The sequence below is a fragment of the Pseudoalteromonas sp. 3D05 genome (assembly GCF_002723455.1).
Lineage (GTDB): Bacteria > Pseudomonadota > Gammaproteobacteria > Enterobacterales > Alteromonadaceae > Pseudoalteromonas.
In genome coordinates this window covers 1-52,776 of the sequence record NZ_PDUS01000011.1, presented here as the reverse complement: position 1 = coordinate 52,776, position 52,776 = coordinate 1, and the positions used below count along the sequence as shown (strand labels likewise).

Genomic DNA, 52,776 nt, shown 5'->3' with positions numbered 1-52,776 from the left:
AGGTTGTCATTTATGGCAAACATTTACCTAGCGCCTAGAACCAATAACTATCCCCAAAATCCCCATCAACACCACTACAATCCACACCGGCCAATTACCATATTGACTATAGATACTATTTCCTTGAATAAGTTTAACATTGGCTTTTAATATGTCGGCTTTGAACTGTGGCATGCTAATTTGTGCTTGACTGATAGGGTCGTAAACACCACTGATACCGTTGTTTGTAACCCGTATTAGCGGGCGTTGTAATTCTAGGGCGCGCATGCGGGCCATTTGCATATGCTGGTGCGGACCATGTGAGTCACCAAACCAGGCGTCATTACTAACAGTAAACAAGATATCAGAGTCGCTGCGGTAGTTACCACGTACTAAATTAGCAAAAGCAATTTCGAAGCAAATAGCAGGGAGAATATTTAAGCCGTTGGCGCGTAAATTGTTTTGTACTTCATCACCACGTGAGAATGATGACATGGGCAAATCAAACAAAGGCGCGATTGGGCGCAGAATATCTTCAAACGGTACAAACTCACCAATAGGGAGTAATTGATGTTTTTGAAAGCGGTTTTTACCTAGGTATTGATAATGGCCGTGCTCATCGTTACGTTCTTTATTACCCAGCACTATCAAGGTGTTGAAGACCGTTTTGGTATCTAGTTGGTAGTCAACAATACCCGTAATAAGGGCAGTTTCATTAAATGAAGCTGCGCTATCAAGACCGACTAAAAAGCTGTCTGCAAGGGCTTCTATTTCAGGTACCGCAGCTTCTGGCCAAACGACTAAGTCAACATCCCAGTGCGGGCGTGTCATGTCCTGATACTTACTCATAGTGGTCCAAAATTCACTGGGTTCAAACCGTAAGTTTTGTTTGATGTTCCCTTGAACAAGCAAAGTGCTGATGGTTTTATCACTGTAATTAGTATTACGACTGTAGTGATTAATCCCAACTAGCACAGCAGCAAACAATGCTATGATGACTGATGTTTTAAACTCTCGCGTACATACTAGTCTATATAGGCCAAAGCCAATAGCAATACAGACTAATGTTAAGCCAAATTCACCAATGATGGGGGCCAGGTAATTAAGCGGGCTGTCGGTTTGAGTATAACCAAAACTGAGCCATGGGAAACCCGTTAAAACGACACCACGTAAATACTCAGTAATAGCAAAACCAGTTAACAATAATAAGCCATAGCTATTAAGACCGCTAGCAAAGCGTGTGGCAAACATAAAGGCAAGGGCGGGGTAAATAGCTAGATAGGCACATAACAGCACCATAAGGAGCACTGAAGCAACTAGCGGCATGCCACCGAATGTTGCAATAGACACATGTACCCAGCTAATACCGGCCCCAAACCAGCCTAGGCCAAAAATAAAACCATATTTTGCGGCTTGTTTACTGGGTTGCTTACCGTATTGCAGATTATGTGTGGTGTAAATTGCCAATAGCAGGCAAACAAAGGTCAGGGGCCAAATCCCGAAAGGAGCATAGCTTAAAGTTAAAAGAAGGCCCGCAACCAGTGCGAGCCATGCTTTTTTATCTTTTGCTAAATGTAGGCAATTAGTCAGTATTGTCTTCACTGTCGCTATCATCAGCCTTAGGTACGGTAACCTGTAGTTGCAATAGACGACGGCTATCTGCATTGGTTACTTTAAATTGTAGGCCATCAATTTCGATGGTTTCTCCGCGTCCTGGCATATGGCCAAACGCGTGCAACACAGTGCCACCGATAGTGTCTGCTTCTTGTGTGCTATAGCCTGTTTTAAACTTTTCGTTAAAGTCATCAACGGGGGTTAGCGCCTGCACTACATAAACATGTTTGGCAAGTTGACGAATATCTTGTTGCTCTTCTTCTTCGTCATGCTCGTCTTCAATTTCACCTACGATGATTTCTAAGATGTCTTCGATGGTGACTAAACCCGATACACCACCATACTCATCAATCACAATCGCCATGTGATAGCGCTGTTGACGAAATTCATTCAGTAATGTGTCAACGCGTTTACTCTCAGGCACCACAACAGCTGGGCGTAAGTAATCGCGCAAAGACGGAAGTTGGTCGTCTTTATTTAATATTAACGGCAGTAAATCCTTCGCTAGCAAAATTCCTTCAACATGGTCTTTGTCTTCACACACCACAGGGAATCGTGAATGGGTAGAGTCAACCATCATAGGAATTAACTCTTCTAGCTTTGCATCAACCTCAAGTGTGATCATTTGTGAGCGCGGGATCATGATATCGCGCACTTTAAGCTCAGATACACCAAGCACACCTTCAATCATTTCTTTGGTTTCAGGGTCTATGACATCCCGTTCTTGCGCATCGGCAATTACTTCAACCAGCTCTTCTCTATTCTGGGGTTCCCCTTGCAACATTTGGGTAATTTTACCCAACCAGTTCTTGCTAGAAGAACCCTGGCTAGTCTGCGAGTTATCGTCGCTCATTGCGTCTATCTGCTCCGTTTGTTTAAATATCGTCCCGATATGGGTCTGCTATACCTAGATCAGCAAGTAACTGCTTTTCTATGCTTTCCATTTCATTCGCATCTTCTTCCTTTATATGGTCAAATCCGAGTAAATGCAAGCATCCGTGGATCACCATATGGGCAAAGTGGTCGTGAAAGGTCTTTTCTTGTTCATTTGCTTCAGCTAAAACAATCGCTGGACAAATGATTAAATCACCTACAAGTGGAAGTTCAATTCCCGGTGGCGCTTCAAACTCAAATGAAAGAACGTTTGTAGGTTTGTTCTTACCACGGTAATCATTATTAAGTTGCTGGCTTTGTTCTTCATCAGCGATAACGATGGTGAGCTCAGATTCATCACGGTACTGACTTAATACTTTATTAGCCCAAACAGCAAATTTCTCAAGGCTAGGTAAGTTGTCAAACTCGCACGCAATTTGTAAATCAAGTTCTGTTGTCAAAGGTTTACTCATTATTATCAGTGGCTGCTTGTTCAGCATTTGCTAGCAGATCTTTAGCGCGTTGTTTTTCGGCGCGTTTAATGCGGTCCGCTTCATCGTTACGCTCGTAAGCTTCCACAATGCGGGCAACAACTGGGTGGCGAACAACGTCGTGCGATTGGAAAAAATTAAAACTAACTTCTTCAACATCACTGAGTACTTCGATTGCATGGCGAAGACCAGAGCGAGCACCACGTGGTAAATCGACTTGAGTGATATCACCGGTTATAACTGCTTTAGAATTAAAACCGATACGTGTTAAGAACATTTTCATTTGTTCTACAGTTGTATTTTGGCTTTCATCTAAAATAATAAAGGCGTCGTTAAGCGTACGTCCACGCATAAAAGCAAGTGGCGCTACTTCAATAACATTTTGCTCTAGCAGCTTTTCAACCTTCTCGAAACCCAGCATCTCGAATAAAGCATCATATAAAGGCCGTAAGTATGGGTCAATTTTTTGGCTTAAGTCGCCAGGTAAGAAACCTAATCTCTCACCTGCTTCAACAGCAGGGCGTGTAAGCAGTATGCGGCGTATTTCTTGGCGCTCTAAGGCATCAACCGCTGCTGCAACTGCTAGGTAGGTTTTACCTGTGCCAGCGGGTCCAATACCAAAGGTAATATCATGGCGAAAAATATTTGATACGTAATGACCTTGGTTATCGTTGCGGGGTTTAATTACGCCACGACGAGTTTTAATCACCACTTCTTTGCCGTATTCGCTAAGTTCGTCTTGTTCAAGGGCAGTTGATTCAGAAATTGCCAAGTGAACGGTATTAGGTTCAATTTCTTTAACCACACCACGCACAGGTTGCGTTTCAACATACAAATCTTTGACGATTTCCATTGCAGCAAAAGCACTGGTGGTTTTACCTGTTATTTTAAAGTAGTTATCGCGATGAGTGATTTCGACGCCTAAACGGCGTTCGATCTGTTTGATATTCTCATCAAACGGTCCGCATAAAGATGTGAGGCGTTTATTGTCGGAGGGTTCTAAATAAATCTCTAATTTTTTTAACTGATTACTCAAAATGGCTTCCTGTTGTGGTGTGCCAGCTATTGCTGGCACTGTCATTGTCGCCTAAGGAACGAATGTAGTAACACCGATTTCATTGGGTGTTGCTTGAGGTTCAGGCTGCGCTGCTTTACTAAGAATGTCAGCAGGAGCGATATCACGGCGTAAATTCATTTCTGATTCTGTACGAATCAAGTCACCACGTAAAGAATTAGGCAGTGCTTCTGTTATACGTACATCAACAAATTGACCGATCACATTGTGTGGCCCTACAAAGTTCACTACGCGGTTATTTTCAGTACGACCTCGCAATTCCATCGGGTTTTTCTTTGATGGACCTTCAACGAGTATACGTTGTTCGGTATCAAACATTTGGCGACTGATTTGCTGTGCCATTTGCGTAATACGATTTTGTAATAAGTATAAACGCTCTTTTTTCTCTTGCTCAGAAACATCATCAGGTAAGTCAGCGGCAGGCGTACCAGGGCGTGCGCTATAGATAAAGCTGAAGCTCATATCAAAACCAATATCATTGATAAGGTTCATGGTTGCTTCAAAGTCAGCGTTGCTTTCACCTGGGAAACCAATGATGAAGTCAGACGACATGCTTAAGTTCGGGCGAATTTTACGTAATTTACGAATAGTTGATTTGTATTCAAGTGCTGTATGGCCGCGCTTCATTAAGTTTAAAATACGGTCAGAACCACTTTGTACTGGTAGGTGTAAGTGATCAACAAGCTCAGGTACATCTGCATAAGCGTCAATAATATCGGGTGTAAATTCTACTGGGTGAGATGTGGTATAACGAATACGGTCAATACCATCAATCGCTGCTACATAACGGATTAAATCTGAGAAGTAACAAATTTCGCCATCGTAAGTCTCGCCGCGGTAGGCGTTAACGTTCTGGCCAAGTAGGTTTACTTCACGTACGCCTTGCTCTGCAAGCTGAGCAACTTCAAGTAATACATCATCTAGTGGGCGGCTTACTTCTTCACCACGTGTATAAGGTACCACGCAGAAAGTACAGTATTTAGAACAGCCTTCCATAATTGATACAAATGCACTTGGGCCTTCAGCTTTTGGCTCCGGTAGGCGGTCGAACTTTTCAATCTCAGGGAATGAAATATCAACTACAGAGCTGCCTTTATTGCCTTGCACTTGCTTGATCATCTCAGGCAAACGGTGCAAAGTTTGTGGGCCAAAAATGACATCAACAAAAGGAGCACGTTGACGAATAGAGTCACCTTCTTGAGAGGCAACACAGCCACCAACACCAATAATCAAGTCAGGTTTGTCATCTTTTAATAATTTCCAACGACCCAGTTGATGAAACACTTTTTCTTGTGCTTTTTCACGAATTGAACACGTATTGAGTAGAATGACATCTGCTTCACCAGCTTCTTCAGTTAACTGATAGCCGTTGGTTGCATCGAGGAGATCCGCCATTTTCTGAGAGTCGTACTCATTCATCTGACAACCCCAAGTTTTAATATGCAGCTTTTTACTCATTGAAATATAGCCTCGTTTTCAATTCGGTAGTGGCACAAAAATGTGCTAGAAACAGGAGTTAAGTAATATGAGCATTTAAATGCCCGTTAACTTAAAGGACGCGTATTTTATCTGGATACCCGCCCAGATCCAAGTATAGATTTGATCTTTGTGATTTGAAATCAAACAAACTGCGCAATAGTGCGTTTGAGCATTAAAGCAACTCGCATTTTTTCAACTAAGTACGCTACAATCAACGCCATAGTTAGTGACCTAAGTTGTGATCAAAAATATGCAAAAAAACAAAGTTATCGTTGTCGGTGGCGGCATGGTCGGCGCCGCAATGGCAGTAAAGTTAGCACAGCAAGGTTGTGATGTTCGTGTTATAGAGCAACGACCTATTAACGCTGAGCAAGTATTGCAAAGCGAGACTATCGATATACGCGTATCAGCTATCAATCGTTTTTCTGAAAAGTTACTTGATGAGCTTGGTGCAATGCCATTGTTACGAGCATCACGCTTGGCTCCATATCAACAGCTAGAAGCGTTTGAACGTGCTGGGGATAACCTTCTTTTTGACTGTAATGATATTAACACCTCGCACTTAGGTCACTTAATCGAAAATAAACTAATTCAAGCCAGTTTATGGCAGCAATTTAAACAACATAATATCGATGTGCTCACCATCAAATCGCCTATTTGTGCTATTGAACAGACAGCGCAAGATATTAGCTTAATCTATGGTGAAGAGCGTTATAGTGCCAATTTAGTGATTGCAGCAGACGGTGGTCAGTCGCAATTGCGCGCAAAAGCAAATATTGGGGTAACAGGTTGGCAATACCAACAACATTGTATGGGCGTATTAATTAAAATGGATGCCCCACAACAAATTAAAACATGGCAACAGTTTAAACCTTCAGGCCCTGTAGCATTTTTACCTATGCAGGCACCTTATGCCAACTTAATTTGGTATGACGACGCAGCTAAGTTACAAAATTTAAATAAATTAACCAAAGAACAGTTAAAACAACAAATAATTGAAAACTTTAAACCGCTAGCTGGTGATTTTGAAATTGTTAATCAAGCGGTCTTTCCACTTGCTCGTCAACACGCTAATAAATACTCAGCAGGGCGTTTGGTGTTAGTTGGAGATGCTGCACATACAATAAATCCTCTCGCTGGGCAGGGAGTCAATCTAGGCTTTCAAGATGTAGCAGCGCTTAGCGATATTTTAGCATCGGTAGATGACATTGGTAACGAAAGTCATCTCAAACATTATGAGCAAACGCGTCGTAAAGCAAATTTACTGATGATGAGTATGATGGATGCATGCTATTTTGGTTTTTCTAATCAGCTAACCCCTTTACAGTGGGCGCGTAATCGTTTTTTAAAAATAGCCAATAGCACTGGACCTATAAAGAACTGGGTACTGAAATACGCGATTAGTGGAACGTTGGATTAGTTTATTCTGGCGATCACTAAATTTGCAGCACTGCACTAATAACAAGTGCCAATTGAGGGCACTTGTTATTATCGTAATAAAACTTAGTTCCACATACCTGAGCGCGAATACATGTACTCAGCGGTTGCACACCAATTAACATCTTCCCATGTAAAATCAGTATAGTAAATTTTATCAACGCATGCCGTCATTGAACTTTCAACTTTATAAACGTCAACAATACAAGTGGTGCCATTACAGTTAGTTGAACGGTCATAAGTGCCATTAAAAACCCACTCTACGTTAGAAACTGCTTTCGATGTATTAATTTTGAACACTACTTTTGGATCAAAGTTAGGATTACTTTCACCACCAAAACATCTGTTTTGAGAGTAATTGTCATATGCCATGGTGTCTACATAACACGATACTGAATTTGCAAACACGTTTGTTGAAAACACACTCGCAAATAAAGCTACGACTAAATATATTTTTTTCATAGTAATTGTCCTTATTAGAATTTAAATCGCTCTTAATTTGAGCAATTTAAATGCTACCACTAATTTCACAAAAGTAAACACAATATTAACATGCTGTTAATACATTTACCTTAAATAGGGCTTTCCATATGGTAAGGAAAAATTTCCATGCGACTATGTATTGTAGTTGTGTGTACATGTGGCCTTTATTGCAAGGGGGTTATAGTGTGTAAGGTTGCTCTGGGAAAGTAATAAAATATACGAATGAAAGAATTAAATAGGCAGAGTAAAGAATAGTATAATTTATTCGCTGTTCTTTATTAAATAGGCGGGTTAAGAAATTGGCTGGGATACCAGGATTTGAACCTGGGAATGCCAGGATCAAAACCTGGTGCCTTACCGCTTGGCGATATCCCAACTCTAAATTTGGATGAGTTTTAGTTCTAGGTAAGAACATGGTGCGGAAGGAGAGACTTGAACTCTCACATCCTAAGATACTGGAACCTAAATCCAGCGCGTCTACCAATTCCGCCACTCCCGCAGTTCTTTAGATACAGATTTTATTGTTTTGGAACTTAAATCCAGCGTCTAATTAAGACAACTACCAATTCCGCCACTCCCGCATCAAAGGGGTTGCTTTTTATACTCATAGCGAGAGTTATTCTTTAACAACATTCTTTGGTAGAAGAAGTTGGCTGGGATACCAGGATTTGAACCTGGGAATGCCAGGATCAAAACCTGGTGCCTTACCGCTTGGCGATATCCCAACTAAGAATTATTTGATAGTTTAGTTCTTATCAAGAACATGGTGCGGAAGGAGAGACTTGAACTCTCACATCCTAAGATACTGGAACCTAAATCCAGCGCGTCTACCAATTCCGCCACTCCCGCAGTGTTTTATTAATGCAGATTATTGCTTTGGAACCTAAATCCAGCGTCTAATCAAGACAACTGCCAATTCCGCCACTCCCGCATATAATTTTATGTTTAAACTCCTAACAGAGTTTTCTTAATACAACATTCTTTGGTAGAAGAAGTTGGCTGGGATACCAGGATTTGAACCTGGGAATGCCAGGATCAAAACCTGGTGCCTTACCGCTTGGCGATATCCCAACTAAGAATTGTTTAATACTTTTAGTTCTTATCAAGAACATGGTGCGGAAGGAGAGACTTGAACTCTCACATCCTAAGATACTGGAACCTAAATCCAGCGCGTCTACCAATTCCGCCACTCCCGCATTATCACTTTGAATTAATCAAAGAAATGGTAATTATTTTAAACTCTTCATTGAGTGCAATTTAACTCTTGCAGAGCCACTTCAAAAAAAGAAATGGTGGCTAAGACGGGATTTGAACCTGTGACCCCATCATTATGAGTGATGTGCTCTAACCAGCTGAGCTACTTAGCCATTGTTGGCTGGGATACCAGGATTTGAACCTGGGAATGCCAGGATCAAAACCTGGTGCCTTACCGCTTGGCGATATCCCAACAGAAAACAATTGATAATTTTAATTCTTATCAAGAATATGGTGCGGAAGGAGAGACTTGAACTCTCACATCCTAAGATACTGGAACCTAAATCCAGCGCGTCTACCAATTCCGCCACTCCCGCATTTCAAATTTTGATAAATCAAAATTGAAGTAGTTATTTTAAACTCTTCATTGAGTACAAAAAAGAATGGTGGCTAAGACGGGATTTGAACCTGTGACCCCATCATTATGAGTGATGTGCTCTAACCAGCTGAGCTACTTAGCCATCTTTTTTGTTAGCACTTCATCGCTGAGTGCGGGGCGTATTATGCTGATATGACCCAAATCCGTCAACACCTTTTTTGCAAAAAAACACTTATCAGGGTTTGTTTGCAGGAAAATTAAGCTAAGCGGCTATTTTTTATTAAAAATGGTGTTTTTTTAACAAGTCTGAAAGCAAAAATCTTCGCGTTACTATTATTCGATAATAGCACAAAAACAAAAAAGGCTCGTAAATACGAGCCTTTAAAATCATTGCCACACTTTATATGGCGAAATAATAACTATACGTTGAACAAGAAGTTCATTACATCGCCATCTTTAACGATATATTCTTTGCCTTCTTGGCGCATTTTACCTGCTTCTTTTGCACCACTTTCACCTTTAAAGGCAATATAGTCATCATAAGCAATCGTTTGTGCACGGATAAAGCCACGTTCAAAGTCAGTATGTATCTTACCAGCTGCTTGTGGTGCAGTAGCACCAACAGGAATAGTCCACGCACGAACTTCTTTTACACCCGCTGTAAAATAAGTTTGTAAATGAAGTAATTCATAGCCACCGCGGATAACGAGGTTAAGACCAGGCTCTTCTAAACCCAGATCAGCCATAAACTCAAGTTTATCTTCATCATCAAGCTCTGAAAGCTCAGATTCAATTGCTGCACATACAGGAACAACAACGGCGTCTTCTGCAGCTGCAATTTCACGTACACGGTCAAGGAATGGGTTATTCTCAAAACCGTCTTCAGCTACGTTAGCAATATACATAGTTGGCTTGATAGTTAAAAAGTTGATAGAAGCAATGGCTGCTTTTTCTTCTTTAGTTAGTTCTAAAGAACGTAAAGTTAAGCCTTCATCAAGGTGTACTTTTACTTTTTCAAGTACAGCATTCTGTTCTTTCGCGTCTTTATCGCCGCCTTTGGCTTTTTTAGCGTTACGGAATAAGGCTTTTTCAGCACTGTCCATATCAGCCAGCACAAGTTCAGTGTTAATTACGTCGATATCGTCAGCTGGATCAATAGTACCTGCAACGTGGATGACGTTTTCGTCTTCAAAGCAACGTACAACATGGCCAATTGCATCCGTTTCACGAATATTTGCTAGGAATTGGTTACCTAGGCCTTCACCTTTTGATGCGCCTTTTACCAATCCTGCAATATCAACAAATTCCATACTAGTTGGAAGAATACGCTGAGGATTAACTATTTTAGCAAGTTCGTCTAAGCGAGCGTCAGGAACCGGAACCACACCCGTGTTTGGTTCGATGGTACAAAAAGGGAAGTTAGCGGCTTCAATGCCCGCTTTGGTTAATGCATTAAATAGAGTAGATTTACCAACATTTGGCAAACCAACGATACCACATTTAAAACCCATAGTAAGATACCTTGTTTAGATCCGTTCAACCGATTTAATAACTATGTTACTAGGGTTTAAACGAATGAAGTCTGTTTTGTGCTTTTAACACACCGTCTTTTGCAAGTATTTCCATACAACGAACTGCTTCATCTACAGCTGCATCCATTTTTTCTTGGTCTGCTTTGGCTGCTTTTCCAAGCACCCAACCGGTGACCATTTCACGATGTCCTGGATGACCGATACCAACGCGTAAACGCATAAAATCTTTTTGATTTGCCATTTTTGCAATAATGTCTTTTAAACCATTATGACCGCCATGTCCGCCGCCTTTTTTTAATTTAGCAACGCCCGGGTCTAAATCCATTTCATCATGTGCAACTAAGATGTTTTCAATAGGGATTTTGAAAAAATTGGCTAAACTACTGACCGCTTTACCACTCAAATTCATATAGGTGGTGGGGATCAATAATTTGAATTCTTGGCCTTGAATAATCACTTTGCCTGTTAGGCCGTGATATTTAGGATCGTGTTTAAGCGTACAGTTGTAGCGTGCTGCGAGTTGCTCGATGAACCAAGCACCTGCATTGTGGCGTGTGTTTGCGTATTCGGGGCCTGGATTAGCCAGGCCCACAAGCATTTGAATAGAATTCAAGGTGCAAGACCTTAAATATTATTCTGCAGCGTCTGAAGCTTCGTCTTCAGCTGGAGCTGCTTTGTTAGCTTTAACAGTAACTACTGACTGATCATGGCCTTCGCCTTTAGCAAGTTCAACTGATTGAACGCCAGCAGGAAGTTTAAGCTCAGAAAGGTGGATTGAATCACCAGCTACTAGGTCAGAAACGTTAACTTCAACGAATTCTGGAAGTGCTTTTGGAAGACATGTGATTTCAACTTCAGTTAACTGGTGAACAACAGTAGCACCAAGTTTAGTTACTTTATCTTCGCCGATGAAGTGAAGAGGAACTTTAGTATGAAGTTTATGAGTAGCGTCAACACGTTGGAAATCAAGGTGAGTAAGCTTAGGCTTGAAAGGGTGACGTTGGATATCTTTTAAGATAGCTTCAACAGACTCGCCGCCAATGTTAAGCGTAAGAATGTGAGTGTAAAAACCTTCGCTTTCTTGTGCTTTGATCATATCTTTATGAGCAAGAGTAAGCGCTACTGCTTCTTTTTCTGCACCGTAAAGGATTGCAGGTACTTTGTCTTCGCGACGTAGGCGGCGGCTCGCACCAGTACCAGTTTCTACGCGAAGTTCAGCGTCATAAGTGTAAGTTGTATCAGACATAATGTCTCCAATAATTTAAAAGTGTAGGGCCTTTGCGACCAAGGTCCCTAGCCAAAAGGCGCGCTATCATACCACCACCTATTGACAAAAGAAACACAGGGTAAAAAAAAAGCGCCAAATAGGCGCTTCAATCACGATAAAGTATCGATATTAATGTTCAAACATCGCAGAAATTGACTCTTCGTTACTAATACGACGAATCGTTTCAGCAAGCATATCTGCCAGTGTAAGCACTTTGATTTTTTCAATCGACTTTAATTCATCAGATAACGGAATCGAATCGGTAACAATTACTTCGTCAATCACTGAGTTACGGATGTTCTCTGCTGCTGCACCAGATAAAACTGGGTGCGTTGCATAAGCAAAAACACGTTTAGCACCATGCTCTTTTAATGCTTCAGCCGCTTTACATAAAGTACCGCCGGTGTCGATCATGTCATCGACAATGATACAGTCACGGCCTTCAACATCACCAATGATATGCATTACTTGAGAAACGTTTGCTTGTGGGCGGCGTTTATCGATAATTGCAAGGTCAGTGTCGTTAAGTAGTTTTGCAATAGCGCGGGCACGAACTACACCACCAATATCAGGAGATACAACAACAACATCATCAAACTGACGTTCCTTCATATCTTCTAATAAAACTGGGCTACCAAATACGTTATCCACTGGCACATCAAAGAAGCCTTGAATTTGCTCTGCGTGTAAGTCAACCGTTAGAACACGATCAACGCCGACACTTGATAGGAAGTCAGCAACAACTTTTGCGGTAATTGGCACACGCGCAGAACGTACACGACGGTCTTGACGAGAATAACCAAAATAAGGAATGACGGCTGTAATACGACCTGCAGACGCACGACGTAATGCATCAACCATAACGATTAACTCCATTAAGTTATCGTTAGTAGGGGCACAGGTTGATTGCACAATAAAAACGTCCGAGCCACGAACATTTTCATTAATTTGAACACTGATCTCACCGTCGCTAAAACGGCCAACAACAGCATCGCCAACTTCAATATATAAACGTTTTGCAACTTTTTGAGCTAACTCAGGTGTTGCGTTACCAGCGAAGAGCTTCATGTCAGGCACGGTAGGGTTCCTCAGGCACTGAAATTTGGGACTAACAAACGAGGCAAAAGCGCCATTTGTTAACTTAAATTGTATTTTACTTGTACGTTACTTCATTGCTTAAATGAATAGCGTTCAACTGCGTATGGGCAGGAGAGATATTAACGCTACTGGCAATAAAACCATTCCAATCACTCGGAAGATTTTCAAGAACATGAAGTGCCTCTGTTTGCGATGCAAATTCAACAAAACAACATGAGCCTGTGCCAGTCATCTTAGACGGGGCGTATTTTAGCAACCACTGGAGGGTTTTTTCAACCTCAGGACAGAGCTTTTTAACTAATGGCTCACAATCGTTGCGCAAAATTTGGTGTTGCCAGTGACCATTAAGCTTGGGTGTATCGCGCGTTAAATCGGGGTGAGTAAAAATTTTAGCGGTACTTATATGTTCACTTGGGTGAACAACGCAATACCATTTTTGTTCAAGCTCAACATCACTAAGCTTCTCACCAATCCCTTGCGCTAGTGCACTTTTACCGTTTATAAACACGGGCACATCAGCACCTAGTTCAATGCCAAGGAGGGCGAGTTCTTTTAAAGTGAGGCCGCAACCCCATAATTTATTGAGCCCTAAAAGTGTTGTTGCGGCATCCGATGAACCTCCGCCCACACCTCCACCCATAGGCAAAATTTTAGTTAAATTTATTTTTGCGCCTAGGCTGGTTTTTGTATGCTTTTGCAGTAATACAGCAGCTTTGTAGATCAAATTTTCTGTCAAAGGGATGCTATTTGTATCACCGGTTAACTCAATGCTGGGAGTATTTAGCCGAGTAAACGCTAAGTTGTCACCATAATCCAAGAAGGTAAATAGAGTTTCAAGCTCATGGTATCCATCATCACGACGGCCATTTATGTGTAAAAACAGGTTGAGTTTTGCAGGTGCAATAAGTGAAAATTGAGGGGCAGAATCTAACTTCATATTAATTAAAATACCATCGGTAAAGTTGAATTTTAAGTCTAATTTTTTCGTGCTTTAGTGTTAGCTTTTTTGGTAGCCAAAATCCAGCATATTGCTGATAGTCGCCATAGGTAATATCCCATTTTTGACCGTTATTTGATTGCCACGTAACGGTTTTGGCGCGATCTAATTCATCAACACGCAATGAATCGTTAGTGACCGTCCCTTTTAGCCAGTTATCGGCATCTTCAATCGGGATAGTAAACCCAGTTAACCGTTGAAGCAAACGAGAAGCACTTGCATCTTGATATGTTTCATCGTCAAATTCGAGTTTTGCACTGTGTGCGTCATGTTCTAATTCGAGTATTCGAATCCCCATAAATGTTGTTAGTACTAATTGATTCAAATCATCTTGCTGTTGCCAGTTTAAGTTTGCAGACTGGCGCTCATCAGGACTAATAAACGCAAGTTTACCTTCAACTTGCCATGTCTTTTGTGCAGATAACTTTGTCTTCCAGTCATCATAAAGACGGGTTTGAGGGTCAATTCGATGCGCACAACCACTTAAAAATAAAAAAAATGTGAGTAAAATCAAATATAGTCGAATCAAATGTCGTTCCTTACTTTCCATATTCCGTTGATTTTTGATAAAATTATGCCTTTCGAGCATCGCTTAGCAATATTTGGCACATATGACCATAGTAGCACTGGGTATAAATCATAAAACCGCATCTGTAGAACTGCGTGAGAAAGTCGCTTTTTCACCAGAACAACTTTCAGAAGCCTTACAGCAATTGAGTGATCATGATCAATTCAATGAGGCTGTTATTGTTTCAACCTGTAACCGTACTGAAATCTATTGTAGCCTTGCCCAGCAAAATTCCCAAATACTGTTGCAATGGTTAGCCAGTTTCCATGGTTTAGATGAACAAGAACTGAGCAATAATATTTATTGCCACCAAGATAACGAAGCTATAAACCATTTGATGCGAGTTTCTTGTGGTTTAGATTCGCTTGTTTTAGGTGAGCCACAAATACTTGGCCAAATAAAGCAGGCTTATAATAGTGCAAAAAACCACAACTCTGTTGATGTGGTATTCGACCGTTTATTTCAAAAAACGTTTTCAGTGGCAAAACAAGTGCGCACTGAAACTGATATTGGAGCAAGCGCTGTATCGGTTGCATATGCCGCAGTTAACTTAGCAAAGCACATATACGGTAAACTTGATAAAACCAAAGTATTACTTATCGGTGCTGGTGAAACTATTGAGCTGGTTGCCAAACATTTATACCAAAATGATCCACAACAAATTACGGTTGCTAATCGGACTATTGAGCGTGCGCGAGCTTTAGCGCAAGACGTATCCGCAGATGTCATTGCGCTAGCACAGTTACCAGAACGTTTGCATCATGCTGATATTGTAATTAGCTCCACCGCCAGTACGTTGCCTATCATTGGTAAAGGTGTGGTAGAACAAGCGCTTAAACAACGCCGCAATAAGCCAATGCTATTTATAGATATTGCGGTTCCTCGGGATATTGAAAGCCAAGTAGGGGAGCTTGAAGCCGCCTATTTATATTCCGTTGATGACTTACAAGCCATTGTGAGCGAGAATATCGCATCACGCGAGCAAGCCGCAGAAGAAGCACAAGATATTATTACACATCGCAGTGCTGAGTTTGCAATGTGGATGCGTTCACTTGATTCTGTCGATCTAATTCGCAGTTATCGTCAAGATGTACATGATATAAAGTCTGAGCTGGTTGATAAGGCTATTAGCCAATTAACAATCGGAAAAGACGCAGAAAAAGTAATATTAGAGCTGGCCAACAAATTAACCAACCGTTTAATGCACGCGCCTACCCGTGCAATTCAAGATGCGGCGAAAAAAGGTGAAGTTGACCAGTTAAGCCAATTAAAGAAAATGTTAGGTATTGATCAGGAATAACAGTTACATGAAAGAGTCCGTTTATCGTAAATTAGAAACCTTAGTTGAGCGTTACGAAGAAGTGCAAGCGCTACTAAGTGACCCCTCTGTTATCAGCGATCAAAATCGCTTTCGTGCTCTTTCAAAAGAATACTCAGAGCTTGAAGAAATAGTAAAAGCATTTTTATCGTACCAACAGTCACAAGACGATGTTGCAACCGCTGAAGAAATGCTAAAAGATTCAGATCCTGATATGCGTGAAATGGCGCAAGAAGAATATAAAGAAGCAAAATCACAGATTCAAATTATTGAAGATCAAATTCAAGTATTAATGCTACCAAAAGACCCGCGTGATAATAATAACGTGTTTCTTGAAGTGCGTGCGGGTACTGGTGGTGATGAGGCGGCTATTTTTGCGGGTGATTTATTCCGTATGTATACCCGCTATGCTGAGACGAAAAAGTGGAAAGTGGAAGTGGTTAGCACCAACGAAGGTGAACACGGCGGCTTTAAAGAAGTCATTGCTAATATCAGTGGTGAAGGTGTTTACGGCCAACTTAAATTTGAATCAGGTGCGCACCGCGTACAACGTGTGCCAGAAACTGAATCTCAAGGGCGTGTTCACACATCTGCCTGTACAGTCGCGGTAATGGCTGAAATTCCTGAAGCTGAAGCAATTGAAATCAATACAGCAGATATCAAAGTTGATACGTTTCGTGCATCAGGCGCCGGTGGTCAGCACGTTAACAAAACTGACTCAGCGATTCGTATCACGCACATTCCAACAGGTGTCGTGGTAGAGTGTCAGGATGAACGCTCGCAGCATAAAAACCGTGCCAAAGCGATGTCAGTACTTGCTGCACGCTTACAACAAGCAGAAGATGAAAAGCGCCATGCGGCAGAAGCTTCGGAGCGTCGTAACTTAGTTGGTAGCGGTGACCGTTCAGAGCGTATTCGTACTTATAATTACCCGCAAGGGCGTATTACTGATCATCGTATTAACTTAACTCTTTATCGTTTAAATGAAGTGGTAGCTGGTGACTTAGGCTGTGTGGTTGAGCCACTAATGCAAGAACACCAAGCTGATTTACTCGCTGCGATGGGCGATGAATAACGGTGACTGACACGGTTGAATCGGCAATACACAGTGCTACTTTGCTTTTGCAAAATAGCACTGACAGCGCCAAGCTGGATGCCCAAGTATTACTGCTTGAGGTATTAAACAAACCCCGTAGCTATTTATTTAGTTGGCCTGAAAAGCAACTTACGGCGGAACAACAACAGTTGTTTAATAGTTATTGTCAGCGTCGCTTAAGTGGTGAGCCCGTCGCGCATATCACCGGCACGCGAGAGTTTTGGAGTTTACCACTGCAAGTAAACCCTACAACCCTTATTCCTCGCCCTGATACCGAAACCTTAGTGGAAACGGCGCTAGAATTACCTCTTTGTGATAATGCCAGTGTACTTGACCTTGGTACCGGCACTGGTGCAATAGCGCTTGCATTAGCTTCAGAAAAACCCCATTGGCAAATAACAGGGGTTGACCGCGTAGCGCAAGCAATTGCATTATCTACATTGAATAAACAAAGACTAGGCTTAGAACAAGTTAACTTTTTACAAAGTAATTGGTTTAGCAAAGTTGAAAATCAAAAGTTTGATCTAATTGTGAGTAATCCACCTTATATTGAACATGATGATGAGCACTTGGCCCAAGGCGACGTTCGTTTTGAGCCACTTTCAGCTCTGGTAGCAGAAGATGATGGTATGGCTGATATAAAGCATATTATTACTCAGGCAAAGGATTATTTAGTGCCTAATGGTTATCTTTTGATTGAGCATGGTTTTGAACAAAGTATTAAAGTGCATCGTTTTTTTGCACAAATGGCATATATAAATATACTTACTGTTAAAGATTTAGCATATAACGATCGTGTAACATTCGCCCAGTGGCCAAAATAACCAAAACAGCACTGTGAGAATCTATGCAAATGGCCAAAAGGACCGAGTATGATGGATGATTTTTTGTTTTCAGATGAAGCGCAGGAAGAAGTGAGTGAAGTTGTTCGCGGCACATGGAAAGTAATAATTGTTGATGACGAACCAGAAGTACATGCCGTGACAAAGTTGGCACTGAGTGACTTCGAGTTTCAAGAAAAGCATTTGGAATTTATAAGTGCTTATTCAGGTGCTGAGGCAAAAAAAATTATTGATGCTAATCCCGATGCAGCCATTGTATTACTTGACGTGGTAATGGAAACAGATGATGCCGGTCTTAAAGTCGCGCAATACATCAGAGAGACAGCCAAAAACAATCATATCAGAATTATCTTACGTACCGGCCAGCCAGGCCAGGCGCCAGAAAGGCAAGTCATCGTTAATTACGACATAAACGACTATAAATCTAAAACAGAACTAACGGCGCAAAAATTATTTACTGTGGTGATGTCGAGTCTGCGTTCATACCGCGATATCTTGTCTATTGAACAGTCCCGCCAAGGGCTAGAAAAAATAATAAAAGCGTCACGTGATATTTTCGCCGCACACTCTTTAGAGAGTTTTATTGAAGGGGTGATGCAGCAGTTAACGTCCTTATTAGGAACCGTTGATAAAGCCATGTATGCAACAAGTTTGGTTGCGAGCAATCCTGAGGATAACCAAAAGAAATTAGTCGTTTTTTCTGGTAGTGGCGATTTTGAACGCAGTGAAGGTAAAGCAATTGAAGAAGTGCTTGATAGTGAGCAGTTACTAGCTTGCAAAAAGGCGCTACAAGATAAAACAATCGTTTATAGAGATAATTACCTGTTTGCCTATTGCTGTAGTGAGTACAATCATAATTCAATGTTGTTTATTTCAGGCATACCGCAATACCTAACAGACACCCAACGCCACTTAATCGAAATCTTTTCACAAAATGTTCAGTTAGCCTACGAAAATGTGCAGCTTCAAGCAGAAATTGAAGCAACACAGCAAGAGCTTGTGTTTAGGTTAAGTGAAGCACTTGAGCAACGCTCTACAGAGACTGGCAACCATGTAAAACGCGTATCCCATATTTGTAACTTATTAGCATTAAAGTATGGACTATCAAAACGTGATGCTGAATTGATTCGATTAGCCTCACCCTTGCATGATGTCGGTAAAGTGGGAATTCCAGACGCTATTTTGAATAAACCAGGCAAACTTAATAGCGAAGAATGGGAAATAATGAAGACCCACACGCAAAAGGGAAATAAAATACTCGAAGGTTCAAAGCGTGATATCGTAACAGCAGGCGCTGAAATTGCTCGCGACCATCATGAGAAGTGGGATGGTACTGGCTACCCCGAAGGAATTTCAGGTGAGCGTATTCATATTTTTGGCCGTATAGTGGCGCTAGCTGATGTTTATGATGCATTACGCCATAAGCGATGCTACAAAGAAGCATGGTCAATCGAGGATGTTACTAATGAAATTAACGCACAAAAAGGTAAACATTTTGAGCCTAAATTAGTGGATGTATTTAACGATCACATTGACGATTTAGAAAAAATTCTCGCGCTATACCCAGATTAAGTAAAATTATTTAAAACGTTATTTTTAAAAAAGTTAAGATAGGACAACATGGATTATTTAGCAGTAAAACACACACATATGGCGATTGCTGTATTAAGTATTATTTTATTTTATGTACGTTCGTTTTCGCGCATGGGCAGTGGCGTAATTGCGAAAAATAAAGTGGTTTTTATTGGCAGCCATGCCACTGATACATTTTTGTTAATCTCTGCTATTGCTGTTATGGCCATGGCAAAAATTAACCCACTTGAACAAATGTGGTTACTCGAAAAAATTATTTTAGTGGTTGCCTATATTGCACTTGGCATTGTTGCGAGCAAACAAAAAACAATGGCAGTTAAAGTGGGCTTTTTAGTTGTAACAACCGCTGTTATCGCTTTAATAGGTAAGCTTGCAGTAACCAAGACCCCTTTGATCCTCTAATATTGTCGCTCAAAGGTAAATCTTCATACCCTTGAGCGATATTCCCGTTGGTAACTGATTTAAAAACTAGGTAAACTAGCTGCTCGTTTTAATAAAAGATGTTGTAGTATTGATGACCGCTCCTTGGTTTGAAGATGAAAATGAGACCTATCAAAATGAACCTTACGATGAATTTGCTCCTGATCCACTATACCGCTGCATAAGTGCCGAGGCTAAATGGGATACACAAGCTAAGATAAGCGAAAGTTTTGCAACGCTCAGTGAGTTTGAAAACTTAGTTATGCAAGTTTGTCAGCAACAAGAAGATATTCATGAGCGATTAGATACCTTAATAGACATGTTCTACACTCAATGGATGTTTAGCGTCTCTAGCTTAAAAGTCCCTGAATACACACTAAATAGTTTCAGTTATACATTGTCAATGCGCAGTGGTTCTCCTACCACATTGGGTATTTTATTATGCCATCTTTTATGCCACGCTAATTACGACGCCAGTGTGTGTATTTCTAACAGTGATGTAAATGTTCATATCGCTATTAGTGATGAAGAGGGCTATGTTTTAGAGCCCAGCAGTGGACAGCAAAGTTGGTATATTATTCCTGAGAATGCAAGTGAAGAAAATGGTGATGAGCAAGAGCCATTAGAGCTGATTTATGGGGATGATGTTTATAAACTTTACTTAGCTCAGCAAAAGTGGGCATTTATAAGTGAAAATAAATTTGGTCATGCATTAACCTGTGTTGAGTTGTTGATGGATTTACTAGGCGACGATCCTTACGAGCGCAGAGACCGCGGATACCTTCTGAATCAATTAGATTGTCCTAAAATGGCCAGAGATGACCTACAATTTTTTATTGATGAATGTCCAGATGATCCGGCAATTGAGATTATTCAGCACCAAATAGAAGAACTCGAAGATAATAATAAAACTCACCACTAAATTTAAGGAATCAACATGGCTGACACCCATACTGCATTGATCACCAATGACGCCGTAGTATTTGGCTTATTGGCGATAATACTTGGTTTTATTTTTAAAACATCCCACAGTGAAAACAGTACACTAAAGAAGTTTTACAAATATGTCCCAGCATTATTGCTTTGCTACTTTTTACCTTCACTACTTAATACTTTTGGTATTGTTGACGGTCACTCATCGAACGTTTACTACGTTGCATCACGTTATTTACTACCTGCATGTTTAATTTTATTAACAATCAGTATTGATTTGCGAGCTATTATCAACCTTGGGCCCAAAGCACTGATAATGTTTTTAACAGGCACAGTGGGTATCGTTATCGGTGGGCCCTTAGCAATACTTGTGATGAGCGCTGTGTATCCTGAAGCAGTAGGTGGCCACGGCCCTGATGCTGTATGGCGTGGTATGACAACTATTGCTGGAAGCTGGATTGGCGGTGGTGCAAACCAAGCGTCAATGAAAGAAATGTTCGAAGTGGGTGGTGATATTTTCTCTGCCATGGTCACTGTTGACGTGATTGTCGCCAATTTGTGGATGGCGGTACTACTGCTTATGGCTGCCAATCACAAAGCAATAGATGCTAAAACAGGTGCTGATACCAGTGCCATTGAAGATTTAAAACAGCGTGTAGAAAAATACCATGCCGAACATGCCCGCATGCCTACACTGAATGATTATATGACAATCATTGCCATTGCATTTGGAATAACAGGGCTTGCCCATTTTTGTGCTGACTTTTTAGGGCCATTCTTTGGCGCAAACTTCCCGTGGGCACAAGAGTACAGTTTAAATAGCAAATTTTTCTGGTTGATTGTTATCTCAACGACCATAGGCATAAGCTTGTCCTTTACTAAAGTACGCCATATTGAATCATTTGGTGCATCTAAAGTGGCCTCGAGCTTTTTATATATTCTCGTAGCATCGATTGGCCTACATATGAATATTACAGCTATTCTTGAATCACCTATGTATTTTGTTATCGGCTTAATTTGGATGTTAACTCATGCTAGTTTGATGTTGATAGTCGCCAAAATTATAAAAGCGCCACTGTTTTACATGGCAGTAGGCTCACAAGCGAATGTAGGCGGCGCGGCATCAGCCCCTGTCGTTGCATCGGCATTTCATCCATCACTTGCGCCAGTAGGTGTATTATTAGCGGTTATGGGTTACGGTGTGGGCACTTATATGGCTTATATTTGTGGATTAATGATGCAAGCAGTTGCACCTTAAGGACTAACGATGAACAATCATTTAATTAAAATTAACAACATTGAACTTGCAAACGACAAACCGTTTGTGTTGTTCGGTGGTATGAACGTATTAGAGTCGCGTGATTTAGCAATGCGCATTGCTGAGCATTATGTAGAAGTGACCAGCAAGCTTAATATACCGTATGTATTTAAAGCGTCTTTTGATAAAGCAAATCGCTCGTCAATTAACTCTTATCGTGGTCCAGGTATGGAAGAAGGGTTAAAGATTTTTGAGGAAATTAAAAACACCTTTAACGTACCTTTGATCACAGATGTGCATGAGCCGCATCAAGCTGCTCCCGTTGCTGAGGTTGTTGATGTTATACAGCTACCAGCATTCTTAGCTCGACAAACAGACCTTGTTGTTGCAATGGCAAAAACAGGTGCTGTGATCAACGTTAAAAAACCACAGTTTTTAGCCCCGCATGAAATGCGCCATATCATTACTAAGTTTAATGAGGCTGGCAATAAGAATGTTGCACTTTGTGAGCGTGGTTCTAGCTTTGGTTATAACAACCTGGTTGTAGATATGCTCGGCATGGATGACATGAAGCCAATGGCTCCTGTTATCTTTGATGCGACTCATGCATTACAACGTCCTGGTGGTCGCTCAGATTCTGCTGATGGACGTCGCGCGCAAGCCGCTGAACTTGCACGCAGCGGCATGGCATTAGGGCTTGCTGGGTTATTTATTGAAGCTCACCCTAATCCTAATGAAGCAAAGTGCGATGGACCTTGTGCCCTTGCACTGAGTAAATTAGAAGGCTACTTGAGCCAAATGAAAGCGGTTGATGATTTGATTAAAAGCTTTGCACCACTGGATACCAGTGCTAGCGATTTATAATATTAAATAATATTTAAAAAGCGGCTTATGTCGCTTTTTTTATGTCTCGAATATACACATCCTTGGCATGGGTATATAATCCACTCATAAGAAAAACTAATTCTATGAGTGGTTAATATGTCTCGTCGCGTCCCGCCATTAAATGCCCTTAAAGCATTTGAAGCAGCTGCTCGCCATTTGAGCTTCACCAAAGCTGCCGAAGAGCTTTATGTCACACAGGCCGCAGTGAGTCATCAAATAAAAACACTTGAAGAACACCTTGGTTTAAAGCTGTTTTTGCGTAAAAACCGCTCATTGTTATTGACCGAGGAAGGACAGGGTTACTTTTTAGATATAAAAGAAATCTTTACCCAGTTGATTGATGCCACAGAAAAGCTGCTAGCGCGAGGGGCGAAAGGTTCACTAACGGTAAGCCTAACGCCAAGTTTTGCAATTCAATGGTTAGTGCCCAGGCTTAGTTTATTTAATGAGTTACATCCTGAGATTGATGTACGAATAAAGGCGCAAGATCAAGACGAAAACTCACTCTCTGATGATGTTGATGTGGCTATTTATTATGGTCGTGGTCATTGGAGTGGGGTGCAAACACATAAACTACACACCGAATACCTTGTACCCTTGTGTAGCCCTATGCTGCTAACAGGACCTAAGCCCCTTGATCAACCAAGCGATTTAGCTAATCACACATTGTTGCATGATACTACGCGAAAAAACTGGAAAACCTGGATGAAAACCGCCGGTGTGCGTAATGTACAAGTGAATCAGGGCCCTATTTTTAGCCACTCTTCTATGGTGCTCCAAGCTGCGGTACATGGTCAAGGTGTTGCAATTGGTAACAGTGTTTTAGCAAAACCAGATATTGACGCCGGACGTTTGGTGATCCCCTTTAGCCATAGTTTAGAAAGTAAAAATGCCTACTACTTGGTTAACCGTGAATCACAATCAGAGCTGGGTAAAATAGTGTCCTTCAAAGAGTGGATGCTTGATTTAGTCGAGCAAGAACAAGAGTTTTAAAATGACAATACAATGGATAAAAGCAAAAAAACCTGCCCACGCCCAGTTTATTTTTGCTCATGGTGCAGGTGCAGGCAGTGACTCTGAATTTATGCAACAGATGGCAAACTTGCTAGCCGAGCAAGGTATTAATGTCGGGCTTTTTGATTTTGAATATATGCAAATCGCCAAACAAACGAATAAGCGCAGACCGCCTGAACGGGCCCCTAAATTACTGGCTTATTTTGCCCACGTAATTGAACAAACAGAGCCAACACTGCCATTATTTATTGGTGGGAAGTCAATGGGTGGAAGAATGGCCAGCATGCTTGCGTGTGAAACAGATAAAAAGATTAACGGTGTGTTGGCTTTTGGCTATCCATTTCATCCGCCGGGTAAGCCCGAGAAGTTACGCATTGATCATTTCGGCGATATTCCATGTCCATTTATGGTGCTCCAAGGTGAGCGGGACACATTTGGTACGCGTGAAGAGTTAGAAGCGCTGAAGCTTGCAAAGCGTCCTGAGTTTATGTGGTTAGCTGATGGTGATCATTCTTTGAAACCACGCAAAAAAAGTGGTGTTACACTTGAGCAGAATTTACAAGTGGCAGCTGATCGCGCAAGTAAATTTATTAAGCAGTATTGTTTGTAGAACCAAAGGAGAGCGCTATGATCAAACTATTTCTCATGGCTGGTAGCTTGTTTTGTATGTTATCTGTGGTGCTAGGCGCATTTGCTGCTCACGGATTAAAAAGCCGAGTATCTGAATATGCTCTCGGCGTATTTAAAACCGCTGCTGAGTATCAAATGGTCCATGGCCTTGCGCTTATTGCAGTGGCTATTTTGATAAAGTGGGGCTTAAATTTAACCGCCGCTGGTTTGCTTTTTATTGCGGGTACCTTACTTTTTAGTGGGAGTTTATATTTACTCGCGATAACAGGCTGGAAGTGGCTAGGGCCGATTACACCTTTAGGCGGACTGTGCTTTATTGTGGGTTGGTTGGTTATTTTAGCGCAAGTTGCACGGTTTAAATTTTAATAAAGAATATCGCGCAGAAAGCGCAATTTAAGGGTTTTTATGTCAAGCGTAGTGATTTATTGTCGTAGTGGGTTTGAAAATGATGCCGCAGCAGAAATAACCTTTCATGCTGCAGAGCAAGGTTTTGCCGGTTATGTGAAAGCCAAACCTAACACAGGTTATGTTATTTATGAGTGCTTTGAGGCATCACACAGTGACGAGATCATCAAAAAAGTCGATTTTAAAAACATGGTGTTTGCGCGCCAATGGTTCGCGGGTACGTTACTTGAAAATATGCCCATTGAAGACCGGGTTGGTGAAATTAAAACCGCAGCAGCCGATTTTCCGCTGTGTTCAGAACTACGTGTAGAAACCCCTGATACTAATGAAGGCAAAGAGCTTTTAACGTTTTGTAAAAAAATATCAACTCCTCTTAAAAAAGCTTTGGAAAAACAAAACACCGTATTGCGTGAGCCCAAAGCTAATCGTCCGGTTATGCATGTGATGTTTTTGACTAACAATACAGCCTACGTGGGACATTCATACAGCTACAATAACTCACCATTCTTTATGGGCATTTTGCGCTTGCGTATGCCAAGTGATGCGCCGAGCCGCTCGACTTTAAAGCTTGATGAGGCATTTAATGTATTTATACCACCTAATGAAGTTGAGTCACGGGTACAAGCAGGAATGCGTGGCGTAGATTTGGGCGCATGCCCAGGTGGATGGACATATCAACTAGTGCGCCGCGGTATGTTTGTCAGTGCTATTGATAATGGCCCAATGAATGATGATTTAATGGAAACCGGGCAAGTGAAACACTTTCGAGCCGACGGTTTTAAATACCGCCCAGAGAAGCGCAATATTCAATGGCTCGTGTGTGATATGGTTGAAAAACCAACTAAAGTAACAAACTTGATGATTGATTGGGCAGTGAATGCCTACGCAAAAGAGCTTATTTTTAACTTGAAGCTGCCAATGAAAAAGCGCTTTGATAGTGTGTATGAATGTTTAACTATGATCAAAGAAGAGCTTGATAAATACGGTATTACCTATGAGCTTCAGGCAAAGCATTTGTACCACGATAGAGAAGAGATTACGGTGCATTTGAATGTTACTAAAGTACCACAGAGTTTATATAGTTAAGTAACCTGAACTCAGGATAATAAATCTATCTCCAGAGGCTACTTTCAACGCTAACTGCGTTGAATTTACTTGTAATAGGCTAGCTATTGACGCGTAAATTCGCCTTGTTATCGGTAAAAGTTTCCGGCTGGAGACTAATAAATATATTTGTGATTTAATATCAATACATTAGTACATCTCTTAACCAGAGTTCAGGTTAAGTAAGTTTAAAACGTAAAAAGCACAGCCATCGCTGTGCTTTTTTATAGTTGATTGAGTTAATCTCGGTAATTAGGTCGGTAGTTATCAACCCATAGGCGCGTTGCACCACACACTGCGACAGGCATAACAATTAGATTAACGATTGGAATAGCCGTCAGCAGCATCACAGCAAGACCAAAACCGTAGGATAAGCCCTGCTTTTGCTTTAAATCTTGTTTCATCTGCTTAAAGCAAATTTTGTGGTTATCAAATGCGTAGTCTTTATATTGCACCGCATACATCCAGCAAGTAAACAACACCCATAGCACTTGGCCTATCACAGGTAATATCCATAATAAAATAAAGAAACCAATTGCGCGGGGTAGGTAATAACACAGCTTGGTCCACTCGCGGCCCAGCATGCGGGGAACATCTTTGACTAAGTCAGCGAAGCCATCATCATTAATTTTTTGGCCCGTTAAATAAAGCTCTACCTTTTCACTCAGCAAGCCATTAAAGGGTGCGGCAATAAAGTTTGTGATTACACTAAACAGCATACTGTAACTAAATAGAATAACTAAAATTGCAATGGGCCACATTAACCATTCTAGCCAACTCAACCAGCTTGGCAGCATATTGTTTAAATAGGCAAACCCTTCAGTTAGCCAGCCGTATAAAAAAAACAGTGAGCTACCAAATAGTGCAATATTGATTAATAAAGGAATAAATACAAAACGTTTGAGACCTTTTTGAGTGATCAACTTAAAACCGGAAAAAAAATACTCCATACCTTGAGTAAACTGCACGCTAAATACCTCAGATCATTTTTATCATTAAGCGCAGTATAAATCGCTCAGTTTTATTGAACAGTATTTTTAGGTAACAAAGTATTTTTTCTTTCGTAAGGCGGGGGGAGAAGCGGATTTTAGCGGTGTATAACGTTAAAAAATTTAATATGCGCAAATACTATTATAGAGTTTAGTAGGTTTAGTTCGATGATCCCGATATACTGATGTCCCTTCATTTTGAGCAATAAGCATGTCTAAAATTTTTATTATTGGTTTACCACGAACAGGTACAACCAGTATTAGTGTCGCTTTATTAGAGTTGGGATTAAAAGTGGCTCACACAGCTTTCACCAAAAAAGCGTTTGAAGTGGCTGATGCGATATCTGATGCGCCGTGTTTTAGTGATTATAAACAGCTCGATGCGCTATTTCCTGGGTCTAAATTTGTGTATTTGAATCGCGATTTAGATAAATGGATCCCATCAATTACCATGCTACTTGAAAAAATGGCACCGCATTTAGAGCTAAAAAATGGGCATTTTAGCCCTGTGTTAAAGCGCAGTTTTCACCAGACCTTTCCTAACATTCACTCGCAATGTGAGCACACTTTGACTAGTTATTACCGTTTACATCAGCAAGGGGTATTTAATTATTTTAAAGACCGCGATGACTTTATTTCACTCGATGTGAGTCACTCGGGGAGTCTCTTAAAGTTAAAACAGTTTTTAGGGATGCCTGCTGAAGGTGAGCCAAACTTCGCGAAACTAAATGTGGGGCGCAATGTTGCTAACTGGCGTGAATATAAACACCCCAACAAAGTGAATGCTAACTTAGCAGGATTAGAACATCGAAAATTTTTTGACTATTGCTGATTATAGCCTGAGCGCTACTTTGTGATATTCGCTGATTTGTGATTATGACCATTACTAAAGAAAGTAAGTTTATCAATAAGATCAGGTACTAGTCGCTGGCTATTATATTCAAAGATTTTATTCATTTGCTTGGAGTGGAATTGTCCTTCTATCTGGGAAATATTATTTTGTGCCCACACTTGAACTGAGTTTGAGTGATTAAATTGCTCAGGCATGGACTCTTTGTCATTGAGTAGTGTTTGCCACAACTCGCTTTGGATCTGTGTGGGAGTACCGGTAAACTGCTCTAGAGTGTCATTTATCCAGCCCATCCCTATTGTGTCGTAAGCATTTAAAATAGTGTTATATACCCAAACCACCTCAAGATGCAGAATTCAGCGTTTCACAGGGGCTTAATATCAAGGCGTTACTTTGCAAGAATGGCAGTCCCTTTTAAGAAGTAACAACGATGAGAGTAAGTCTCTGTGAAACGCCCAAAGGGTTGGTTTAAAAGCGATTTATACTGCGTTATTGATTTTAACAATAGAACCACTATTACTTGCAATCAATGCCTTGCCTAACTCGCTTTTAATTCCAACTGAAACTCGCATCTTGAGGTAGTTTGGGTATATAACTCACGCCTATTTGAGTCTGAGCTAATATTGTCTTGTTGGGCGACAAATTTACCATTATCCATTTGGTAATATTGCTTATTGGCTTGATAGTTAGTTTGCTGTGCTAAGTAGCTCAGTAAATTAAGTTCGCTGTCTTTATCAACCTCACTTACCATCGCTAATACCTCATCAGTTTGATGGGTTTTAAGTAAGCTCACCATATCGATAATACTGCTGTTTTGCTCAAGATTACTTTGAGATAAATGACTATTTAGTTGAATAAGCTGATCTTCGCTGAGGTTTTTATTCATTAATAAATTTGCATAATCAATGACCAATTCATACTTGGCTAGATTAGAGCCATAGTTTGATTTAAACCAGTTAACATTATCTGGTTTACTGATCATTTCTACTATTTCGTGACCATGTTTATTTTCACCGACAGGTGATATCGGGTTTGTATAATCATTTCCTTGCTGCACAAGTGTGCTCATAGTCTCGAGCGTCGAGCTAAGCTCATCAGCAGATAGTTGACTCATAGATGAAATGAGTTGTTCACTAATGTTTTTATTTTCCATGCCAATATAATGGCGCGAGCTTGCGACCATAAATTCAGTAAATATAGCGAGTTCCTCATCCGACATTTTTTTAGTTAAATCAAGTAGCTCAGATGTTGGCTTTAGATGTTGAAACATTGTTTGTAGTTCACCATCAAGGCGTTCAACCTGGTCTAAAAACGCATTGATATCGTCAGGGTTGGTAAACTCACCATATCGATATGTTTGTTCTACAAAGGGCTTATTAATATCTAATGGACTAGAGGCAATACCATATTTTTTCATGCCAACAATATGATGAGGACTGTATGTTTTGGCAGTATTTCGGCCTTTGAAACTGTTCAATAGCAGTTCACTTTCAGGCCCTTTTTTAGCGATTATATAGTTACTTATAGAGTCTGCTTCATTTACTTTTACAGTCGCTGTAGGGGGAGTATTAGGTCTGTGTTGTTTAATCTGATCAGTCAGTTGCGAAAAACCTACAGTATTGGAGAGTTTCATCGTTAATCCTTTAACATATCCGGCTATAACTATTTATCGTCTAAACAGGCTAAACCTTGAGCTAGATGGGTTGATTTTTATCGTAGTTAATTTGATTAAAAATAATTTAAACGTTTAAAAAAAAGAAAAACAAGGCGAACAAGGTTGTTCATTTGTTACAATTCGGTATAGTTTGACAACAAATTTTTAATATAAAATTGAGATGTTCTATGCAGTTAGTCGATTTAAACCCCAATGACCAGGATGTGATTAATGTTTTTACCGATATCGACCGACTTATTTGTTCCTTGTACCCAGTGGCGACCGCGCAGTCTCTTACCTTAGAAGAACTAAGCTTAGATAATGTGTATGCCATAGGCCTTAAAAACGAAGATGGCATTGTTGCCTGTGGTGCTATTGTTATGCAATTAGACACCCCCCCTTATGGTGAAATACGCCGCTTGTATGTAAAACCTAGCTATCGTGGTAAAGGTTTATCTCGGCGCATAATGCAGATTTTGTTGCATCATGCAGGCGAAGAGCAGATTCCTTTAATTCGTTTAGAAACAGGGCCTAAGCAAAAAAAATCAATCAGTTTGTATGAAAATTTAGGCTTCCAATCATGTGGCCCGTTTGGTAACTACAGTGAAAATCCGCAAAGTTTGTTTATGGAACTGGGCCTGAACCAATAACGATTAAAATACTCCCCTAATTGTTTGGTGCTTATGCAGCTTTAAGCACCTAACCGTTTCTTTTTCTTCTCTTGTTTTAGCATCTTAAAACTCACTCGTTACGAGTAAAAATACTTGTTGGACTTGAGCCTATTTTTTTCTTTTAATGCGCGCAATTAGCCGACAATGATTTCGGCATCATTAAATAAGAGAGAAAGATAAATGAAAGATACAACATCACTAGAGCAAGCTCGCACGAGTTACAATGTTCGTCATTGGAGCCAAGGTTTTTTTGGTATTAATGATCACGGTGATGTGTATGTTGCACCCAAGGCTGATGCTCCAGAGCAAACCATTGCATTAATTGATATCGCCAAACAGCTTGAAGATAAAGGCTTGAGCCTGCCTGCTTTAGTACGTTTTCCGCAGATATTGCATCATCGCGTTCACAGCCTATGTGCAGCTTTTAATACTGCAATTGAAAGCTACAACTACCCTAAAGATTACCTATTGGTTTACCCAATAAAAGTAAATCAACAACGTGAAGTGGTTGAGGAAATAGTCGCCAGCCAAGCAAATATTGAAAAGAAACAACTGGGCCTTGAAGCTGGTAGTAAGCCAGAGCTATTGACTGTACTAGCATTGGCAGAAAAAACCAGCGCCGTGATTGTGTGTAATGGTTACAAAGATAAGGAATACGTGCGTCTTGCATTGATTGGCGAAAAGCTAGGGCACAAAGTGTATATCGTGTTAGAAAAGCTCTCTGAGTTAGACATGGTACTTAGCCAAGCTAAAGAACTTAATGTAAAGCCACGTATCGGTATTCGTGTGCGTTTGGCGTCGCAGGGTAAAGGTAAATGGCAAGCCAGTGGTGGCGAAAAATCAAAGTTTGGCTTATCGGCATCACAAGTATTGCATGTGGTAAATAAGTTAAAAGAAACCGACCAACTTGATTTAGTGCAGTTAGTGCATTTTCACCTAGGCTCGCAAATGGCCAATATTCGTGATGTACGTTTGGGCGTGAGTGAAGCGGCGCGTTTTTACTGTGAACTACGCAAATTAGGTGCTCAAATCGAGTGTTTAGATGTCGGTGGTGGTTTGGCGGTTGATTATGACGGCACACGGAGCCAGTCGCATAACTCAATGAATTACAGCTTAGGTGAGTATGCCAATAACATTGTTTACACCATTGGCGATATTTGTAAGCAGTACGAACAACCGTTTCCGACGATTATTTCGGAGTCTGGCCGTGCGCTAACTGCTCACCATGCGGTACTTATTTCAAATGTAATTGGCACCGAAAGCTATGTGCCAGAGGACATTCAAGCACCAGCGGATGATGCACCGTTATTACTGAAAAATATGTGGCAGTCGTGGCAGCAATTACATGTGTTGACTGATGACCGTGCATTAATTGAGATTTATCATGATAGCCAAGGTGATTTAGCTGAGGCGCATAACCAATTTGCAATGGGATTATTAGATTTAACTCAGCGTGCGTGGGCGGAGCAAATTAACTTACGTGTATGTTATGAGCTTAACAAACATATGGATAATAAAAACCGTTTTCATCGGCCTATTATTGATGAACTTAATGCACGATTAGCGGATAAGTTTTTTGTTAATTTTTCATTGTTTCAGTCACTACCTGATGCGTGGGGAATCGACCAAGTGTTTCCGGTATTACCATTAAGTGGTTTAACTGAAGCACCACAAAAGCGTGCGGTGTTGCTTGATATAACTTGTGATTCTGACGGTGCACTTGATCATTATGTTGATGGCCAAGGCATTGAAAGTACTCTACCGGTGCCAGAATTTAGTGCTGAAAAACCGTATTTAATGGGCTTTTTCTTAGTGGGTGCCTACCAAGAAATACTGGGTGATATGCATAATTTATTTGGTGATACCCACAGTGCGATGATCACAATGGATGAGCAAGGTGATGCCCGTATTGTAGAGGTTAACCAAGGGGACACAGTGGCCGACATGATGCGCTATGTACACTTGGACGTTGAAGGCTTTCAGTCTTCTTATGCGCAGCTGGTGGCCGGTAAATTACCAGCAAACGAGCAGCAAAGTGTGCTTGACGAGTTACAAGCTGGTTTAGACGGTTATACTTATTTAGAAGAGCTTTAATATGACGACCTTGTTTGATCATACCGATCACTCATTGTACTCCAATGGCATGACGTTTTTACGCCAGCCCATGGTGCAAAATATCACAGACATCAATGCAGATGTGGTAGTACTTGGTTTACCTTTTGATTTGGCGACGTCGGGTCGCCCTGGTGCACGCTTGGGGCCTGATGCAATTCGTCGCGCATCGGTGCATTTAGCGTGGGAAGAAACAAAATACCCGTGGACGTTCCCATTGTTTGAGCGTTTAAAGTTAGCCGATGCTGGGGATTTTACTTACCCAGTTGGCGACCCTGAGTATTTTACCGCCCAGCTTGAATTAGCCGCGGAGCAAATTTTACGTCAGGGTAAAACTTTACTCGGCCTAGGAGGGGATCATTTTGTTACTTTGCCGTTACTGCGCGCCCACGCTAAACGTTTTGGTAAAATGGCTTTAGTGCATTTTGATGCGCATACAGATACCTATAGCAATGGCTCGCGTTATGATCACGGCACTATGTTTTATCATGCGCCAATGGAGGGGCTGATAGATGTAGAGCACAGTATTCAAATCGGTATTCGTACTGACTTTGATCAAAGCAAGCATGAATTTGCCGTCATTGATGCCATGGCAGCAAATGATTTATCGGCGCAAACTATCGCTGAGCAAATTTTAGCGCGGGTGGGGGAGTTACCTGTGTATGTTACTTTTGATATTGATTGTTTAGATCCCGCATTTGCGCCAGGTACAGGCACACCAGTTTGTGGCGGACTGAGCAGCGATAAAGTGCTTAAAATCTTACGCGCTCTCAAGGGAATAAATATAGTGGGAATGGATGTTGTAGAAGTGTCGCCGTCGTACGATCAAAGTGAACTCACCGCGATAGCAGCTGCGACCATTGCCAATGAATTACTGCATTTATGGACGTTAAAACATAAGTACTGATTGAGCACTGTAATAAAAGCGCCATGTAGGCGCTTTTTTCATAATTCACTTGAACTTCATATTGTGTTTTTTTGCATAGGCCAAACACACTGGAACTTCTATGAGTATGTAGGTTAAAAACGTGAACCAAAACCAATTAACCTTAAAGATTAACCAACTAAACTCAACGCCAGAATCATAATAAAGACTCCCTGCAACGACTAATGTGATAGTTGTGGCGAACAGGTCTTGGCTTGATACTTTTACAAAATCATTGCCAGCAAAACGCGGGTAAACAACCCCATAACCTAGTGCGATTACGGTAATAACCAATGTAATTAATGTTAACTCAGGTGTCATTATGGTGTGTACTGCCTCGCAAAATCAATGCGCTCTTGAGAACTAGGGTGTGTAGATAAATATTTAAGCCACGACTCATCAAGTTGCGCTTGCTCATCTAATTTGTTTTGCAGTGCTTGTATAGCATCGGCAAAATCATCATTAGAATAACCTAAAGCAATTAATTTCTCGATAGCGTATTTGTCTGCTTCACGTTCCATATCTCGTGAAAACGCTTGCTGCAAAAAAGAAGAGCTAGAGCCAAGTACGACTTCTGTGATCCCTTCTAAGTCTCCAAAAATAATCGCTAACACTATGGTGCTAGCAGTTGCTTGCGCCGCTAATCGAATACCATGATGGTACTGAACATGGCCTATTTCATGAAGTAAAATTGCACGCAATGCATCCGGTTTATCTTTGAGTAAAATGACTAATTCATCGGTAACAATGACTCGGCCATGAGGTAACGCGAATGCATTAGCAGAAAAATAATCTGATTGATAAAATGACAGCCTAAACTTTTTTTTATCTAACTGAAGGTCATCAAGCATACTATGCCACTGCTGTTGAATAAGCGCTTGTTTCTCACTCGGAAGCTGAGTTGGCTCTAACGCTATTTTTTCAATTACTTGTAAACTTTGTTCACCCATAGCTTCTACCATTGAAGGAGAGGCTAAACCAACACTGTATACAGCAATAGCAGGTATGCCACGATAGAGAATAAACCACAGCAACAACGGTATTAAAATAACTGAGGCCAAAATAAGTAGTTTATTTTTTTCTAATTGCTGCGCTATGCCATGGCTATGATGAGTAAACGGCCATTGAAAATTAATATCATCAGGTATGAACCGCCCACCATCAGCAAAACACACAGCAGTTGCAATACCTGGCAAGGGACTTTCAAATGAGCAATCTAGATTTGAAACCGAAACGATAGAATTCGTCTGGTTATCAAACAATTGTATTTGCTCGTCATTAATTACAGCGCTGCACTGAATATGTTGGCTGCGACTAGGGTAATAGTAGCAGCCTGTTGTTTGGGTTTGATTCATTAGGTAAGCGATATATCAATGTCGAAAACGTTTGCAGCTTCTTCTGCAAAGGACGACTGTTGTTGCTCTGCAGTATCAATAATAGCTATTGCGCCATGATAAATGGTTACCTCAGTAGCGGAGCAAAGCAAACGGGCTTTTCGTATTTTCGCCCATGGGTAAGCCATTCCTAAAGTAAAAATGATAGCAAATGCATTGGTAAACAACAGCATGGCGTATTGAACAGCTTTTAAATCTGATTTAAAGCTCGCCACGTCTTCGAATTCGCTATTGTTTAAAATATGATTGCGGATAATAGACTGATAAACAGCACTCACTAAGGTCAAAAATGCTACATATAATGCAGCGATTAAAACAGGGAAAATTATAGTTGATGGGTGAATATTTTCGGCATCGATAGCACCAATTCCCATTGCTGTGCCTGTCAAACCTAAAATTATACCAAAAATAACCAAACCGGCTATGGTAACGCCAATGGTTATTAAAGCAGCCATGTAGTATTTCTCACCTTGAAGATTGACTGTAATTGGCTTGTTACCGTAGCTGATGTTTTCGTGCATATATTGATCAATGCGTTTTAGTACGTATGGCAGCAATAGGTAGAGAGTAAAGATACTCGCAATGGGTAATATAATAAAATTTATAAATGCTTCACCGTAGTTACCGGCAAAAGCAAACCGCACATTACGATGTCGAGTCATTCGCATGTTAAACCTAAGGCCCTGATTAATAATCCAAGGCATCGCGAACAATAAGCAAATTGCTAATAAAATACCAAAGGTTGGAAAAAATTGTATAACAAGACTGTAAATCACAAACACAGCAACAGCCAATATACGGCCTTTTAATATTTGTATAGGCGTTGCCAAGTAGTCAAAGCTGTGGCCGTCTATTGATGTATTACTATAAAAATATCGATAAGTACGTACTTTTGCCCAAGCAGAGTAGATACCTAAGGTGAGTATGCTCAGTAGAATATTCACTGTCCAAATACCAAAAAACTCACCAGCTTTACCACTGAATTTTACTCTGTCTTGAGATATTATTTGTGGTGAAGGGGCGTGCGTTGTATTGACTGGAGGGGTGGTTGTGTCCATGTTATTTCCATATCCTTAAATTAGGTCCAGAAATCTACTAAATAATTGCCTTTTTATCAATCAAATTATACTGCAATGGTTGATTTACAGTATTTTTTTAGGCTTTTCAATTTTAGAACTCTCCCGTAAACCTGTTATACTAACTGCATCATTTTATGGGGCTGTTATGATTTCAAAAAACCAACTCAAGTTAATTCGTGCATTAGGGCAAAAAAAGTACCGAAAGCAATACAATCAATACCTTGTACAAGGTGAAAAAAATGTACTTGAGTTGTTAGCGAGTGATTTAGCGGTTGTTGATTTATTTGCTACGCCTGCGTTTATTAATCAGCATCAGGCTCAATTTAATAAAGTGAGTATGATTGAAGCGGATGAAGACACCTTAACAAAAGCCAGTACTTTGGTTTCGAACAATGCGGCGATTGCGGTTGTGGCGATGCCTAAAGTGGAGCTACCGAACGCGCAAGGGTTAATCTTAGCGCTAGATGGAGTGTCTGACCCTGGTAATTTAGGTACGATCATTCGTGTTGCTGATTGGTATGGTATAAAACATATCGTGGCAAGTATAGATAGCGCAGACCCTTACAACCCAAAAACAATCAGTGCCACAATGGGCTCATTTGTGCGTGTTGCAGTAAGCCAGGTTGATTTACCTTCTTATTTAAAAACGCTTAACTTGCCCATATATGGTGCATTTTTAGAGGGTGAAAACTTACATAAGACTGAATTATCGCAATCAGGTGTGTTACTTATGGGCAGTGAATCTCATGGAATTCGCAGTGAGTGCGCTGAACTGGTAACAAACAAAATAACTATTCCTGCTTTTGGTGCGGCCGAATCGCTCAATGTCGCGATGGCAACAGGGATTATTTTAGATAACTTTAAACGCCAAGCTTAGATTTTGCATTTACTTTTGCTGTCTATAACAGTTACATTTAATCGTTAATAATTAATAATAAGATTCGGTAAACCAAATAGATGCGTTTGAGCACCATAAAATTAGCGGGCTTTAAATCCTTTGTAGAGCCCACTAAAATTCCATTTCCTGATCAAATGACGTGTGTTGTTGGCCCCAATGGCTGCGGCAAATCAAACGTGATTGACGCAGTACGTTGGGTTTTAGGTGAAAGCTCAGCAAAAAACCTGCGTGGTGATGCCATGACCGATGTTATTTTTAACGGCTCCACTAATCGAAAACCTATCTCTCAAGCATCTGTTGAGCTCATTTTTGATAATACTCAAGGCCATCTACCTAATACCTTTGCTGATCGTAACCAAGTTGCTATTAAACGTTTAGTTACTCGTGATGGTCAATCGCTGTATTTTTTAAATGGTAGCAAGTGTCGTAAACGCGATATTACTGATATATTTTTAGGCACAGGGCTCGGCCCGCGCAGTTATGCGATTATCGAACAAGGGATGATCTCGCGTTTAATTGAGAGTAAGCCTGCTGATTTACGTGTTTTTCTTGAAGAAGCTGCAGGGGTATCAAAATACAAAGAACGACGAAAAGAAACCCAAACCCGCATTAAAAGCACCCGTGAAAATCTTGAGCGTTTACTTGATGTGCGCCAGGAGCTGCAAGCGCAAGTTGATAAGCTCGCTTTACAATCGGTTGAGGCCAAAAAGTTTAAAGAGTTAAAAGCCCAAGAACGAACATTGAAAGGGCAAATTGCGGTGTTAAAGTGGCAAAAGCTGCACCAACAACAAGTAGATAAAAATCAGCAAATAGCTAAATTAAATGAACAAATTGATTTTTATAAACAAGCCAATGCAGGCCACGATGACGTATTAACGAGTCTTGAGCTTCAAGTACAACAACGCCAACAGCAGTTAGCTGATGCGCAACAAGCGCAACATAATACCCATACCCAACTGACACGCATTGAACAACAACAAATCAGCCTAAAGCAACAGCATCAAACATTAAGTCAAAGTTTAATTAAGCAGCAAACCCTTCAGTTGCAAAGCCAAGAGCAGCAATTGCAGCAGCAAGGACATACGAGTGAGCTGGCTGAGACCTTACAAAATGCCATAGAACACACACTTATCTGTGATGAACAAGTGACGCAAATTGCTGAGCAAGTAGAGCAATCTCAACAACAAAAAAACCTTGCAAATAGCCAGTATCAAGAGCTAAACGAGCAACTTCAAACGGTATCAAATAACCATAATAAAGAACTCAACACCCAAGCACAGCACCAGCAAAACCTGCATTATATCATTAAACAATTGGATGATATTGAACAGCAATCGGCAGAGCTTGCAAAAAATTCAATTGCAAAGCAGCTAGATGAACAACATACGTTAATGCAATCTTTAACCAAAGAACTTGCAGCAAAACAAAGCGCACTAAACAAGACAACGCTCAGTGCTCAATCCGCTTATGATGCATTAACACAAAGCCAAATTGCGCAGCAAAATGAAGCGCAAGCAGTAAATGAGAATAAAGCCAAAATTGCCGGTTTAAGTAGTATGCTTAAGGGTGACAATAATCAAGATACAGGCACTTTATTAGCGCAACTTGAGGTAAAGTCTGGTTATGAACAGGTAGTTGAACAGGCCCTTTTGAATTTAACACACTTAGCTGTTAAACCAGCCGCTGATAACAATAGTGTTTGGCTCAGTACAAACAATGCTAAAGCGGGTTCCGTTGCAGCACTCATTGACCGCGGTGTTTACCCAGATTTATTAGAACGTATTGCTTTTGCAGATAATTTTGAGCAGAGTATATTTGATGATGAGTTTTGGCTTGCGGTTATTGACAGCAATGCCAATATAAATGGGCGTAACTGGCATTTAAGTAATCATGGCGATGCTGAAAGTTCTTTGCTGCTCAAACATAAGCAGCTTAATGAGGCTAAAGAGTTGGCTACCTCATTGCAATCACAGCTTGAAAGTGCGCAAACAGTTGTCAGCGAAAATAAATCCGTACACAGTAATCTATTGATACAAGTAGATGACTTAAAAGATGCTGTACACCAATTGGCACAAAAAATAGCGGCAGCCAGCACGCGCCGCGATATGCTAAAAGAACAATTAACTCTGTGGCAAACCCAACAAGAAAAACTCTCTACTAAGCGTCAAAGTTTACTTGATGAACAAGTAACTATTAACGCAGCTATGCAGCAGCAACAACAGCTTATCGAACGTATAGAACAACGACAGCAGCAATTATCAGCACAACGTGAACAAGCCAAACAGACACAGCAACAGTGCGATAATGAATACCAGCAGCATAGTCGTGTATTTGAGCAATATAAGAGTCAAGCACATCAAGCTAACTTAGCGGAGCAAACAGCGCGTAGCGAGTGCCAGCTAAGTGAAACTAAGTTACAGCACGCTTTGAGCGCATACAACACCGCCAGTGAATCGGTAACAGAGTTAACTAATCAAATTGAAGAGTTAGTGATCCCACTTGAAGAAAGTGCCGAGAAAATACTATTACTTCTTGAGCAGCACCAACAAGGAGAAGCTGAGCTAACTAATCTAAAAGCTGGTTTAGCGGATGCAAAAACGGCGCTTTTGGATAAGCAAACCACACTCAAATCATCACAAGGTGAATTAAGTAGTTTACAAGAGAAACTCCAAGCTTTAGCCCTTGAAGAGCAAAGCTTGATAGTAAAAGCGCAAGCCGCGCTTGAGCCATTGGCTGAACTTGAGCAAAATTTAAAAGCAGTATTGGCGCAATTACCAGAGTCAGCTAATTTATCTACAATGCAAGCACAGCTTAATCGGATAGCGCAAAGTGTGAATGAATTGGGCGCGGTAAATTTAGCGGCAATCGATGAGTTTGACCAAGCTAAGCAACGCAGTGAGTACTTAGAGCAGCAACTGGAAGATTTAACGAATGCACTTTCAAGTCTAGAAGGAGCAATTCATAAGATTGACCGTGAAACCAAAACGCGTTTTAAAGCAACGTTTGACCAAGTTAATCAAGACTTCGGTGAGCTATTTCCTAAAGTGTTTGGCGGCGGTAGCGCATACCTAGAATTAACCAGTGATGATTTATTAGAAAGTGGTGTTAGTATTATGGCACGACCGCCAGGTAAGAAAAATTCAACAATTCACTTGTTAAGTGGTGGAGAAAAAGCGCTGACCGCATTATCATTAGTGTTTTCAATATTCAGGCTCAATCCAGCTCCTTTCTGTATGCTGGACGAAGTTGATGCACCACTTGATGATGCGAATGTTGGCAGGTTCTGCCGTTTAGTAGAGGAAATGTCACAATCTGTGCAATTTATCTACATCAGCCATAATAAAATTGCGATGGAAATGGCAGGACGATTAACTGGTGTTACAATGGCTGAACCGGGCGTATCACGCATGGTTGCAGTTGATATTGAACAAGCAGTGCAAATGGCACATGCATAATACTATTTTTGATAGAACAAATAATAAAAGGTGAGGGGATGGCCGAACAATTAAGATGGGTTTTAATTATTATCAGTGTAATAGTCATTGGTGGATTATTAATACATGGCCTATGGTCAGTTCGTAAAAAAGAGGCACCCACGACTGCGCCGAATGAGCGCGTTGAACCAACTGAACAACCATCAGTAGAGCAGCATTCTGAGCCTTTACAAACAGCTCAAACTGAGCGTGATGAGCCACAATTTGGCGATCTCAGTTTTTCAGCTGATGATGTAAATGAAGTCGAGCAATCGGGTGAAGCTGATACTCAGCGCTCAGGTGAGACAGTTGATGAAGCTCAGGCAGAGCAAGAACAAGAAACTCCTCCTGCTGACTTTATTATCGTTCACATCCAAATGCCTGAAGGCATGGCGATGGAAGGCAGTAAGTTATTACCGGCAATCAATACACTCGGTTTTAAATACTCAGAAGAAGGTTTTTTTAATCGCCACCTAGACCCTGCGGGACTTGGCCCTGTGCTATTTCGCTTAGTAAATATGTATAACCCAGGTACGTTTGATATTGATAATATGGAACAATTTAGTACCGCAGGTATTAGCTTATTTATGACTTTACCGTGTGACGGTGACGGCCTTGCAGCATTCAATATGTTGCACAGTGCAGCGAAGAAATTAGCGGATGAATTTGGTGCCACAATATTAGATTCTCAACGTGAAGAAATGACCGTTGAAAGCGTGCGCGAGTACGTTGAAAAAGTGAGAAGTTTCAGCGCTTAATAGCTTATTCAATAAATTAACTTTTTAAGAATTTTTAAGCCACTAGGCGATAACTCGTTTAAGTGGCTTTTTTATGTTTTAGAGGCCAATATGTCTACTCCAGTTTTAACGCAAATTAGTGCGCTTCGTCAGCAATTAGATGATCATAACTATAACTATTATGTGCTCGATAGCCCGTCGATTCCGGATGCTGAATACGATCGGCTTTTACGAGAGCTAAGTGCTCTAGAAACCGCTAATCCTGAGTATTTTAGCGCAGACTCTCCAACGCAGAAGGTCGGTGGAGCTGCCCTTGCCAAGTTTGAACAAGTTGCTCATCAGGTGCCCATGCTTTCACTTGATAACGCGTTTAGTGAAGAAGAGTTTGCCGCTTTTAACCGCCGTGTCAAAGAGCGGTTAATGGATAACAGCGAACTAACTTTTTGTTGCGAGCCAAAACTGGATGGCCTTGCTGTCTCTATTTTGTATCGGGATGGTGTGCTTGTTCAGGCCGCCACTCGCGGAGATGGCCAAACGGGTGAAAACATTACTCAAAACGTAAAAACGATTCGTAATGTACCGCTTAAATTACGCGGTACTGATTACCCACGTGAAATAGAAATCCGGGGTGAAGTATTTATGAATAGCGCAGGATTTGACAAGCTTAATGCTGAAGCTGAAAAACGCGGCGAAAAAGTGTTTGTTAATCCACGTAATGCTGCGGCTGGAAGTTTGCGCCAATTAGATTCAAAAATAACGGCAAAGCGACCACTGATGTTTTATGCCTACAGCATTGGCGTTGTGACTGAAGGTGAGTTACCGAGCGATCATTATCAACAATTGGCTAAGCTTACTGATTGGGGCCTACCACTTTGCCCTGAGACCAAGCTGGTGGAAGGTGAAAAAGCTGCGCTTGATTATTATCAAGATATTTTAGAGCGTAGAAGCAGCTTAAAATATGAAATTGATGGCGTAGTTATTAAACTCAACAACAAAGCAATGCAAGAGCGTTTAGGCTTTGTTGCCCGCGCACCGCGCTGGGCAATCGCCTATAAGTTCCCTGCTCAAGAAGAGATCACAGTGCTCCTTGATGTTGAATTTCAAGTAGGGCGTACCGGTGCAATCACTCCTGTCGCGAGGCTTGAACCGGTATTTGTTGGTGGTGTTACAGTGTCGAATGCGACATTACATAATGGTGATGAAATTGCGCGCTTAGGTGTAAAAGTGGGCGATACCGTGATTATCCGCCGTGCTGGTGATGTTATTCCGCAAATAACGCAAGTTGTACTTGAACGCCGACCTGATGATGCCAAAGACATTGTTTTTCCTAAAGCGTGTCCTATTTGTAACTCGCACGTTGAAAAGGTTGAAGGTGAGGCCGTTGCGCGTTGCACGGGGGGCCTTGTTTGCCAAGCGCAACGTAAACAAGCGATAAAACACTTTGCTTCTCGTAAAGCACTCGATGTGGATGGCTTGGGCGATAAGATTGTTGATCAGTTAGTCGATAGAGAGCTGGTTAAAACACCTGCTGACTTATTTATTTTAAAACAAGGTCATTTTGAATCACTTGAACGAATGGGGCCTAAGTCGGCTAAAAATTTGGTTAGTGCTTTGGAAGATGCAAAGCAAACGACGTTAGCTAAATTTTTATACTCACTGGGTATACGTGAAGTGGGTGAAGCAACGGCGCAAAACTTAGCGACTCACTTTTTAACCCTCGAAAAAGTAACTCAAGCAAGTATTGAAGCCTTGGTTGAAGTGTCCGATGTAGGCGAAATTGTTGCAAAACATGTGAGTAGTTTCTTTGCAGAACCACATAATACAGACGTGGTTAATGCGCTTATTGAACAAGGTATTCACTGGCCAGAGTTAGCGCCTGTAAGCGTTGATGAGCAACCACTTGTGGGGTTAACCTATGTACTCACCGGCACACTCAACGAACTGAACCGTAACGATGCAAAAGCACGTTTACAAGCATTAGGTGCTAAGGTATCTGGCAGTGTTTCAGCAAAAACAGATGCACTTATTGCGGGTGAAAAGGCGGGCTCAAAGCTTAATAAAGCACAAGATTTAGGCATTGATGTCCTTACTGAGGATGATTTAATCGCGTTACTGGCGAAACACAATGGATAGCGTACTTGCTGTATTTGAAAGTACAGCATTGAGCTTTGGCCAGTGGCTAAAGCCGTACCTGTACAATATAGCCTTGTTGTTGGTTGTGTGTTTGGTATCGCTATATGCCAATGACATTATCAAAGTAACTAAACGCTTTGTTGCAAGGCGGCATTTTTTTGTCAGAGTCGCTGTATTTGTTTTAGTAACCGGTTTTGGTTTTGGCTTTTTGGTGGTATTTGCAACACCTCTATTGAGTAAACTGTTATTGTTTTTTGGTACACAGTGGTTAGGTCTCATGGTGATATGTGCTTTTACTGTGTTAGGTGTTATTGCTGACAAGAAGAATCAATTGTAATGCGTTATGGTCCAGAATATTGGGATAAATACGGTACTTACCGTACGCCGATCGCATTTCATTTAAGTTTACTTGTGCTATTAAGAGCCTATTTTATTTGGATAATTGCGGCGTTAAGCCGCCGTCCTGAATTAGATATTATGTCTTTGGTTTTTCGCTCTAAATATGATTTTTTTAGTGCGTTGGCAATTGGTGCGCTAGCAATCATCCCGGCAGTCATTTTTTGTTTTAGGCGGCCACAAAAAAATAATGTTACATCAGCGCGTTTAGCTAAAATATGGCGTTTTATGCGTTGGCCTTTACTAGCCTGTGCTGCACTAGATTTAGGTTGGTTGGTTATTCAGGCGGCCCATAGTTACTATCAATTTTCGATGTTTTTGGCGTTGCAAATGGTGGTCGTACTGTGGGTACTACTTTATTTAGCAAAAAGCCGTTATTTGACAGTGTTTTTTAATGATTGGCCTGATCCAATTACTGAAAAAAAGCAGAGTAGGCACAATGAATAAGATTAATCTACGTATTGCCTTTGTGGTTGCTATTGTTGGTTTATTACTCGCTATAATAGCAACATTTACAGCAGTATTGCAGCAACCGTGGTTTATCTTCGTTGTTGCTCTGTGGGTATTCACCTTCTGCTCAGCCAGCTACCGACTTACATCACTTTTTAAAATGCGTAACCCTATCTGTGACTTTTTAAAGCGAGATACGCAGCATATAATATTATTCAGTCTTAATGGTTTTTTTGATAGTAAAAGCGGTCCGCAATGGTTGGTAGTAGAGAGTATTAAACGTATTGAAATAAGAGATGATTATATTTGTTTTTATAATCAGGATGAGAGTGACTTCAGTGTGAGCTTACCTGCAAGTAAAGCTGAGTTAGAACACTATTTGCATCGTTTTTTTACCCGAGAAGAATGGCAATCAATTACCTTATATTGAAATGAACAGCAAGTATGGCCGGTATAGTAAAGAGTTACTTTATTTATTTTCTATTAAACAATAAATCGACTTTTTAGGAGCATTGCCATGCGGCAAACAGTGGGGTTAGGCGGAAGTTGCCATTGGTGCACCGAAGCTATTTTTGCTTCCTTGATAGGCGTTGTGCGTGTTGAACAAGGCTGGTTTAAAATAGCTGATACCACTAGCGATTTTAGCGAAGCGGTAAGGGTCACATTTGATTCTGATATTTTAAGTTTAACAGACTTAATTGCTATCCATATTGATACCCACAGTGCTACTGAGGTGCATAGTATGCGTCATAAGTACCGTTCGGCAGTTTACACATACAGTGAGCAGCAAGCTCTACAGGCACATATTGCCATTCATGAAAAACAGAATGACTACAGCAAACCCTTAATTGTTCAAGTGCTTGCGGCAGGTGAGTTTAAACATTCCCCTGCAAAGTACCAAGACTATTATTATAGTAATCCGCATAGGCCTTTTTGTGAAATGCGGATAAACCCTAAATTATCAAAATTATTAGCGCATTATCGTGATAATGTAGACCGTAATAAACTTTCTCATCTAATTTTGTGAGGTTAACGATGTTAAATTGGAATGATATTTTAAATTTTGCTAGTAAAGGTAACCCCGAGCCAAGTAGAAAAGTTGAGAAGACTGATGCTCAGTGGCGTGCTCAACTAAGCGATGAAGCCTTTTATGTTACACGTAACAAAGGAACTGAGCGGCCACATAGCTCAGACAGCTGTACTTTATTTGAGCCTGGTGAGTATGCCTGTGTATGCTGCGAAAATGTGCTATTTGAAGGGGATGAAAAATTTGATAGTGGCACTGGCTGGCCATCATTTACACAACCTGCAAAAACAAACTCAATTGCTTACATTAGTGATAATAGTCATGGTATGCAGCGGATTGAAGCTGTTTGCAATGTTTGTGATGCGCATTTAGGGCATGTATTTCCAGATGGCCCAATGCCTGGTGGTTTACGCTATTGTGTTAATGCTTTATCACTTAAAAAACTTTAAATAGTGTTTAGTCGGGAGGCGTTATTAGTTGAGCAATAGTAAAAATTAAATGCTCCCGACAAATAGGTTTTGTAATGCAGTAATCGGTTAATTGAGTAAATTCAAGTTGTTCATTTTTCAGTGCAGAAGCGGTTACTGCAATGATAGGAATATGTTTATATTGTTCATTTTCACGTAAGGCTCTAGTGGCCTCAAGCCCCCCGATAACTGGCATTTTCATATCCATGATGATGAGATCAGGCGGACATTGAGCTATTTTTTCTAAAGCAACTTTGCCATTTTCAGCTTCTTCAATTTGAAATGGCCAACGAGATAAAAACGACACTAAAAAATCACGGTTGTAAGCAATATCATCCACAATTAATATTTTATTTGGGCCAAACCTATAGCTCGCAATTGCTGGAAAGTTATTTTGGGTTGCGATTGCCTCATGTTGCGCGTAAGCAATATCAGGAATTTCAATCGTAAACTCGCTGCCTTTATTGGGTTCACTGGTCACATTGAGGGTGCCGCCCATAAGCTTAATAAACTTAAGTGATATAGTAAGCCCTAAACCGGTGCCACCGTATTCATCACTTTTTTGACCTTGCGCTTGCTCAAATGCATTAAAGATATTTTGTTGTTGATCTTTGGCAATGCCTTTTCCTGAATCAATCACTTTTATAATTAAACTAACATGATCGCCGGTATTATTTACGTTAGCATCAAAAATGGCTCGCACATAACCTTGTTGGGTAAATTTTATAGCATTACTTAGTAAGTTAATCATAACTTGGCGAAGTTTGTTGCCGTCAAGTAGAAGGGCTTTTTTGGCATTAGCCGTACATTTAATAGTTAGCCCTAAGTCTTTTTGTGCGCATTGTTGCATAAACATCATAGACAGCTCATTACACATTGAACTTAGTTCTACATGATCAAGTTCTAGGTGCATTTTACCCGCATCAATTTTAGAGATATCCAAAATATCGTTGAGGATATTTAAAAGCGAATTGCCTGAAACAGTAATGGCCTCTAAATAACGTAATTTGGTTACGTCAATTTCTCTATCTTGTAAAAGCTGACTAAATCCAAGCACCGCATTTAAAGGGGTACGAAGTTCATGCGACATATTGGCCAAGAATACACTTTTAGCCTGATTAGAGTACTCCGCCTGTACTTTTGCAGCTAAGTACTCTTGGGTACGTGTTGTTACTATTTCTTCAAGCACCGATTGTTGCTCATGCATGTTATTGATTTGCTCTCTTACGGCGGCTCGCATCATTTTAAACCCACTTGCCAAAGTACCAATTTCATCTTGGCTGTTAATGTGGATAGGGTGATCTAACTCACCTGTTGTAATAGCGTGCGAAAACTCAACGAGTTTATCGATAGGTTGCAAGATAATTTTGCGAATTATTATATAAGCTATTATTAGTGCGGTGGATAAGTAAATGGCAAATAATGAGATTGCATTGGTTATGATGAGCTTTATTTTCTCTGCTAAATCATCACCCGCAAAGCTGACAATTACAGAGCCAATTTTATTTTTGTTATGGTTGTTAACAGGGATCACAACATCATAATGACCGTCTTTACTTAGTATATTTTGTTGGTTTTTCTCAATGGCTTGTAAGAGGGCATTATCAGTGATGACTTTAGACAGTTGTTCTCTATCTATATGCGCGACAATGTGCGCTTTGTTATCAACAAAATATATATTTGTTAAATTGTTAAAGTTATTTTGTGTGATTAAATCAGTTAATGCGATAGCTTGAATCTTAAGTACCCAACTGTCCTTGTTGCTATCGGTCGTAAGCTGATCTATTTCAACAAGCATGGGTGTTACGATAGCTGAGGCTTTTTCGCTCATATTTAATAATGTTTGATTTTTTAACTCAATGACATGCAAACCCGTACTAACACCTAAAACGAGCGTGATGGTAAAGCCAATTATCAATAAGATTTTATGAGCAATAGTTAAGTACATAGGCGTAAAATTTATTCTTTTTTGTTTAGTAGGGAATCAATTTTTTCATTACTGCTATCTAAAGTGTTTTGAATATCCGCACCATAAAAAATTTGACTGTATGCATGAGAAATTATTTCACCAATTTCAGGGAATAACGTAATTCCCGATTGGATATAGCTGGGGGTGGCATTTTCAAAAACCCACAACATTGTATTATTGAACCCCGGTTTATTTACTAAGTTAAATAACTGCTCCTGCCAAATTTGCATACGTGGAGGTGACCCACCAGTACTCAACAACATGGCAGTTTGAGCACTTGTAGCCCACTGTATAAACAACCAAGCAGCTGATTTTTTTTGCGAGTGTGCGTTTATTGCCAGGGCCCAAGCCCATGGAGAGGTTTCTCTTGAAAAAGGCCCTTTAGGCAGTGGGGCTGCCTCCCATTTGTCCCAAACAATAGATTCATTTTTGGTGTCTATTTCATTATAAAAATGTGAAGCAATAAAAGCCGACGCCAGTTTGCCTTCTTTAAACAGCTTACGTATTTGATAAAAGTGCAATGTGCGACTATTCGCAGGGTTGCCGTAGCCTGTAACTAAATCACGATAAACTTCAATGGCGTTATAAGCGCTTTGTGAGTTACTGGTTGCTCTAACTTCGTCAGTAACTATCTGTGCACCATAAGAGCGCATAATCGGTAAAACAGTCCATGTATTTAAACCAGCCCCAGGCATCGTTCTTGATGCAAATGCATGTACATCGCTATACTCAGGGTGTTTATCGAGCGCCTGCTGAAGAGCAACCTTGGTTGTTAATAATGCTTCATAGGTATCTGGAACATCAAGATTGAATTTGTTAAATAAGTCTTTTCGGTAAAAATATATTGGCGCAGAGAAATCAAAGGGCAGAGATAGAAGTGTACCGTCTATTTGGCATAGAGACAGGCTATTCGGGCTTATATCTGTCATTTTATACCAGCTTTGATCGGTCAATAGTGGGTTGTTTAAAAAACGAGCAAGGGGTTCTAAATAATTATTTGCATGGGCTTGCCCCAAAAAGGTAACGCCCATTGGTATCACATCATATAACCCCAGCCCTTTACTAAGGTCAATCGCTCTGCGATGGCGCATTTTGGACTGCTCTAATGCATGGAATCCAACAGAAATCCCTGTTAGCTTTTCAAATATAGGTAAGTATGGCTTTAACGCCATAAATGCAGGTTGCTCATCTGCAAGAACATTAATATGAGTGCCTTCATATCGGCGCCAGTCAATATTTGCTTTTTGCCAGTTGGCTAACGACGTTTTACTTTGTACGAGTTGAAAGGGGTTGGTCAAAGTACAACATGCAAGCAATAGATAGAGTATATTAAAACGGCGTTTCAATGTATTTCCCCTACTATGTTGTTTAAATTATGGAATGTTTATATTGTTATTAATTAACTATCTTTATCAGTTAATTTTAATCCCATCTCTTGTGCATTATTAACAATCTTATTAAAGCGTTGTTGTTGCTCAGCATCCAAAGATGCAGTTGATAATAGTGTATAGCACTTTTTTGCAGTAATTAAATTAAATGATTGCCCATTTTTTTTATTATCGTCAAATAGGCACTGCAGCAAGTTTAGTGCAATACTCGCATTGCGAGGCATGATTCTAAACGCTTGACTAAATGCCTCAAGCGCCGCATTTAATTGGCCTTTATTAAATTGAGTGACGGCATGATTATTAAGTTCTTTTGGTCCCATTTTTATGTCTCTGCGTTCAACTTGTTGCTGTTGAATATAACGCAAGTAAACGGGGTCACTTATATTTGGGTGACGTTCGCAATGATTAATGATTTGGTTAAATAAGTTCTGTGCTTTGACATGAAAGCCTAATTCGTGGAACGCTTTTGCTTTATCAAGCGCACCATCGATTGAGCGAATTTGATTTTCATCATCATCAAGTTGTTCAATTAGCTTTTTAGCTTTTTGGTGCTCATCTTTAAGGTAGTGTAAGCGAGCGTTTAAAACATCAATCTGAGTTTGATTATGACTATTTGGAAATTGATTTTTTAAGTCGCTCAAATATTTATTTGTTTGGCGTGAAATGCGTTGTATTTGATCGCTTTGATCTGTTGTAAGCGCAAAATCAATTCCAGCACGCGCTGCATTTAAATAGATATCAGGATGGTCATGAATCGAATACTTAGCGTATTGAGCGATGTCTTTATGTGTTGTGTAGCTTTTTTCGTAGTCATGGTTCAGCATTGCAACGTTACTTAAAGATTTTTGGCGTTTTAAATTAAGTGGGGCAATATCTGCTGCTTCACTTAAAAACTCTTGTGCAGACTCAAATTGATTTAGCTTAACTTCTAAAGAGCCAAGTAAGTTTAATGCCACTAAACGTGTTTCGTTCTGAGTTAGCATTGTCTTAAGCATACGCTGGGCAAGGATATGCTCATTATTTGCAATTAAGGCTTCAACTAAACCAACTTTAGCCCATGTGAACTTTTGTATATTTAGTGCTGATTTAAAAAATGTTTTGGCTTCTTCATGGCGTTTTAGCCTAAGTAGTACATCACCTTTAAGGCGTAATAAGATTGCGCTGTACGTGTTTTGTTTACTCATTAATGATGCATTGATGTTTTTTAATGCTTTTGAATCATTACCATCATCAATCAAATTATATATTTTCTGTAAGTTACTTTTACGTAGCAATATTTTTTCGATACGTGTTTTTAAATCACTAATGGAAAATGGTTTAACCAAAAAATCATCAGGTTGGAGTTCAAGCACGCTGTGAACTAATGAGCCGGTTGTTTCAGCTGAAATGAAAATGAATCCAGTGGAGTTTTTGATTAACTGCTTAACTCTGAGCTCTTCATACAATTGGTAGCCATCTTGATGTTTGCTTAAATTAAAAGAGCATACAATAAGTTCAAACTGTTCAGTAAGACAAAGCTCTTTTGCTGCATTTGCATGCTCAGCAAAGTGCAATTGCCGAAAGCCTAACTTTTCAAGCGATTGTTTCATGTAGCTTTGAGCAAGCGGTTGCTCTTCAACTATTAGTATTTTTGCATTAGGAAAAGTCTTTTTCGACATTAAGCTTCGGACCATATGAATGTACCTTTGACTATAATAAACAGTCTAGCCGCTTACAAGGCAATTTAATATTTAATCACAGTAAATAGATCTTTATTTAATTGATAATTAAAAATAACTTGATTGGAAAAAGAAAAAAGATAGTGCATAGGAGGTTATAGAGAAGTATATCCAATGACATAACACTTAAGTTAAGTGGCGTCCCCAAGGGGATTCGAACCCCTGTTACCGCCGTGAAAGGGCGGTGTCCTAGGCCTCTAGACGATGGGGACGCAGAAATTGGTTTGCAAATCACTGATTTGCTATTTCTTCGTAAGATGAGACCGAGCCTGTAAGGCAAATGGCATTATCTTTTCAGAAATATTTTCTGTGTCACTAGGACAACTGAATAGTTAGACTCGTTTCAGGCGAGTAGTTTTCATAACACAGCACTTATAGTAAGTGGCGTCCCCAAGGGGATTCGAACCCCTGTTACCGCCGTGAAAGGGCGGTGTCCTAGGCCTCTAGACGATGGGGACACATAAATGTGTCACTAGGACAACTGAATAGTTAGACTCAAATCCTGAGCTTAAGGTAATGCGAATGAATGCAAATATAGACTCGAGCTGTATTTGCTTCGCTATTTTCTCGGTAAAACCGCCTCTGAAAATCAGATTGGCGTCCCCAAGGGGATTCGAACCCCTGTTACCGCCGTGAAAGGGCGGTGTCCTAGGCCTCTAGACGATGGGGACACAGAAAACTGCTACCCTAGGACAATTGCACTATTAAGTTTGGTGGAGCTATGCGGGATCGAACCGCAGACCTCTTCGCTGCCAGCGAAGCGCTCTCCCAGCTGAGCTATAGCCCCAACTCAATATTGCTATACACTGCTTGGTAAACCGTGCTGTGTATTGCTGAGTGCGGGGCGCATTCTATGCAGCCACCCAAATAATGTCAACAATTTTTTAAGTAACTTTATTCAAATGCCCTATTTTTCAACAAACTGGATAATCTATAAACTGGGCGGGGTGTTTTTTGAGCTTTTTACTATTACACCGTTTATGAAATTGATGTTTTGACTTAGTTTTGATTCTCTAGCGCTTTTTCAGTCTTTTTAAAAGGTATACATTTATATGCAAAATAGCCTGGGGTAAATTTACGCTTCATAATACGTTAAATTCATTAAAGTGTTTTAAGAGTAATATTACAAAGCAACGTGCCGTTTTTATAAGGTAGCTTAGCTGCTCTATTCAATAATGGTGATAGAGTGGATTGTTTGGGGTAGTAATATATGTAAGTTGCTTTTATCGTTTTATATAGCGTGTGTCACTACTTAGTCGCTATTAGCACCCCAATGCCAGAGAATATTTAAATAGCGAATATTAAAAAATAGTCATAATGGCTGTTAAATGAGCAGGAAAGCACTTCTTTGATTATAAAAACCACATCTAAACTATTTTTACACATTCAAGTGTTGACACATTTACAACTCTATCTATAATAGCGCCCCACAACAACGCAGCAATGTGTTGTTTTTAGATATGGGTCGTTAGCTCAGTTGGGAGAGCATCGCCCTTACAAGGCGAGGGTCACTGGTTCAAGTCCAGTACGACCCACCATTATTTATAATGGTGTAATTAATTATCGTATCTAAATTCTATTTGAGTTGTTTGCTCAGTTAGAAAAAGAGGGCCTGACTGATATTTAAATATATCGACAAAGTCCACTGGTTAAAGTCCAGTACTATTATTTTAATAGTAGCGTTTTATTTATATGTGGGTGATTAGCTCAGTTGGGAGAGCATCGCCCTTACAAGGCGAGGGTCACTGGTTCAAGTCCAGTATCACCCACCACATATAAAATCTGTTATTTCTTAATAGTTGTTTTAAAATTGTAATATGGGTCGTTAGCTCAGTTGGGAGAGCATCGCCCTTACAAGGCGAGGGTCACTGGTTCAAGTCCAGTACGACCCACCATTTTAAATGGTGTTTCATGTTACAAAATCTAAATGAGTCATAAACTCAGTTAGAAAAAGAGAGAACCACCGTTATTTACAAGTCCGGCTAGGTTCACTGGTTAAAGTCCAGTACTATTTATTTTAATAGTAGCGATTAATTTATATGTGGGTGATTAGCTCAGTTGGGAGAGCATCGCCCTTACAAGGCGAGGGTCACTGGTTCAAGTCCAGTATCACCCACCACATATAACCTATTATTTTATCAATAGTTGCGTTTTAAAATTGTAATATGGGTCGTTAGCTCAGTTGGGAGAGCATCGCCCTTACAAGGCGAGGGTCACTGGTTCAAGTCCAGTACGACCCACCATTCTTAGAATGGTGAGTATTAAATATATAATTTGGGTGATTAGCTCAGTTGGGAGAGCATCGCCCTTACAAGGCGAGGGTCACTGGTTCAAGTCCAGTATCACCCACCAAATTATATTAATATTCGAGTTAATAAGTTTTAATAAAAGTCACATCTATTATATGTGGGTGATTAGCTCAGTTGGGAGAGCATCGCCCTTACAAGGCGAGGGTCACTGGTTCAAGTCCAGTATCACCCAC

47 protein-coding genes and 21 tRNA genes are annotated in these 52,776 nt (G+C 40.5%); 33 read left to right on the top strand and 35 right to left on the bottom strand.

The window, feature by feature from the left end; genetic code table 11:
• Nucleotides 1–27 precede the first annotated feature (27 nt).
• Genes lnt through miaB form a run of 5 tightly spaced genes read right to left on the bottom strand, consistent with a single transcriptional unit; the run spans nt 28 to nt 5,490 of the window.
• Nucleotides 28–1,581 (bottom strand): apolipoprotein N-acyltransferase, encoded by a 1,554-nt coding sequence (gene lnt / locus CSC79_RS12305; RefSeq protein ID WP_180270431.1) that lies wholly within the window; start codon nt 1,579–1,581, stop codon nt 28–30.
• On the bottom strand, nt 1,562–2,446 hold the full coding sequence (corC, locus tag CSC79_RS12300; protein WP_099296061.1) for a CNNM family magnesium/cobalt transport protein CorC: 885 nt from the start codon (nt 2,444–2,446) through the stop codon (nt 1,562–1,564). Before corC ends, lnt begins: the two co-directional genes overlap by 20 nt.
• Before the next feature lie 22 nt (nt 2,447–2,468).
• The gene (gene ybeY, locus CSC79_RS12295; protein WP_099296139.1) at nt 2,469–2,927 is read right to left on the bottom strand and encodes an rRNA maturation RNase YbeY; all 459 of its coding nucleotides are present in this window, start codon (nt 2,925–2,927) and stop codon (nt 2,469–2,471) included.
• A 4-nt stretch (nt 2,928–2,931) separates the two neighbouring features.
• Entirely contained in the window at nt 2,932–3,993 is a 1,062-nt protein-coding gene (locus CSC79_RS12290) for a PhoH family protein (RefSeq protein WP_099296138.1), read from the bottom strand.
• A gap of 51 nt (nt 3,994–4,044) precedes the next feature.
• Nucleotides 4,045–5,490 (bottom strand): tRNA (N6-isopentenyl adenosine(37)-C2)-methylthiotransferase MiaB, encoded by a 1,446-nt coding sequence (gene miaB, locus CSC79_RS12285; RefSeq protein WP_099296060.1) that lies wholly within the window; start codon nt 5,488–5,490, stop codon nt 4,045–4,047.
• Between the two features lie 271 nt (nt 5,491–5,761).
• On the opposite strand from miaB, the gene CSC79_RS12280 reads away from it, so the two are divergent.
• Entirely contained in the window at nt 5,762–6,931 is a 1,170-nt protein-coding gene (locus tag CSC79_RS12280; RefSeq protein ID WP_180270430.1) for an FAD-dependent oxidoreductase, read from the top strand.
• 83 nt (nt 6,932–7,014) lie between these two features.
• On the opposite strand, the gene CSC79_RS12275 is transcribed toward CSC79_RS12280, so the two are convergent.
• From CSC79_RS12275 to lolB, 17 genes are all read right to left on the bottom strand, one after another.
• Entirely contained in the window at nt 7,015–7,410 is a 396-nt protein-coding gene (locus CSC79_RS12275; protein WP_099296058.1) for a hypothetical protein, read from the bottom strand.
• 321 nt (nt 7,411–7,731) lie between these two features.
• Nucleotides 7,732–7,806, bottom strand: a tRNA-Gln gene (locus tag CSC79_RS12270).
• Nucleotides 7,807–7,845: 39 nt separating this feature from the next.
• Nucleotides 7,846–7,930: transfer RNA gene (locus CSC79_RS12265), tRNA-Leu, on the bottom strand.
• Between the two features lie 151 nt (nt 7,931–8,081).
• Nucleotides 8,082–8,156, bottom strand: a tRNA-Gln gene (locus CSC79_RS12260).
• Between the two features lie 39 nt (nt 8,157–8,195).
• Nucleotides 8,196–8,280, bottom strand: a tRNA-Leu gene (locus CSC79_RS12255).
• 147 nt (nt 8,281–8,427) lie between these two features.
• Nucleotides 8,428–8,502: transfer RNA gene (locus CSC79_RS12250), tRNA-Gln, on the bottom strand.
• Nucleotides 8,503–8,542: 40 nt separating this feature from the next.
• Nucleotides 8,543–8,627: transfer RNA gene (locus CSC79_RS12245), tRNA-Leu, on the bottom strand.
• Nucleotides 8,628–8,721: 94 nt separating this feature from the next.
• Nucleotides 8,722–8,798 (bottom strand) — tRNA-Met (locus CSC79_RS12240).
• 5 nt (nt 8,799–8,803) lie between these two features.
• A tRNA-Gln gene (locus CSC79_RS12235) sits at nt 8,804–8,878 on the bottom strand.
• Nucleotides 8,879–8,917: 39 nt separating this feature from the next.
• A tRNA-Leu gene (locus tag CSC79_RS12230) sits at nt 8,918–9,002 on the bottom strand.
• Nucleotides 9,003–9,069: 67 nt separating this feature from the next.
• Nucleotides 9,070–9,146: transfer RNA gene (locus tag CSC79_RS12225), tRNA-Met, on the bottom strand.
• Nucleotides 9,147–9,423: 277 nt separating this feature from the next.
• Nucleotides 9,424–10,515: a redox-regulated ATPase YchF gene (gene ychF, locus CSC79_RS12220; protein WP_099296057.1), complete on the bottom strand. Its 1,092-nt coding sequence runs from the start codon at nt 10,513–10,515 to the stop codon at nt 9,424–9,426.
• Between the two features lie 49 nt (nt 10,516–10,564).
• Nucleotides 10,565–11,149 carry an aminoacyl-tRNA hydrolase gene (gene pth / locus CSC79_RS12215; protein WP_099296056.1) on the bottom strand — a complete coding sequence of 195 codons (585 nt, stop codon included), beginning with the start codon at nt 11,147–11,149 and terminating at the stop codon, nt 10,565–10,567.
• An 18-nt stretch (nt 11,150–11,167) separates the two neighbouring features.
• Nucleotides 11,168–11,782, bottom strand: a complete 615-nt coding sequence (locus tag CSC79_RS12210) for a 50S ribosomal protein L25/general stress protein Ctc (RefSeq protein WP_099296055.1) — start codon at nt 11,780–11,782, stop codon at nt 11,168–11,170.
• A 150-nt stretch (nt 11,783–11,932) separates the two neighbouring features.
• Complete coding sequence (locus CSC79_RS12205) at nt 11,933–12,880, bottom strand: ribose-phosphate pyrophosphokinase (protein WP_058560580.1); 948 nt, start codon at nt 12,878–12,880, stop codon at nt 11,933–11,935.
• 76 nt (nt 12,881–12,956) lie between these two features.
• Nucleotides 12,957–13,838: a 4-(cytidine 5'-diphospho)-2-C-methyl-D-erythritol kinase gene (ispE, locus tag CSC79_RS12200; RefSeq protein ID WP_099296054.1), complete on the bottom strand. Its 882-nt coding sequence runs from the start codon at nt 13,836–13,838 to the stop codon at nt 12,957–12,959.
• A gap of 1 nt (nt 13,839) precedes the next feature.
• Nucleotides 13,840–14,427 (bottom strand): lipoprotein insertase outer membrane protein LolB, encoded by a 588-nt coding sequence (gene lolB, locus CSC79_RS12195; protein WP_099296053.1) that lies wholly within the window; start codon nt 14,425–14,427, stop codon nt 13,840–13,842.
• Nucleotides 14,428–14,509: 82 nt separating this feature from the next.
• On the opposite strand from lolB, the gene hemA reads away from it, so the two are divergent.
• From hemA to rlmM, 12 genes are all read left to right on the top strand, one after another.
• Complete coding sequence (gene hemA, locus CSC79_RS12190) at nt 14,510–15,766, top strand: glutamyl-tRNA reductase (RefSeq protein WP_180270429.1); 1,257 nt, start codon at nt 14,510–14,512, stop codon at nt 15,764–15,766.
• 7 nt (nt 15,767–15,773) lie between these two features.
• Nucleotides 15,774–16,859, top strand: coding sequence for a peptide chain release factor 1 (prfA, locus tag CSC79_RS12185; protein WP_099296051.1), 1,086 nt, complete (start codon nt 15,774–15,776; stop codon nt 16,857–16,859).
• 2 nt (nt 16,860–16,861) lie between these two features.
• On the top strand, nt 16,862–17,704 hold the full coding sequence (prmC, locus tag CSC79_RS12180) for a peptide chain release factor N(5)-glutamine methyltransferase (protein ID WP_099296050.1): 843 nt from the start codon (nt 16,862–16,864) through the stop codon (nt 17,702–17,704).
• Between the two features lie 48 nt (nt 17,705–17,752).
• Nucleotides 17,753–19,294, top strand: coding sequence for a DUF3369 domain-containing protein (locus CSC79_RS12175; RefSeq protein WP_237114012.1), 1,542 nt, complete (start codon nt 17,753–17,755; stop codon nt 19,292–19,294).
• 48 nt (nt 19,295–19,342) lie between these two features.
• The gene (locus tag CSC79_RS12170; RefSeq protein ID WP_099296049.1) at nt 19,343–19,717 is read left to right on the top strand and encodes a SirB2 family protein; all 375 of its coding nucleotides are present in this window, start codon (nt 19,343–19,345) and stop codon (nt 19,715–19,717) included.
• Nucleotides 19,718–19,829: 112 nt separating this feature from the next.
• On the top strand, nt 19,830–20,657 hold the full coding sequence (locus CSC79_RS12165; protein ID WP_099296048.1) for a tetratricopeptide repeat protein: 828 nt from the start codon (nt 19,830–19,832) through the stop codon (nt 20,655–20,657).
• Nucleotides 20,658–20,672: 15 nt separating this feature from the next.
• On the top strand, nt 20,673–21,926 hold the full coding sequence (locus CSC79_RS12160; protein WP_099296047.1) for a DUF819 family protein: 1,254 nt from the start codon (nt 20,673–20,675) through the stop codon (nt 21,924–21,926).
• A 9-nt stretch (nt 21,927–21,935) separates the two neighbouring features.
• Nucleotides 21,936–22,790, top strand: coding sequence for a 3-deoxy-8-phosphooctulonate synthase (gene kdsA / locus CSC79_RS12155; protein ID WP_099296046.1), 855 nt, complete (start codon nt 21,936–21,938; stop codon nt 22,788–22,790).
• A 117-nt stretch (nt 22,791–22,907) separates the two neighbouring features.
• Nucleotides 22,908–23,804 carry a transcriptional regulator GcvA gene (locus CSC79_RS12150; RefSeq protein ID WP_087534247.1) on the top strand — a complete coding sequence of 299 codons (897 nt, stop codon included), beginning with the start codon at nt 22,908–22,910 and terminating at the stop codon, nt 23,802–23,804.
• Between the two features lies 1 nt (nt 23,805).
• Nucleotides 23,806–24,435, top strand: a complete 630-nt coding sequence (locus CSC79_RS12145; RefSeq protein ID WP_099296045.1) for an alpha/beta family hydrolase — start codon at nt 23,806–23,808, stop codon at nt 24,433–24,435.
• Nucleotides 24,436–24,452: 17 nt separating this feature from the next.
• Entirely contained in the window at nt 24,453–24,821 is a 369-nt protein-coding gene (locus CSC79_RS12140) for a DUF423 domain-containing protein (RefSeq protein ID WP_180270428.1), read from the top strand.
• Between the two features lie 39 nt (nt 24,822–24,860).
• Nucleotides 24,861–25,946, top strand: coding sequence for a 23S rRNA (cytidine(2498)-2'-O)-methyltransferase RlmM (gene rlmM / locus CSC79_RS12135; RefSeq protein ID WP_099296044.1), 1,086 nt, complete (start codon nt 24,861–24,863; stop codon nt 25,944–25,946).
• 257 nt (nt 25,947–26,203) lie between these two features.
• On the opposite strand, the gene cysZ is transcribed toward rlmM, so the two are convergent.
• A complete protein-coding gene (gene cysZ, locus CSC79_RS12130; protein ID WP_099296043.1) occupies nt 26,204–26,932 on the bottom strand; it encodes a sulfate transporter CysZ in 729 nt (242 codons plus the stop codon).
• A 232-nt stretch (nt 26,933–27,164) separates the two neighbouring features.
• On the opposite strand from cysZ, the gene CSC79_RS12125 reads away from it, so the two are divergent.
• Nucleotides 27,165–27,785 carry a sulfotransferase gene (locus CSC79_RS12125; protein ID WP_099296042.1) on the top strand — a complete coding sequence of 207 codons (621 nt, stop codon included), beginning with the start codon at nt 27,165–27,167 and terminating at the stop codon, nt 27,783–27,785.
• Between the two features lie 14 nt (nt 27,786–27,799).
• Here CSC79_RS12125 and CSC79_RS12120 read toward each other — a convergent pair whose 3' ends face one another.
• Nucleotides 27,800–28,144 carry a hypothetical protein gene (locus CSC79_RS12120; RefSeq protein ID WP_099296041.1) on the bottom strand — a complete coding sequence of 115 codons (345 nt, stop codon included), beginning with the start codon at nt 28,142–28,144 and terminating at the stop codon, nt 27,800–27,802.
• Nucleotides 28,145–28,341: 197 nt separating this feature from the next.
• Nucleotides 28,342–29,436 (bottom strand): hypothetical protein, encoded by a 1,095-nt coding sequence (locus CSC79_RS12115; RefSeq protein WP_099296040.1) that lies wholly within the window; start codon nt 29,434–29,436, stop codon nt 28,342–28,344.
• Nucleotides 29,437–29,645: 209 nt separating this feature from the next.
• On the opposite strand from CSC79_RS12115, the gene CSC79_RS12110 reads away from it, so the two are divergent.
• The 3 genes from CSC79_RS12110 to speB all read left to right on the top strand — a co-directional run bounded on the left by CSC79_RS12110 (nt 29,646) and on the right by speB (nt 33,147).
• Entirely contained in the window at nt 29,646–30,107 is a 462-nt protein-coding gene (locus CSC79_RS12110) for a GNAT family N-acetyltransferase (RefSeq protein WP_099296039.1), read from the top strand.
• A gap of 201 nt (nt 30,108–30,308) precedes the next feature.
• The gene (speA, locus tag CSC79_RS12105) at nt 30,309–32,222 is read left to right on the top strand and encodes a biosynthetic arginine decarboxylase (protein ID WP_099296038.1); all 1,914 of its coding nucleotides are present in this window, start codon (nt 30,309–30,311) and stop codon (nt 32,220–32,222) included.
• 1 nt (nt 32,223) lies between these two features.
• Nucleotides 32,224–33,147, top strand: a complete 924-nt coding sequence (gene speB, locus CSC79_RS12100; protein WP_099296037.1) for an agmatinase — start codon at nt 32,224–32,226, stop codon at nt 33,145–33,147.
• A 45-nt stretch (nt 33,148–33,192) separates the two neighbouring features.
• Here speB and CSC79_RS12095 read toward each other — a convergent pair whose 3' ends face one another.
• From CSC79_RS12095 to CSC79_RS12085, 3 genes are read right to left on the bottom strand one after another with little or no spacing between them, the layout of a single operon-like run.
• Complete coding sequence (locus tag CSC79_RS12095; RefSeq protein WP_099296036.1) at nt 33,193–33,486, bottom strand: hypothetical protein; 294 nt, start codon at nt 33,484–33,486, stop codon at nt 33,193–33,195.
• Nucleotides 33,486–34,520 carry a M48 family metallopeptidase gene (locus tag CSC79_RS12090; RefSeq protein WP_099296035.1) on the bottom strand — a complete coding sequence of 345 codons (1,035 nt, stop codon included), beginning with the start codon at nt 34,518–34,520 and terminating at the stop codon, nt 33,486–33,488. Before CSC79_RS12090 ends, CSC79_RS12095 begins: the two co-directional genes overlap by 1 nt.
• A complete protein-coding gene (locus CSC79_RS12085; protein WP_099296034.1) occupies nt 34,520–35,617 on the bottom strand; it encodes a YjgN family protein in 1,098 nt (365 codons plus the stop codon). Before CSC79_RS12085 ends, CSC79_RS12090 begins: the two co-directional genes overlap by 1 nt.
• A 166-nt stretch (nt 35,618–35,783) precedes the next feature.
• On the opposite strand from CSC79_RS12085, the gene CSC79_RS12080 reads away from it, so the two are divergent.
• The 9 genes from CSC79_RS12080 to msrB all read left to right on the top strand — a co-directional run bounded on the left by CSC79_RS12080 (nt 35,784) and on the right by msrB (nt 45,201).
• Nucleotides 35,784–36,515: an RNA methyltransferase gene (locus CSC79_RS12080; RefSeq protein ID WP_099296033.1), complete on the top strand. Its 732-nt coding sequence runs from the start codon at nt 35,784–35,786 to the stop codon at nt 36,513–36,515.
• Between the two features lie 80 nt (nt 36,516–36,595).
• Nucleotides 36,596–39,991 carry an AAA family ATPase gene (locus tag CSC79_RS12075; protein WP_099296032.1) on the top strand — a complete coding sequence of 1,132 codons (3,396 nt, stop codon included), beginning with the start codon at nt 36,596–36,598 and terminating at the stop codon, nt 39,989–39,991.
• Between the two features lie 38 nt (nt 39,992–40,029).
• A complete protein-coding gene (gene zipA / locus CSC79_RS12070; protein ID WP_099296031.1) occupies nt 40,030–40,767 on the top strand; it encodes a cell division protein ZipA in 738 nt (245 codons plus the stop codon).
• Between the two features lie 90 nt (nt 40,768–40,857).
• Nucleotides 40,858–42,879, top strand: a complete 2,022-nt coding sequence (gene ligA, locus CSC79_RS12065) for an NAD-dependent DNA ligase LigA (RefSeq protein ID WP_099296030.1) — start codon at nt 40,858–40,860, stop codon at nt 42,877–42,879.
• Entirely contained in the window at nt 42,872–43,216 is a 345-nt protein-coding gene (locus CSC79_RS12060) for a DUF3392 family protein (protein WP_099296029.1), read from the top strand. Before ligA ends, CSC79_RS12060 begins: the two co-directional genes overlap by 8 nt.
• A complete protein-coding gene (locus CSC79_RS12055) occupies nt 43,216–43,722 on the top strand; it encodes a DUF2919 domain-containing protein (protein ID WP_099296028.1) in 507 nt (168 codons plus the stop codon). Before CSC79_RS12060 ends, CSC79_RS12055 begins: the two co-directional genes overlap by 1 nt.
• Entirely contained in the window at nt 43,715–44,155 is a 441-nt protein-coding gene (locus tag CSC79_RS12050; RefSeq protein WP_099296027.1) for a hypothetical protein, read from the top strand. Before CSC79_RS12055 ends, CSC79_RS12050 begins: the two co-directional genes overlap by 8 nt.
• A gap of 87 nt (nt 44,156–44,242) precedes the next feature.
• Nucleotides 44,243–44,752 (top strand): peptide-methionine (S)-S-oxide reductase, encoded by a 510-nt coding sequence (locus CSC79_RS12045; RefSeq protein WP_099296026.1) that lies wholly within the window; start codon nt 44,243–44,245, stop codon nt 44,750–44,752.
• A gap of 8 nt (nt 44,753–44,760) precedes the next feature.
• Nucleotides 44,761–45,201: a peptide-methionine (R)-S-oxide reductase MsrB gene (gene msrB, locus CSC79_RS12040; protein ID WP_099296025.1), complete on the top strand. Its 441-nt coding sequence runs from the start codon at nt 44,761–44,763 to the stop codon at nt 45,199–45,201.
• Nucleotides 45,202–45,208: 7 nt separating this feature from the next.
• Here the strand turns inward: msrB and CSC79_RS12035 are convergent, their stop codons facing one another.
• The 7 genes from CSC79_RS12035 to CSC79_RS12005 all read right to left on the bottom strand — a co-directional run bounded on the left by CSC79_RS12035 (nt 45,209) and on the right by CSC79_RS12005 (nt 51,081).
• Nucleotides 45,209–47,167, bottom strand: coding sequence for an ATP-binding protein (locus tag CSC79_RS12035; protein WP_099296024.1), 1,959 nt, complete (start codon nt 47,165–47,167; stop codon nt 45,209–45,211).
• 11 nt (nt 47,168–47,178) lie between these two features.
• Nucleotides 47,179–48,534: an extracellular solute-binding protein gene (locus tag CSC79_RS12030; protein ID WP_099296023.1), complete on the bottom strand. Its 1,356-nt coding sequence runs from the start codon at nt 48,532–48,534 to the stop codon at nt 47,179–47,181.
• Between the two features lie 53 nt (nt 48,535–48,587).
• Complete coding sequence (locus CSC79_RS12025) at nt 48,588–50,234, bottom strand: tetratricopeptide repeat-containing response regulator (protein WP_099296135.1); 1,647 nt, start codon at nt 50,232–50,234, stop codon at nt 48,588–48,590.
• A gap of 196 nt (nt 50,235–50,430) precedes the next feature.
• Nucleotides 50,431–50,506: transfer RNA gene (locus tag CSC79_RS12020), tRNA-Glu, on the bottom strand.
• A 170-nt stretch (nt 50,507–50,676) separates the two neighbouring features.
• Nucleotides 50,677–50,752, bottom strand: a tRNA-Glu gene (locus tag CSC79_RS12015).
• A 137-nt stretch (nt 50,753–50,889) separates the two neighbouring features.
• Nucleotides 50,890–50,965, bottom strand: a tRNA-Glu gene (locus tag CSC79_RS12010).
• Between the two features lie 40 nt (nt 50,966–51,005).
• Nucleotides 51,006–51,081 (bottom strand) — tRNA-Ala (locus CSC79_RS12005).
• Nucleotides 51,082–51,756: 675 nt separating this feature from the next.
• Between CSC79_RS12005 and CSC79_RS12000 the strand changes: the two genes are divergently transcribed.
• From CSC79_RS12000 to CSC79_RS11970, 7 genes are all read left to right on the top strand, one after another.
• Nucleotides 51,757–51,832, top strand: a tRNA-Val gene (locus CSC79_RS12000).
• A gap of 158 nt (nt 51,833–51,990) precedes the next feature.
• A tRNA-Val gene (locus CSC79_RS11995) sits at nt 51,991–52,066 on the top strand.
• A gap of 47 nt (nt 52,067–52,113) precedes the next feature.
• Nucleotides 52,114–52,189 (top strand) — tRNA-Val (locus CSC79_RS11990).
• A gap of 148 nt (nt 52,190–52,337) precedes the next feature.
• A tRNA-Val gene (locus CSC79_RS11985) sits at nt 52,338–52,413 on the top strand.
• Between the two features lie 48 nt (nt 52,414–52,461).
• Nucleotides 52,462–52,537 (top strand) — tRNA-Val (locus CSC79_RS11980).
• Between the two features lie 33 nt (nt 52,538–52,570).
• Nucleotides 52,571–52,646, top strand: a tRNA-Val gene (locus CSC79_RS11975).
• A gap of 56 nt (nt 52,647–52,702) precedes the next feature.
• A tRNA-Val gene (locus tag CSC79_RS11970) sits at nt 52,703–52,775 on the top strand.
• Nucleotide 52,776 lies beyond the last annotated feature (1 nt).

Excerpts from the sequence above, each read along its gene's own strand:
- CSC79_RS12080 (WP_099296033.1), top strand. The coding sequence starts at position 35,784 with ATGATTTCAAAAAACCAACTCAAGTTAATTCGTGCATTAGGGCAAAAA.
- CSC79_RS12095 (WP_099296036.1), bottom strand. The coding sequence starts at position 33,486 with ATGACACCTGAGTTAACATTAATTACATTGGTTATTACCGTAATCGCA.
- CSC79_RS12125 (WP_099296042.1), top strand. The coding sequence starts at position 27,165 with ATGTCTAAAATTTTTATTATTGGTTTACCACGAACAGGTACAACCAGT.
- speA (WP_099296038.1), top strand. The coding sequence starts at position 30,309 with ATGAAAGATACAACATCACTAGAGCAAGCTCGCACGAGTTACAATGTT.
- ispE (WP_099296054.1), bottom strand. The coding sequence starts at position 13,838 with ATGAAGTTAGATTCTGCCCCTCAATTTTCACTTATTGCACCTGCAAAA.
- kdsA (WP_099296046.1), top strand. The coding sequence starts at position 21,936 with ATGAACAATCATTTAATTAAAATTAACAACATTGAACTTGCAAACGAC.
- speB (WP_099296037.1), top strand. The coding sequence starts at position 32,224 with ATGACGACCTTGTTTGATCATACCGATCACTCATTGTACTCCAATGGC.
- ychF (WP_099296057.1), bottom strand. The coding sequence starts at position 10,515 with ATGGGTTTTAAATGTGGTATCGTTGGTTTGCCAAATGTTGGTAAATCT.
- corC (WP_099296061.1), bottom strand. The coding sequence starts at position 2,446 with ATGAGCGACGATAACTCGCAGACTAGCCAGGGTTCTTCTAGCAAGAAC.
- CSC79_RS12085 (WP_099296034.1), bottom strand. The coding sequence starts at position 35,617 with ATGGACACAACCACCCCTCCAGTCAATACAACGCACGCCCCTTCACCA.
- CSC79_RS12045 (WP_099296026.1), top strand. The coding sequence starts at position 44,243 with ATGCGGCAAACAGTGGGGTTAGGCGGAAGTTGCCATTGGTGCACCGAA.
- CSC79_RS12275 (WP_099296058.1), bottom strand. The coding sequence starts at position 7,410 with ATGAAAAAAATATATTTAGTCGTAGCTTTATTTGCGAGTGTGTTTTCA.
- miaB (WP_099296060.1), bottom strand. The coding sequence starts at position 5,490 with ATGAGTAAAAAGCTGCATATTAAAACTTGGGGTTGTCAGATGAATGAG.
- CSC79_RS12090 (WP_099296035.1), bottom strand. The coding sequence starts at position 34,520 with ATGAATCAAACCCAAACAACAGGCTGCTACTATTACCCTAGTCGCAGC.
- CSC79_RS12280 (WP_180270430.1), top strand. The coding sequence starts at position 5,762 with ATGCAAAAAAACAAAGTTATCGTTGTCGGTGGCGGCATGGTCGGCGCC.
- prfA (WP_099296051.1), top strand. The coding sequence starts at position 15,774 with ATGAAAGAGTCCGTTTATCGTAAATTAGAAACCTTAGTTGAGCGTTAC.
- CSC79_RS12165 (WP_099296048.1), top strand. The coding sequence starts at position 19,830 with ATGACCGCTCCTTGGTTTGAAGATGAAAATGAGACCTATCAAAATGAA.
- CSC79_RS12160 (WP_099296047.1), top strand. The coding sequence starts at position 20,673 with ATGGCTGACACCCATACTGCATTGATCACCAATGACGCCGTAGTATTT.
- CSC79_RS12060 (WP_099296029.1), top strand. The coding sequence starts at position 42,872 with ATGGATAGCGTACTTGCTGTATTTGAAAGTACAGCATTGAGCTTTGGC.
- CSC79_RS12170 (WP_099296049.1), top strand. The coding sequence starts at position 19,343 with ATGGATTATTTAGCAGTAAAACACACACATATGGCGATTGCTGTATTA.
- ligA (WP_099296030.1), top strand. The coding sequence starts at position 40,858 with ATGTCTACTCCAGTTTTAACGCAAATTAGTGCGCTTCGTCAGCAATTA.
- msrB (WP_099296025.1), top strand. The coding sequence starts at position 44,761 with ATGTTAAATTGGAATGATATTTTAAATTTTGCTAGTAAAGGTAACCCC.
- CSC79_RS12150 (WP_087534247.1), top strand. The coding sequence starts at position 22,908 with ATGTCTCGTCGCGTCCCGCCATTAAATGCCCTTAAAGCATTTGAAGCA.
- CSC79_RS12025 (WP_099296135.1), bottom strand. The coding sequence starts at position 50,234 with ATGTCGAAAAAGACTTTTCCTAATGCAAAAATACTAATAGTTGAAGAG.
- zipA (WP_099296031.1), top strand. The coding sequence starts at position 40,030 with ATGGCCGAACAATTAAGATGGGTTTTAATTATTATCAGTGTAATAGTC.
- CSC79_RS12115 (WP_099296040.1), bottom strand. The coding sequence starts at position 29,436 with ATGAAACTCTCCAATACTGTAGGTTTTTCGCAACTGACTGATCAGATT.
- CSC79_RS12075 (WP_099296032.1), top strand. The coding sequence starts at position 36,596 with ATGCGTTTGAGCACCATAAAATTAGCGGGCTTTAAATCCTTTGTAGAG.
- CSC79_RS12140 (WP_180270428.1), top strand. The coding sequence starts at position 24,453 with ATGATCAAACTATTTCTCATGGCTGGTAGCTTGTTTTGTATGTTATCT.
- CSC79_RS12145 (WP_099296045.1), top strand. The coding sequence starts at position 23,806 with ATGACAATACAATGGATAAAAGCAAAAAAACCTGCCCACGCCCAGTTT.
- CSC79_RS12175 (WP_237114012.1), top strand. The coding sequence starts at position 17,753 with ATGATGGATGATTTTTTGTTTTCAGATGAAGCGCAGGAAGAAGTGAGT.
- CSC79_RS12050 (WP_099296027.1), top strand. The coding sequence starts at position 43,715 with ATGAATAAGATTAATCTACGTATTGCCTTTGTGGTTGCTATTGTTGGT.
- CSC79_RS12055 (WP_099296028.1), top strand. The coding sequence starts at position 43,216 with ATGCGTTATGGTCCAGAATATTGGGATAAATACGGTACTTACCGTACG.
- CSC79_RS12110 (WP_099296039.1), top strand. The coding sequence starts at position 29,646 with ATGCAGTTAGTCGATTTAAACCCCAATGACCAGGATGTGATTAATGTT.
- CSC79_RS12035 (WP_099296024.1), bottom strand. The coding sequence starts at position 47,167 with ATGTACTTAACTATTGCTCATAAAATCTTATTGATAATTGGCTTTACC.
- hemA (WP_180270429.1), top strand. The coding sequence starts at position 14,510 with ATGACCATAGTAGCACTGGGTATAAATCATAAAACCGCATCTGTAGAA.
- CSC79_RS12210 (WP_099296055.1), bottom strand. The coding sequence starts at position 11,782 with ATGTCTGATACAACTTACACTTATGACGCTGAACTTCGCGTAGAAACT.
- rlmM (WP_099296044.1), top strand. The coding sequence starts at position 24,861 with ATGTCAAGCGTAGTGATTTATTGTCGTAGTGGGTTTGAAAATGATGCC.